45 protein-coding genes and 1 pseudogene (1 of these 46 only partly in view) are annotated in these 57,671 nt (G+C 74.2%); 29 read left to right on the forward strand and 17 right to left on the reverse strand.

Going from position 1 to position 57,671, the window contains the following annotated elements:
• Positions 1-66: 66 nt before the first annotated feature.
• From otsB to ACIQ6R_RS19265, 3 genes are all read right to left on the reverse strand, one after another.
• Positions 67-936, reverse strand: coding sequence for a trehalose-phosphatase (gene otsB / locus ACIQ6R_RS19255; RefSeq protein WP_404222575.1), 870 nt, complete (start codon positions 934-936; stop codon positions 67-69).
• Between the two features lie 101 nt (positions 937-1,037).
• Positions 1,038-1,262 (reverse strand): DUF3263 domain-containing protein, encoded by a 225-nt coding sequence (locus ACIQ6R_RS19260; RefSeq protein ID WP_404176177.1) that lies wholly within the window; start codon positions 1,260-1,262, stop codon positions 1,038-1,040.
• 37 nt (positions 1,263-1,299) lie between these two features.
• Positions 1,300-2,517 carry an extracellular solute-binding protein gene (locus ACIQ6R_RS19265; protein ID WP_404176689.1) on the reverse strand — a complete coding sequence of 406 codons (1,218 nt, stop codon included), beginning with the start codon at positions 2,515-2,517 and terminating at the stop codon, positions 1,300-1,302.
• 185 nt (positions 2,518-2,702) lie between these two features.
• Here ACIQ6R_RS19265 and ACIQ6R_RS19270 point away from each other — a divergent pair, with 185 nt between their 5' ends.
• From ACIQ6R_RS19270 to ACIQ6R_RS19280, 3 genes are all read left to right on the forward strand, one after another.
• Positions 2,703-3,725, forward strand: coding sequence for an ROK family protein (locus ACIQ6R_RS19270; RefSeq protein WP_404222677.1), 1,023 nt, complete (start codon positions 2,703-2,705; stop codon positions 3,723-3,725).
• Positions 3,725-4,870, forward strand: a complete 1,146-nt coding sequence (gene nagA / locus ACIQ6R_RS19275; protein WP_404222576.1) for an N-acetylglucosamine-6-phosphate deacetylase — start codon at positions 3,725-3,727, stop codon at positions 4,868-4,870. The genes ACIQ6R_RS19270 and nagA overlap by 1 nt, the downstream gene beginning before the upstream one ends.
• Positions 4,871-5,033: 163 nt before the next feature.
• Complete coding sequence (locus ACIQ6R_RS19280) at positions 5,034-5,969, forward strand: 1-phosphofructokinase family hexose kinase (RefSeq protein ID WP_404222678.1); 936 nt, start codon at positions 5,034-5,036, stop codon at positions 5,967-5,969.
• A gap of 85 nt (positions 5,970-6,054) precedes the next feature.
• Here the strand turns inward: ACIQ6R_RS19280 and ACIQ6R_RS19285 are convergent, their stop codons facing one another.
• Positions 6,055-7,038: a carbohydrate-binding protein gene (locus tag ACIQ6R_RS19285; RefSeq protein WP_404222577.1), complete on the reverse strand. Its 984-nt coding sequence runs from the start codon at positions 7,036-7,038 to the stop codon at positions 6,055-6,057.
• A gap of 118 nt (positions 7,039-7,156) precedes the next feature.
• Positions 7,157-8,821 carry a diguanylate cyclase CdgB gene (gene cdgB / locus ACIQ6R_RS19290; protein ID WP_404176185.1) on the reverse strand — a complete coding sequence of 555 codons (1,665 nt, stop codon included), beginning with the start codon at positions 8,819-8,821 and terminating at the stop codon, positions 7,157-7,159.
• Positions 8,822-9,179: 358 nt separating this feature from the next.
• Between cdgB and ACIQ6R_RS19295 the strand changes: the two genes are divergently transcribed.
• Complete coding sequence (locus tag ACIQ6R_RS19295; RefSeq protein WP_404176188.1) at positions 9,180-9,779, forward strand: flavin reductase family protein; 600 nt, start codon at positions 9,180-9,182, stop codon at positions 9,777-9,779.
• A gap of 48 nt (positions 9,780-9,827) precedes the next feature.
• Entirely contained in the window at positions 9,828-10,298 is a 471-nt protein-coding gene (locus ACIQ6R_RS19300) for a GNAT family N-acetyltransferase (RefSeq protein ID WP_404222578.1), read from the forward strand.
• Here the strand turns inward: ACIQ6R_RS19300 and arfB are convergent, their stop codons facing one another.
• Positions 10,299-10,736: an alternative ribosome rescue aminoacyl-tRNA hydrolase ArfB gene (gene arfB, locus ACIQ6R_RS19305; RefSeq protein WP_404176193.1), complete on the reverse strand. Its 438-nt coding sequence runs from the start codon at positions 10,734-10,736 to the stop codon at positions 10,299-10,301.
• 157 nt (positions 10,737-10,893) lie between these two features.
• Here arfB and ACIQ6R_RS19310 point away from each other — a divergent pair, with 157 nt between their 5' ends.
• On the forward strand, positions 10,894-11,469 hold the full coding sequence (locus ACIQ6R_RS19310) for a TerD family protein (protein WP_121747691.1): 576 nt from the start codon (positions 10,894-10,896) through the stop codon (positions 11,467-11,469).
• Between the two features lie 166 nt (positions 11,470-11,635).
• Here the strand turns inward: ACIQ6R_RS19310 and ACIQ6R_RS19315 are convergent, their stop codons facing one another.
• Positions 11,636-12,289: a response regulator gene (locus tag ACIQ6R_RS19315; RefSeq protein WP_404222580.1), complete on the reverse strand. Its 654-nt coding sequence runs from the start codon at positions 12,287-12,289 to the stop codon at positions 11,636-11,638.
• 64 nt (positions 12,290-12,353) lie between these two features.
• Positions 12,354-13,580 carry a sensor histidine kinase gene (locus ACIQ6R_RS19320; RefSeq protein ID WP_404222582.1) on the reverse strand — a complete coding sequence of 409 codons (1,227 nt, stop codon included), beginning with the start codon at positions 13,578-13,580 and terminating at the stop codon, positions 12,354-12,356.
• Positions 13,581-13,898: 318 nt separating this feature from the next.
• On the opposite strand from ACIQ6R_RS19320, the gene ACIQ6R_RS19325 reads away from it, so the two are divergent.
• A complete protein-coding gene (locus ACIQ6R_RS19325) occupies positions 13,899-14,468 on the forward strand; it encodes a heme-binding protein (protein ID WP_404222583.1) in 570 nt (189 codons plus the stop codon).
• A gap of 80 nt (positions 14,469-14,548) precedes the next feature.
• Entirely contained in the window at positions 14,549-15,952 is a 1,404-nt protein-coding gene (locus ACIQ6R_RS19330; protein WP_404222584.1) for a M1 family metallopeptidase, read from the forward strand.
• A 26-nt stretch (positions 15,953-15,978) separates the two neighbouring features.
• Here the strand turns inward: ACIQ6R_RS19330 and ACIQ6R_RS19335 are convergent, their stop codons facing one another.
• Complete coding sequence (locus ACIQ6R_RS19335; protein WP_404176206.1) at positions 15,979-16,974, reverse strand: GNAT family N-acetyltransferase; 996 nt, start codon at positions 16,972-16,974, stop codon at positions 15,979-15,981.
• An 89-nt stretch (positions 16,975-17,063) separates the two neighbouring features.
• Here ACIQ6R_RS19335 and ACIQ6R_RS19340 point away from each other — a divergent pair, with 89 nt between their 5' ends.
• Positions 17,064-17,564, forward strand: coding sequence for a hypothetical protein (locus ACIQ6R_RS19340; RefSeq protein WP_404222680.1), 501 nt, complete (start codon positions 17,064-17,066; stop codon positions 17,562-17,564).
• A 39-nt stretch (positions 17,565-17,603) separates the two neighbouring features.
• On the opposite strand, the gene ACIQ6R_RS19345 is transcribed toward ACIQ6R_RS19340, so the two are convergent.
• On the reverse strand, positions 17,604-18,302 hold the full coding sequence (locus tag ACIQ6R_RS19345) for a pentapeptide repeat-containing protein (RefSeq protein ID WP_404222585.1): 699 nt from the start codon (positions 18,300-18,302) through the stop codon (positions 17,604-17,606).
• A gap of 153 nt (positions 18,303-18,455) precedes the next feature.
• Here ACIQ6R_RS19345 and ACIQ6R_RS19350 point away from each other — a divergent pair, with 153 nt between their 5' ends.
• The 3 genes from ACIQ6R_RS19350 to ACIQ6R_RS19360 all read left to right on the forward strand — a co-directional run bounded on the left by ACIQ6R_RS19350 (position 18,456) and on the right by ACIQ6R_RS19360 (position 22,215).
• Positions 18,456-19,616, forward strand: a complete 1,161-nt coding sequence (locus ACIQ6R_RS19350) for an NAD(P)-binding protein (RefSeq protein ID WP_404222586.1) — start codon at positions 18,456-18,458, stop codon at positions 19,614-19,616.
• Positions 19,617-19,663: 47 nt separating this feature from the next.
• Positions 19,664-20,644 (forward strand): zinc-binding dehydrogenase, encoded by a 981-nt coding sequence (locus tag ACIQ6R_RS19355; protein ID WP_404222587.1) that lies wholly within the window; start codon positions 19,664-19,666, stop codon positions 20,642-20,644.
• 68 nt (positions 20,645-20,712) lie between these two features.
• Positions 20,713-22,215, forward strand: a complete 1,503-nt coding sequence (locus tag ACIQ6R_RS19360) for an MFS transporter (protein ID WP_404176217.1) — start codon at positions 20,713-20,715, stop codon at positions 22,213-22,215.
• Between the two features lie 152 nt (positions 22,216-22,367).
• Here ACIQ6R_RS19360 and ACIQ6R_RS19365 read toward each other — a convergent pair.
• A pseudogene (locus ACIQ6R_RS19365) lies at positions 22,368-23,777 on the reverse strand (NAD(P)/FAD-dependent oxidoreductase).
• Between the two features lie 141 nt (positions 23,778-23,918).
• Here ACIQ6R_RS19365 and ACIQ6R_RS19370 point away from each other — a divergent pair.
• Both ACIQ6R_RS19370 and ACIQ6R_RS19375 read left to right on the forward strand, forming a co-directional pair.
• Positions 23,919-24,800 carry an aminoglycoside phosphotransferase family protein gene (locus ACIQ6R_RS19370; protein ID WP_404222588.1) on the forward strand — a complete coding sequence of 294 codons (882 nt, stop codon included), beginning with the start codon at positions 23,919-23,921 and terminating at the stop codon, positions 24,798-24,800.
• Positions 24,801-24,918: 118 nt separating this feature from the next.
• A complete protein-coding gene (locus ACIQ6R_RS19375) occupies positions 24,919-30,084 on the forward strand; it encodes a hypothetical protein (protein WP_404222590.1) in 5,166 nt (1,721 codons plus the stop codon).
• Here the strand turns inward: ACIQ6R_RS19375 and ACIQ6R_RS19380 are convergent.
• Complete coding sequence (locus ACIQ6R_RS19380; protein ID WP_404222591.1) at positions 30,075-33,569, reverse strand: AAA family ATPase; 3,495 nt, start codon at positions 33,567-33,569, stop codon at positions 30,075-30,077. The two genes, ACIQ6R_RS19375 and ACIQ6R_RS19380, sit on opposite strands and share 10 nt — an antisense overlap.
• 357 nt (positions 33,570-33,926) lie before the next feature.
• Between ACIQ6R_RS19380 and ACIQ6R_RS19385 the strand changes: the two genes are divergently transcribed.
• The 3 genes from ACIQ6R_RS19385 (at position 33,927) to ACIQ6R_RS19395 (ending at position 37,629) form a co-directional block, all read left to right on the forward strand.
• Positions 33,927-34,610, forward strand: a complete 684-nt coding sequence (locus ACIQ6R_RS19385) for a LuxR C-terminal-related transcriptional regulator (protein ID WP_404222592.1) — start codon at positions 33,927-33,929, stop codon at positions 34,608-34,610.
• Positions 34,611-34,762: 152 nt separating this feature from the next.
• Entirely contained in the window at positions 34,763-35,458 is a 696-nt protein-coding gene (locus ACIQ6R_RS19390; RefSeq protein WP_404222594.1) for a DUF4255 domain-containing protein, read from the forward strand.
• A 161-nt stretch (positions 35,459-35,619) separates the two neighbouring features.
• Complete coding sequence (locus tag ACIQ6R_RS19395) at positions 35,620-37,629, forward strand: ATP-binding protein (protein ID WP_404222681.1); 2,010 nt, start codon at positions 35,620-35,622, stop codon at positions 37,627-37,629.
• A gap of 37 nt (positions 37,630-37,666) precedes the next feature.
• Here the strand turns inward: ACIQ6R_RS19395 and ACIQ6R_RS19400 are convergent, their stop codons facing one another.
• From ACIQ6R_RS19400 to ACIQ6R_RS19420, 5 genes are all read right to left on the reverse strand, one after another.
• A complete protein-coding gene (locus ACIQ6R_RS19400; RefSeq protein ID WP_404222595.1) occupies positions 37,667-39,118 on the reverse strand; it encodes an RICIN domain-containing protein in 1,452 nt (483 codons plus the stop codon).
• A gap of 74 nt (positions 39,119-39,192) precedes the next feature.
• The gene (locus ACIQ6R_RS19405) at positions 39,193-40,626 is read right to left on the reverse strand and encodes a hydrolase (RefSeq protein ID WP_404222596.1); all 1,434 of its coding nucleotides are present in this window, start codon (positions 40,624-40,626) and stop codon (positions 39,193-39,195) included.
• Positions 40,627-40,732: 106 nt separating this feature from the next.
• Positions 40,733-42,211 carry a DUF4157 domain-containing protein gene (locus ACIQ6R_RS19410; protein ID WP_404222598.1) on the reverse strand — a complete coding sequence of 493 codons (1,479 nt, stop codon included), beginning with the start codon at positions 42,209-42,211 and terminating at the stop codon, positions 40,733-40,735.
• A gap of 230 nt (positions 42,212-42,441) precedes the next feature.
• The gene (locus ACIQ6R_RS19415; RefSeq protein ID WP_404222599.1) at positions 42,442-42,735 is read right to left on the reverse strand and encodes a hypothetical protein; all 294 of its coding nucleotides are present in this window, start codon (positions 42,733-42,735) and stop codon (positions 42,442-42,444) included.
• The gene (locus tag ACIQ6R_RS19420) at positions 42,711-43,745 is read right to left on the reverse strand and encodes a hypothetical protein (RefSeq protein ID WP_404222600.1); all 1,035 of its coding nucleotides are present in this window, start codon (positions 43,743-43,745) and stop codon (positions 42,711-42,713) included. Before ACIQ6R_RS19420 ends, ACIQ6R_RS19415 begins: the two co-directional genes overlap by 25 nt.
• Before the next feature lie 245 nt (positions 43,746-43,990).
• Here ACIQ6R_RS19420 and ACIQ6R_RS19425 point away from each other — a divergent pair, with 245 nt between their 5' ends.
• The 12 genes from ACIQ6R_RS19425 to ACIQ6R_RS19480 form a co-directional block, all read left to right on the forward strand.
• Entirely contained in the window at positions 43,991-45,592 is a 1,602-nt protein-coding gene (locus ACIQ6R_RS19425) for a phage tail sheath subtilisin-like domain-containing protein (RefSeq protein ID WP_404176247.1), read from the forward strand.
• An 81-nt stretch (positions 45,593-45,673) separates the two neighbouring features.
• Positions 45,674-46,120 carry a phage tail protein gene (locus ACIQ6R_RS19430; protein ID WP_053133134.1) on the forward strand — a complete coding sequence of 149 codons (447 nt, stop codon included), beginning with the start codon at positions 45,674-45,676 and terminating at the stop codon, positions 46,118-46,120.
• Entirely contained in the window at positions 46,120-46,626 is a 507-nt protein-coding gene (locus ACIQ6R_RS19435) for a hypothetical protein (RefSeq protein WP_404222601.1), read from the forward strand. The genes ACIQ6R_RS19430 and ACIQ6R_RS19435 overlap by 1 nt, the downstream gene beginning before the upstream one ends.
• The gene (locus ACIQ6R_RS19440; protein WP_167392550.1) at positions 46,623-46,781 is read left to right on the forward strand and encodes a DUF6760 family protein; all 159 of its coding nucleotides are present in this window, start codon (positions 46,623-46,625) and stop codon (positions 46,779-46,781) included. Before ACIQ6R_RS19435 ends, ACIQ6R_RS19440 begins: the two co-directional genes overlap by 4 nt.
• Before the next feature lie 3,282 nt (positions 46,782-50,063).
• Positions 50,064-50,999, forward strand: coding sequence for a hypothetical protein (locus ACIQ6R_RS19445; protein ID WP_404222602.1), 936 nt, complete (start codon positions 50,064-50,066; stop codon positions 50,997-50,999).
• A gap of 93 nt (positions 51,000-51,092) precedes the next feature.
• Positions 51,093-51,515 (forward strand): phage tail protein, encoded by a 423-nt coding sequence (locus ACIQ6R_RS19450; RefSeq protein ID WP_055417559.1) that lies wholly within the window; start codon positions 51,093-51,095, stop codon positions 51,513-51,515.
• 28 nt (positions 51,516-51,543) lie between these two features.
• Positions 51,544-52,266 carry a LysM peptidoglycan-binding domain-containing protein gene (locus ACIQ6R_RS19455; protein WP_404176255.1) on the forward strand — a complete coding sequence of 241 codons (723 nt, stop codon included), beginning with the start codon at positions 51,544-51,546 and terminating at the stop codon, positions 52,264-52,266.
• Positions 52,266-54,179: a VgrG-related protein gene (locus ACIQ6R_RS19460; RefSeq protein WP_404176258.1), complete on the forward strand. Its 1,914-nt coding sequence runs from the start codon at positions 52,266-52,268 to the stop codon at positions 54,177-54,179. The genes ACIQ6R_RS19455 and ACIQ6R_RS19460 overlap by 1 nt, the downstream gene beginning before the upstream one ends.
• An 85-nt stretch (positions 54,180-54,264) precedes the next feature.
• Positions 54,265-54,738 carry a GPW/gp25 family protein gene (locus tag ACIQ6R_RS19465; RefSeq protein WP_404176261.1) on the forward strand — a complete coding sequence of 158 codons (474 nt, stop codon included), beginning with the start codon at positions 54,265-54,267 and terminating at the stop codon, positions 54,736-54,738.
• Positions 54,738-56,696, forward strand: a complete 1,959-nt coding sequence (locus ACIQ6R_RS19470) for a putative baseplate assembly protein (RefSeq protein ID WP_404222603.1) — start codon at positions 54,738-54,740, stop codon at positions 56,694-56,696. Before ACIQ6R_RS19465 ends, ACIQ6R_RS19470 begins: the two co-directional genes overlap by 1 nt.
• A 59-nt stretch (positions 56,697-56,755) precedes the next feature.
• Positions 56,756-57,265 carry a phage tail protein gene (locus tag ACIQ6R_RS19475; protein WP_404176703.1) on the forward strand — a complete coding sequence of 170 codons (510 nt, stop codon included), beginning with the start codon at positions 56,756-56,758 and terminating at the stop codon, positions 57,263-57,265.
• Positions 57,262-57,671, forward strand: the start of a protein-coding gene (locus ACIQ6R_RS19480) for an NADase-type glycan-binding domain-containing protein (protein WP_404222604.1). Its footprint extends 1,258 nt past the window's final position; the window shows 410 of its 1,668 coding nt (coding positions 1-410); the start codon lies at positions 57,262-57,264; its stop codon lies beyond the right edge, outside the window. The genes ACIQ6R_RS19475 and ACIQ6R_RS19480 overlap by 4 nt, the downstream gene beginning before the upstream one ends.

The following is a 57,671-nucleotide window of genomic DNA, read 5'->3' on the forward strand; positions in this document are numbered from 1 at the left end:
CAGTGCCCACCCGTGCCGCCCCGGGCGGCACGCACGCCCAAGGGACGGGGCGGCGGGGGCGGGCGGCTAGGTGAGGCGCGTCGCCAAGGCTCGCAGGAGGTGCACCACGCCCTCCGAGCCGTCGACCACCACGTCCGCTCGTTTTCTGAGGTCCGGGACCTCGTCGCTGCCGCTGCAGACCAGGAGGCCCGGGGTGGCCTGCGTGCGGAGGGCGTCGACGGCCGCGAAGGCGGGGAGATCGCCGAGGTCGTCGCCGGCGTAGAGGACGGCCCTCGCGTCCAGTTCCCGGACGTACTCCCGCAGGGCGGCGCCCTTGTCCATGCCGGGTGGGCGCAGTTCCAGGACCATGCGGCCCGGTTCGACGATCAGGCCGTGGCGGGAGGCGAGGTCGGCGAGGGGGGCGCGCAGGGTGTCGAAGGCTGCCTGGGGGTCGGGGGCCCGGCGGGTGTGGACGGCGACCGCGTGGCCCTTCTCCTCGATCCACGTGCCCTGCCCCGCCCCGGAGCGCTCCAGCAGCCCCGGCAGCCCGGCGCGTACGGCGGCGACGCCGGGGTGCGGTGCGGGGGTGGTGAGGGCGCCGGTGGCGGCGTCCCAGCGCTCGGCGCCGTAGTGGCCGAGGACGACGAGGTGGTCCAGGCCGGGGACGTCGGCGAAGCCGCCGTGGCGGACCGCGACCTCGGCCGGGCGGCCGGTGATCACCGCGACGGCGGCGACCTTCGGGGCGAGGGCCGCGAGCGCCGGTACGGCGTCCGGGTGGGCGCGGGCCTGGTCGGGGTCGGCGACGATCGGGGCGAGTGTGCCGTCGAAGTCGAGGGCGATCACCGCGCGGCCCGGATCGGCGAGGAGAGCGTCGAGCCCTTCGCGTCCGGCCGCCGTCGCGGGGGTCGGCAGGTGGTCCGGGGAGTCGTCACGGATGGAGTCCTGGTGGCTGCCCATACCGCGAACCTATCCCGCCGGGGCGGAAGGCAATCCCACCGCCGACTCACCGCCGACCCACCCCCACCTCACCCCCGCCTCGCCACCGCCAGCCCGCTGCCTCACCGCTCCGAGCGGCGCGACTCCCGTACGCGGCGCAGGCGGTTGACCGTCACCGGGTCGGCCGCCAGGGCGCGGGGGTCGTCCAGGAGGGCGTTGAGGAGCTGGTAGTAGCGGACGGGGGCCAGGCCCAGTTCCTCGCGGATCGCGCGCTCCTTCGCACCGGGGCCGGGAAAGCCGCGGCGCTCCAGCGCGAGGATGTCGTGCTCCCTCTGTCCCAGGTCCATGAACGGCACCGTAACGCCCGCCACCGACAGCGGGCCGCTACTCCGCGCTGCCCGCCCGCATCGCCGTCGTCTGGATCCGGCCGAGCACCTCTTCGGGGCTGCCGCCGGAGGCCACCGCCTGGCCGATGTGCTTCTTGACGTCCGCGCTGACCGAGGCCCAGGAGGTCTTGCCGACCGGGTAGAGCTCGGAGAGCAGCAGTTCGTCCAGGAAGGGCTTGAGGTTCTTGTCCTCCGCGGCCGTGCTCATGACCTGGGACGCGGACGTGGTCACCGGCAGCAGGTCGTACCGGCGGGAGAAGTCGAGGACGTTCTCGTCGCTGTAGACGAAGTCGAGGAAGTCGCCGATCTCCTCCTGGTGGCCGTTCTTCTTGAAGGCCGTCATCCAGTCGGTGACCCCGAGCGTGTTCGCGCTCTCGCCGTCGATGCCGGGGGTGGTCACCATGCCGTACTTCACCCCCTTGTCGGAGGCCATCTTCATCAGCGAGGGGTGCCCGTTGAGCATGCCGACGTCGCCGTTCGCGAAGGCGGCGAAGGCGTCGGCCCGGTCGAGCTTGCCGGGGGCGACCGGGCCGGTGAGGCCCTTGCCGACCAGTTCGTCCCGCAGCCAGGTGAAGGTGGTGACGTTCTGCGGCGAGTCGACGGCGTAGGTGCCGACGTCGTCGGTGTAGCCGCCCCCGCCGCTGAGCATCCACTGCATCGTCTCGGCCTGCGCCTCCTCGGCGCCCAGCGGCAGCGCGTACGGGTACTTCACGCCCTCCGCGTCCAGTGCCTCGGCGGCCTCGGCCAGCTCGTCCCAGCTCTTGGGCGGCGTGATGCCGGCCTCGCTGAAGAGGGTCTTGTTGTAGAAGAGCACGCGGGTGGAGGCCGCGAAGGGCAGGCCGTACTGCACCCCGTTGACCTGGCCCGCGCCGGCGAGCTGGGAGACGAAGTCGGCCTGGACCGGGATGGAGAGCACGTCGTCGGCCCGGTAGAGCAGGTCCTTGTCCGCGTAGTCGGAGTAGGCGCCGATCTGCGCCAGGTCGGGCGCCTCCCCGGCCTCGACCATCTCGCGGACCTCGCGGTCGACGTCGCTCCAGGAGTGGACGGTGACGTCCACGTGCACGTCGGGGTGCTTGGCCTCGAAGGCCTTGGCCAGCTCGTCCCAGTACTTCTGGGAGCTGTTGGCCTCGCTGTCGCCGTAGTCGGCGGCGACCAGCTTCAGCGTCACCTCGCCGGAGTCCCCGGTGAGCCCGCAGCCGCCGAGGACCGCTGTCATGCCCAGCGCGGACACCACCGCGATCGTTCCTGCCCTACGCCGCTGCACCCTGATCCCCAACCCTGCGCTTGTTCGTTTAACGGATTAAGGTCTACACCACGGCAGTGGACTAGACCTCTCCCGGGTCAACGGGCCACACTGTCCCCGTGAGACATGTCATCGCCCTCGATGTGGGCGGCACCGGGATGAAGGCCGCCCTGGCGGGGCCTGGGGGCGAGCTGCTGCACCAGGCCCGCCGGGCCACCGGCCGCGACCGCGGGCCGGACGCCGTCGTCGCGGGCATCCTGGACTTCGCCGCCGAACTGCGCGCCTACGGTGCCGACCGGTTCGGCGAGCCCGCGCGCGCCGCCGGTGTGGCCGTCCCCGGCATCATCGACGAGGAGCACGGCACCGCCGTGTACGCGGCCAACCTCGGCTGGCGCGACGTACCGCTGCGGGCGCTGCTCGGCGACCGGCTCGGCGGTATCCCGGTCGCCCTCGGTCACGACGTGCGCACCGGCGGGCTCGCCGAGGGGCGGATCGGGGCCGGGCAGGGCGCCGACCGGTTCCTGTTCGTGCCGCTGGGCACCGGCATCGCGGGCGCCATCGGCATCGACGGCCGGGTGGAGTCGGGCGCCCACGGCTTCGCGGGCGAGATCGGCCACATCGTCGTACGGCCCGGCGGCACCCCGTGTCCGTGCGGGCAGCGCGGCTGCCTGGAGCGGTTCGCGTCCGCGTCGGCGGTCAGCCAGGCGTGGGCCGAGGCGTGCGGCGACCCGGGCGCGGACGCCGCCGACTGCGCCAAGGCCGTCGAGTCGGGCGACGCCCGCGCGCTCGCCGTGTGGCAGGACGCCGTGGACGCGCTCGCCGACGGGCTGGTCACCGCGCTCACTCTGCTGGACCCGCGCGTCCTGATCATCGGTGGCGGCCTCGCCGAGGCGGGGGAAACCTTGTTCACACCGCTGCGGGACGCCGTCCGGCGGCGCGTCACCTTCCAGAGGCTTCCGGAACTGGTCCCCGCGGCGCTGGGGGACACCGCCGGCTGCCTGGGTGCCGGGCTCCTGGCCTGGGACCTGCTCGGCACCGGCGGTCCCGGCACCGAAACGCCCGGCGCCCGCCAGCCCGGCGCCGACTCCACCGGAGCCGACTCCACCGGCGCCGGCTCCCTCGGCACCGATCCGCTCAGCACCACTCCCACCACCGCGACTCCCCCGGAGGTAACCACCTGATGGCCCCAAGCAAGGTTCTCGCCGGTGCCCGGGTGGTACTGCCCGCCGGCACCGTGGACGACGGCCGCGTGATCGTCGACGGCACGCGGATCGCGGACACGGCGCCCCCGCAGGCCGAAGTCGTCGACGTGTCGGGCCACTGGGTGGTCCCCGGCTTCGTCGACATCCACAACCACGGCGGCGGCGGCGCCTCCTTCGCCGGCGGCACCGCCGAGGACATCCTCAAGGGCGTTCACACCCACCGCCTGCACGGCACCACCACAGTGGTCGCCTCCGCCGTCACCGGTGACCTGGACTTCCTCGCCCGGCACGCCGGGGTGCTCGCCGAGCTGGCCCAGCAGGGCGACATCGCCGGCATCCACTTCGAGGGACCGTTCATCTCCCCGTGCCGCAAGGGCGCGCACGACGAGCAGCTGCTGCGCGACCCCGACCCGGCCGAGGTCCGCAAGCTGGTCGACGCCGCGCACGGGCACGCGAAGATGGTGACGCTGGCCACCGAGCTGCCGGGCGGCCTGGACTCCGTACGGCTGCTCGCGGAACACGGCGTGATCGCGGCGGTCGGGCACACCGACGCGACGTACGAGCAGACGCTCCAGGCCATCGACGCGGGCGCCACGGTCGCCACGCACCTCTTCAACGCGATGCCGCCGCTCGGCCACCGCTCCCCCGGCCCGATCACCGCCCTGCTGGAGGACGAGCGGATCACCGTCGAGCTGATCAACGACGGCACCCACCTGCACCCGGCCGCGCTTCAGCTGGCCTTCCACCACGCGGGCGCCGCCCGGGTCGCCTTCATCACCGACGCGATGGACGCGGCCGGCTTCGGCGACGGCCGCTACCTGCTCGGCCCGATGGAGGTCGAGGTCGCCGACGGCGTGGCCCGGCTGGTGGAGGGCGGCTCGATCGCGGGCTCCACGCTCACCCTGGACCGCGCCTTCAAGCGGGCGGTGACGGTGGACGGGCTGCCCGTCGAGGACGTCGTCGCGGCGATCTCCGCCAACCCGGCGCGGCTGCTCGGCATGGCCGACCGGGTCGGCTCCCTGGAGCCCGGCAAGGACGCCGACCTGGTGGTCCTGGACGACGCGTTCGACCTGGTGGGCGTCATGCGCCGGGGCGAATGGGTGGTCGATCCCCAACTGGGCTGATCCGTCCCCGAGTCGGTCCCGGGACCGGTCGACGGTGGCCGATCCCGGGGGTGGGCCCGCCGCCGTCCATTTGGCATGATCGTGTCCCCGGAAGGCGACTTCCGGGGACACGGCAGCCGCAGACGATCGGGGGAGGTCGACGCAGGTGACACAGGTGGCACCAGTGATTCTCACCGTCACGCTGAACACCGCTCTCGACATCACCTACCGCGTCCCGGCCCTCCGGCCCCACGCCTCCCACCGGATCACCGCGGTGACGGAGCGCCCCGGCGGCAAGGGGCTGAACGTGGCCCGGGTGCTGGCGGCCCTCGGGCACGAGGTGACGGTCACCGGCTTCGCGGGCGGCACCACCGGAGACGTCGTGCGCGAGGGGCTCACCGGCGTGCCCGGGGTGGCCGACGCGCTGGTGCCGGTCGCGGGGGCGACCCGGCGCACCATCGCCGTCGTCGACGAACGCACCGGTGACACCACCCAGCTCAACGAGCCCGGCCCGGCCGTCGCACCCGCCGAGTGGAACGCCTTCCAGGAGACCTACGAGGACCTGCTGGCCGGCGCCGCCGCGGTGGCCCTGTGCGGCAGCCTGCCGCCGGGCGTCCCGGTGAACGCCTACGCCGGGCTGGTGCGCACCGCCCGCGCCGCCGGCGTCCCCGTCCTGCTTGACACCAGCGGGGAGCCGCTGCGCCGGGGGGTCGCCGCCCGCCCGGACCTGATCAAGCCGAACGCCGACGAGCTGGCCGAGCTGACCGGTTCGCACGAGCCGCTGCGGGCCGTCCAGGCCGCCCGGCGCCGCGGTGCCCGTTCGGTGGTCGCCTCGCTGGGCGCCGGGGGGCTGCTCGCGGTGACTCCGGAGGGCCGCTGGCGCGCCGCGCCGCCCGCCCACGTCCGCGGCAACCCGACCGGCGCGGGCGACTCGGCGGTCGCGGGACTGCTCTCCGGCCTGGTCGAGCACCTGCCCTGGCCGGACCGCCTGGCCCGCGCGGTCGCCCTGTCCGCGGCGACGGTGCGGGCACCGGTGGCGGGCGAGTTCGACCGGGGGGCGTACGAGGAGCTGCTCGGCCGCGGGGTCGCGGTGACGGCGGAGGCGGCGGGCGCGGCGTGACGCGCCGGCCCGTGTCGCCCCAGGGTCTGCCAGCCGGGCCCTGGTCCTCGACCGAGTCGTCGACCGAGGGCCTGTCGGCGAGGACTCAGTCCTTGACCTGGCCCTTCTTCAGGGAGAACTGGTCCAGCAGGACGTTGCACTTGTCGCCGTCGGCGCAGGACAGCGAGATCGTGTTGGTGCCCTTGTTCAAGGTGGGCCAGGCGTAGGTCTTGGTCCAGCCCTTGGCGAAGTCGCCGTCCTTGGCGCCGGTGAAGTTGCCCAGGTTCAGCTTGCTGCCGAACTCCTTGCCGTTGACCGTCAGGGTCATCGACTGGTCCTCGCCGGCCGCGCTGTAGCCGGCGAAGAGGGTGTAGAGGCCGTCCTCGGGGATGCCGTCGACGGTCCAGGTGACCGAGGCACCGGGCTGGTTGAGATTCGCCACATAGACACCGCCGTCCGACCGGGCGCCCTCGATGTCCGACGCCGTCGCCACGCCGGGCGACAGCCGCAGCGCCTTCGCGTCCACGGCCGGGAGCTTCACCTCTTTCTCGGCGCCGTCGCTCGCCGACGGGCTCGGGTCGGTGGTGCCGGACTGGGTGGGGGCGGTGCCGCCGCCCGCCTCGTTGCCGCCCTTGTCGTCCTCCGAGCCGCTGCTGGTCATGGCCACGGCGATGCCGACGACCACCGCGGCGACGACCGCGACCGCGCCGATCAGCAGGCCCTTGGTGTTGGGGCCGCGGCGCCCGCCGCCCCCGCCGCGCGCCGACTGCTGCGGGGCGGTGGGGGCACCGCCGCCGGGGAAGGTCTCCGGCGCGGCGTAGTGCGCGTTCGACCGGCCGTAGGCGCCCTGCTGCTGGCCGTAGCCGCCCTGCTGCTGCGGGGCGGCCTGGCCGTAGGCGGCGGTCTGGGCGGCCTGGCCCTGCGGCGCCCCGTACTGCCGGGTGCCGACGGGACGCACCCGGTTGACGGAGTTCGGGTAGCCGTAGCCACCGGACGGCGGCTGGGCCCCGTTGGCCTGCCCGTCGGCGTAGAGGTAGCCGAAGGGGTCGTCGTCCTCGGGCGTGCTCGCGCCGTTGTTGCCGGGCGTCATCCCTAGGTCTCCTAACCAAATGCGGTGCGTGTGCGGTATGGGTGTGAGATGGCGAGCCTACCCGCTCCGGCTGACCCAATCGGGTGACTCAGACCGCATCAGCGCGCTGACCTGGTGATCATCCCGCCCGGCGGTGCTGTTTGGGACGAGATCGTTTCTCGACGTACATCCGTTCGTCAGCTGACTTCAGCACTTCGTCCGCCGTCATGCCGCAGTGGGCCCACCCGATGCCGAAACTGGCGCCCACGCGGACGGCCCTTCCCTCGGCCCGGATGGGCTGGATGATCTCGTTGCGCAGCCGTACGGCGAGGTCCTCGGCGTCGGCCCGGCCGAGCCCGTTGGCGAGGATCACGAACTCGTCGCCGCCGAGCCGGGCCACCGTGTCGCCGTCGCGCACGCCGCCGCTGAGCCGGCGGGCGACCTCGATGAGCACGGTGTCGCCGGCGTTGTGCCCGAACCGGTCGTTGATCGACTTGAAGCCGTCCAGGTCGCAGAAGAGGACGGCGAGCCCCTTCGTGCCGTCGTCGCGGCCGTCCTCGGGGGCGACGGCGTGCACATGGTGGTCGTAGGCGCCGTACGGCTCGGCGACCGCGCCGAAGTCGAAGGTGTGGCCGCCGGAGTCGAAGACGGCGGTGTCCCCGTACGCCGCGTCCATGGCGTCGGCGACGGCCGCGTGCGAGGTCTGCGGGCGCCGGCACAGCCGGGCGGCGAGGCGGGAGCGCAGCTCGGCGGAGTTCGGCAGGCCGGTGAGCGAGTCGTGGGAGGCGCGGTGGGCGAGCTGCAGCTCGCGGCGCTTGCGTTCCTCTATGTCCTCGACGTGGGTGAGCAGGAAACGCGGCCCGTCGGCGGCGTCGGCGACGACGCTGTTGCGCAGCGAGACCCAGACGTAGGTGCCGTCGCGGCGGCCCAGGCGCAGCTCGGCCCGGCCGCCCTCGGCGGAGGTGCGCAGCAGGGTGCCGATGTCCTCGGGGTGGACGAGGTCGGAGAAGGCGTAGCGGCGCATCGCGGAGGCGGGGCGGCCCAGCAGGCGGCAGAGCGCGTCGTTGGTGCGCAGGATCCGGCCGTGCTGGTCGCCGCCCATCTCGGCGATGGCCATGCCGGAGGGGGCGTACTCGAAGGCCTGCCGGAAGCTCTCCTCGCTGGCCCTGAGCGCCTGCTGGTCGCGCTCCAGGCGGACCAGGGCGCGCTGCATGTTGGAGCGGAGCCGTGCGTTGCTGATCGCGATGGCGGCCTGGAACGCGTACATCTGCAAAGCCTCGCGGCCCCAGGCGCCGGGGCGGCGGCCGTTGCGCGGCCGGTCCACGGACAGGACGCCGATCAGCTCGCCGCTGTTGCCACTGCCCTGCGGGCCGGGCGCGTACATCGGGGCGAAGAGGCGGTCCGAGGGGTGCCACTCGTCCTCGAAGCGGGGCGCGGGCCCGTCGGTGTACCACTGCGGGACGTCGTCGTCGTCGAGGATCCAGCCCTCGGTGTGGGGTATGAAGATCAGGTCGCCCCACTGCTCGCCCATGCCCAGGCGCCGGTCCCAGGACTCCCGGGAACCCGCCCGGCCGGTGATGAGCGCCTCGGCGGCCTGGTTGCCGGAGAAGGCGGCGACGACGAGGTCGCCGTCGGGGCGGACCAGGTTGACGCACGCCAGCTCGTACCCGAGGGCCTGGACGACGCCGTCGGCGACGGTCTGCAGGGTGTCGGCCAGGCTGCGGGCCGTGTTCATGTCGGCCATGACCTGGTGCAGTTGACGCAGGGACGCAAGGCGGACGTAGGGCTCCGACTCGGTCTCCATGCTCGCCCTCCCCCCGAGACCTCGCAGCGAATCAAGGGTTCTCTTCGGCGCCCTTACTGATGGTGCCCTTGCAGGTTCCCCGCCACTGAATCACAGCGCGCTCCTCACTCGGTACACAGGGTCAACAATTACCGCCCCTTGTGACTCAAGTCACAGCGAAAGATGAACAATTGAGTGGTGTTTCTGCGTTTTCCCTGTGCGTTTACTGAACGCAAAGTTTGTAGGTATGCGCACGTCTCCTTCCGGGGCTCGTGCGGGTCTCCTTCCGGGGCTCCCCGGGCCTCCTCCCGTGGTCCTAGGTCCCGGTTGGGACCGGGGGCCGATGCCCCGTCGGCGGACCGGCGATTAGCGTGGCGGGGTGCCGAACACTCCTTCCCTCACGTCCTCCGCGTCCCCCACGCTCCCGTCGCCGTCGCCCGCCGCCGGGCATGCTGAGGGGGTGAGCAACGAGGAGTTCCGTGCCGCCATGTCCCGGCTGGCCTCGGGCGTGGTCCTGGTGACCGCGCAGGAGCCGCCGCTCGACCCCGACGACCCGCAGGCGCCGAGCGGCGAGGACGTCGGTATGACGGCCACGGCGTTCATGTCGGTCTCCCTGGACCCGCCGCTGGTCCTGGTCAGCCTGCGCGAGGGCTCCCGCATGGACGACCTGCTCGACGAGCAGCCCCTGTGGGCGGTCTCCGTCCTGTCCGAGAGCCAGCGGCACATCGCGGGCCGCTTCGCGATGAAGGGCCGCGTCAGCGACCGGCTCCTCTTCGCGGACATCCCCTATCTGCGGGGCGAGGCGTCCGGGGCGCCCCTGGTGGGCGGGGCGCTGGCGACCCTGGAGTGCCGCACCGAGCAGCGGGTGCCCGCCGGGGACCACACCCTGGTCATCGGCCGCGTGCTGACCGCCTCGCTGCCGAGCGCGGACGGGGGGCCGCTGGCGTACTTCAAGGGGCGGTACCGGCAGCTGGGCTGACCCGCAATTCGCTCGCCCGTCCCCGCACCGCGTGCCTAGGGTGCGCGCATGACGACCAGCACCGCGCTCCGCCTCGAAGAGGTCACTCCCGCGAACTTCGAGGCCGCCATCGGCATACGGGTGCACCCCGAGCAGGAATTCGCCGTCTCCCCGGTGGTGCGGTCCCTCGCCGAGGCCTACGTCCATTCCGGCGTCGCCTGGCCCCGCCTGATCGTGGACGGCGACCGTCCCGTCGGCTTCCTCATGGCCTTCTTCGACATCGACTGGTACGAGGACGGCAGCGTGCGGCGCTCCGGGCTGTGGCGGCTGAACATCGCGGCCGGGGAGCAGGGCCGGGGGTACGGGCGCTTCGCCGTGGAGTCGGTGGCGGAGGAGGTGCGCCGCCGCGGCGGCAAGGAGTGCTGGGTGACGTGGCATCCGGGCCCGGACGGCCCCGAGGGCTTCTATCTGGGGCTGGGCTTCCGCCCCAACGGGGAGACCAGCGAGGGCGAGACGGTGGGCGTGCTGGAGCTGGGCTAGCTAGTCCCAGTTCTTCGGGGTGCGGCCCCGCTTGGTCTGCGAGCGCTGCTTCTTCTCGCGCAGCCGGCGTTCGTTGATACCGCGCGGGATGCGGGTCGGCCTGCGGGGCTTGGGCGGGGGCGCGGTGGCCTCGGCGAGGAGGGCGGCGAGGCGTACGGCGGCGGTCTCGCGGTTGCGCCACTGGGAGCGGTGCTCGGAGGCGCGGACGGTGACGACCCCGTCGGTCAGCCGCCCGGCCAGCCGCTCCAGCGCCCGGCTCTTCCACACCTCCGGCAGGGCCTCGGACCTCGCCAGGTCGAAGCGGAGCTCCACCGCCGTGTCCGTGGTGTTGACGTGCTGGCCGCCCGGCCCCGAGGAACGCGAGAAACGCCAGACGAGCTCGGCCTCGGGCAGGGAGACGGAGCCGCGGATGACATGGGGACCGGACATGCCGTCCATGTTCCCGTCCCGGGGCCGCCCACGTCACCCCAATATCCTGATCCCGGGCTCGGTAAAGAAAGTAAAGCGAGCAGGAACCTTGCGTACCCCTCTCGTCGTTCATGGGGGTAGCTGTAGCTTTCTTGCCGTACATAAACGAAGGAAGGGACTCCCAACAATGGCTGTAAGCCTGTCCAAGGGTGGCAACGTCTCGCTCACCAAGGAGGCTCCGGGCCTGACCGAAGTCACCGTGGGCCTCGGCTGGGACGTCCGTACCACCACCGGCACCGACTTCGACCTCGACGCCTCCGCGATCGCGGTCAACACGGAGGGCAAGGTCTACTCCGACGCCCACTTCGTGTTCTTCAACAACAAGCAGACGCCGGACAACACGATCGTCCACACCGGTGACAACCGCACCGGCGAGGGCGCCGGCGACGACGAGGCGATCAACGTCAACCTGGCGGGTCTCCCGGCCGACATCGAGAAGATCGTCTTCCCGGTGTCGATCTACGACGCCGAGAACCGTTCGCAGAACTTCGGCCAGGTGCGCAACGCCTACATCCGCATCCTCAACAAGGCCGGCGGCGCCGAGATCGCCCGCTACGACCTGTCCGAGGACGCGGCCACCGAGACCGCCATGGTCTTCGGCGAGCTGTACCGCAACGGCGCCGAGTGGAAGTTCCGCGCCGTCGGCCAGGGCTACGCCTCGGGCCTGGTGGGCATCGCCCAGGACTTCGGCGTGAACGTCTGACGTTCACTCACCCGTTCGTTCCGTACGAAGGTCCCCCGGTCGTGCGCCGGGGGGCCTTCGGCGTTCCGGCGGCGGGGTGTTCACGCGGCAGGGCGTCACGGCAGCGGACCCTCCCGGCGGCAGGGCGTCACGGCGGCAGGCGGCGCTCCGTCACGGCCGCAGGGCGTCACGGCAGCAGGCGCCGCTCCTTCGCCACCGCGACGGCGCCCGCGCGGGTGTCGACGCCGAGCTTGTCGTAGACGCGGCGCAGATGGGTCTTCACCGTGGCCTCGCTGATGAACAGGGCGCGGGCGATCTCCCGGTTGCCGAGTCCGGTGGCGAGCTGGGCCAGGATGTCGCGTTCGCGGTCGGTGAGGGAGGGGCGCGGGCTGCGCATGTTGGCCATGACGCGGCTGGCGACCGGTCCGGACAGGGCGGTGCGGCCCTCGGCGGCGGCGTGGATGGCCGCGAAGAGTTCCTCGGGGCGTTCGGCCTTCAGCAGGTAGCCGGTCGCGCCGGCCTCGATGGCGCGGGTGATGTCGGCGTCGGTGTCGTACGTGGTCAGGACCAGGACGTGCGGGGCGGTGCCCCCGGCTTCGGTGAGGCGGCGGGTGGTCTCCACGCCGTCGATACCCTCACCGAGTTGAAGGTCCATCAGCACCACGTCCGGCGCCAGCCGCGCGGCGAGCGCGAGCGCCTCCTCGCCGGTTCCCGCCTCGCCTGCCACCTCGATGCCGGGGGCGCTGTCGAGCAGGGCGAGCAGCCCGGCGCGTACGACGACGTGGTCGTCGCAGACCAGGATGCGCACGGGGGCGGGGCCGGTGTCTGCCGGGTCGGTCATCGGGGGGCCTCCAGCGGGTCGGCCGGGTCGGTCATCGGGAGCCCCAGCGGGTCGGCCGAAGCGGTCATCGGGGGGCCTCCAGCGGGTCGGCCGGGTCGGTTCGGGGCGCTTCCAGGGGGACGGCGGCGGACAGGACGGTGCCCTCGCCGGGGGCGGACTCGACGGTCAGGGTGCCGCCGAGCTGACGCAGCCGGGCGCGCATGGCGGGCAGCCCGTGTCCGCGCACCCCGGCGGGGGCGTCGGGCAGCGCGGCCGGGTCGAAGCCGTGCCCGTCGTCGGTGACGTCCAGGACGGCCTGGTCGTCGAGGAGGGTGAGGGTGAGCGCGACGGTGGACGCGCCCGCGTGTTCCCGGACGTTGGCCAGGGCTCCCTGGGCGATGCGCAGCAGGGCCGACTGGACGCGGTCGGGCAGCGATGGGGCGCGGGCGCCGTCGTCCACGTGGACGCGCACGGTGAGCTGGTCGCCGGACTCCCGCGCGGCCAGGGCGCGCAGCGCCTCCGCCAGGCCGCCGCCGCGGGCGAGGTCGGCGGGAGCGAGGTCGTGGACGAAGCGGCGGGCCTCGGCGAGGTTGTGCTCGGCGACGGAGGCGGCGCCCCGGACGTGGGTGCGGGCCTTGCCCGCGTCGGACTCCCAGACCCGCTCGGCCGCCTGGAGCAGCATCCGCTGGCTGGACAGGCCCTGGGCGAGACTGTCGTGGATCTCCATCGACAGCCGCTGGCGTTCGGCGAGGGTGCCCTCGCGGCGCTCCGAGGCGGCGAGTTCGCGGCGGGTGCGGATCAGGTCGTCGATCAGGGCGCGCTGCCGGGCCGCCTGCCGTTCGGTGTGCAGGAACACGGCGGCGGCGATCGCGGCGACGGCGGGCGGCGCGAGCAGCAGGTTCGGGTCGAAGCGCCCGGCGAGCCGGAACTGCGCGGCGACGACGAACACCGTCAGGACGGTCACCAGCACGAGCGCCGCCCGGGCCGGCAGGGTGCGCAGGCCGGTGTAGAAGAGGGGCACCGCGCACCAGGAGAAGCTGGGCGCGAGGACCACCAGCACCATCCACACCACGACCACCAGAGCCAGCCAGGCCAGGCGCCGCCGGGTGGACCGCGCCCCGGGGCCGCTCAGGACGGGGCCGAGCAGGTGCAGCACGGCCAGGGCGAGGGACAGGGCGAGGATCCACGGGGTGCGGGGCTCGCCGGGGTGGCGCAGCAGGAAGCGGGCCAGGGCGCCGCCCAGCAGCAGGAAGAACGCCACGTGCATGACGGCGCCGAGCCACCGGGTGTCCGGGTCGTACGGCTTCGGCATCCCACGCGCCTCCTGTGTCACCTTCGGGTCCTGCGGCTTCGTGTCCTGCAACCGGCTTCGTGTCCTACAACGTGCCGTAGGAGACCGCTGAGCTGGGCGGACACTCCCATGATGGTCCTTCGGGACGGTCGGCGGGTCAGCCGATCGGATGACCCCGGCGTCGTCCGTTCCGTCGCCCACGAGCACCCGGAACGGCGACCGCGCGCCCGGGGTGCGGGGCGGAGGGTGGAGAGCAGACGGAACCACCCCTCCCCGCCCCCTTCACCACCGCGATATCCCCCCGATATCCCACCCCAAGGACCCAAGGAGCAGACCACCATGAAGAAGACCCTCTCCCGGCGCACCCGCATCGCCACCGGCGGCGCCGTCCTCGCCGCCGTCGCCGCCGGCACCTTCGGCACGGTGGCGGCGAACGCCTCCGCGCCGCAGGCCGCCGAGGACTCCGCCGTGGCCGCCGCCCCCGCCGCCGCGGCCGGCAAGCGCGACACCACCACCTCCACGCACCTGACGATCGACGCCGCGTCCGAGGCGGCGCGGGCCGCGCTGAAGGCCGCCGAGAAGGAGGGCCAGCGGATCACGGTCGCGGTCGTCGACCGCAACGGCAACACGATCCTCACCATGCGCGGTGACGGCGCCGGCCCGCAGTCGTACGAGTCGGCCGAGAGGAAGGCGTTCACCGCGGTCTCCTGGAACGCGCCGACCAGCGAGCTGGAGGGCCGCCTGGAGAACGCCCCGAACCTGAAGGACATCCCGGGCACCCTGTTCCTGGGCGGCGGCGTCCCGGTCACCGCCGGCAAGGCCCCGATCGCCGGCATCGGTGTCGCGGGGGCCCCGTCCGGTGCCCTGGACGAGAAGTTCGCACAGGCGGGTGCGGCGGCGATCGACTAGCAACGCCCCACGCCACCCCAAAGAGCCCGACAGCCGGTCCCAGCGGGCGTTTCACGTGAAACGCCTCATAGGATCATGACGTGCGCACCGCCCGTCTGCTCGTAGCCGCCGCCACCGCAACCGCCCTCACGGCATGCAGCGGTGGCGGCGCCGTCGATGGCACCCCCGGAGGCCCGGGCGTGCGCGACCCGTACTTCCCGAAGGCGGGAAACGGCGGTTACGACATCGGGCACTACGACCTGACCCTCGCCTACGACCCCGACGCCGAGCACCTCAGCGGCACCGCGACGATCACCGCCCGCGCGACCCGGGACATGTCCGCCTTCAACCTCGACCTCAAGGGCCTGGACATCGAAGAGGTCACCGTCGAGGGCAAGGACGCCCGCTTCAACCGGGCCGGACAGGAGCTGACCGTCCGCCCGGCGGACGACCTGAAGGACGGGGAGACGTTCCGAGTGACCGTCCGCTACTCCGGCGACCCGGTGACGGTGACCGACCCCGACGGCTCCGAGGAGGGCTGGCTGCCCACCGAGGACGGCGCGGTCGGGCTCGGTCAGCCGACGGGCTCGATGGCCTGGTTCCCCGGCAGCCACCACCCCTCCGACAAGGCCACGTACGACCTCGCGGTGACCGTGCCGGAAGGGCTCGGGGCCGTCTCCAACGGTGAGTTGACCGGTGAGCGGACCCACGGCGGCCGTACGACGTTCACCTGGCACACCGCCGAGCCGATGGCGAGCCACGTCGTCACGGTCGCCGTCGGCGACTGGGAGACCGACCGCTCCACCACCGACGACGGCCTGCCGGTGTACACGGCCGTCGACCCGGAGCAGGCCGACGCGAGCCGGAAGGTCCTGGGGCGGATCCCCGAGATCCTGGAGTGGGCCGAGGAGAACTTCGGCCCGTACCCCTTCTCCTCCACCGGCGCGATCGTCGACCGGCCCGAGGACGCCGGCTACGCCCTGGAGACCCAGAACCGGCCCTACTTCCCCGGCGCCCCCGACACCGTCCTGCTCGTCCACGAACTCGCCCACCAGTGGTACGGGAACTCCGTCAGCCCGAAGACCTGGCGGGACATGTGGCTCAACGAGGGCTTCGCCACCTACGCCGAGTGGCTGTGGGAGGAGGACGAGGGCGGCGACACCGCGCAGGAGACCTTCGACGCGCTCTACGACGGGACCTACTACCCCGACGAGGACGCCAACGACTCGATCTGGGCGTTCCCGCCCGCCGACCCGCCCGACGCGGAGGACATCTCCGCGAGCCCCGTCTACCAGCGCGGCGCGATGGTCCTGCACAAGATCCGCCGAACGGTCGGCGACGACGCCTTCTGGGACCTCCTGCGGGGCTGGGCCGGCGCCCACCGCCACGGCAACGCGGACACCGACGACTTCACGGCGTACGTGGAGAAGTCGGCGCCGGACGAGGACTTCACGCAGATCTGGGAGGACTGGCTGTACGGGGACGGCCGACCGGAAAGCCCGTGAGGTGAGGCACCGGAGCTGCCCCGGCCTCAGCCCTCGAACGCGTCGAGCAGCCGGGCCAGGTCCGGCGGCCAGAGGGGTTCGGGGGCCTCGGCGAGTTCCTTCCGGGTCCACCACCGCCAGGTGAGGATGCCGTCCGCGGCGTGGGCGTCGGCGAGATGCGGGCCGGTGGGTTCGCGGCGGGGGCCGCGGGCGACGTAGATGTGCTCGTGCTGGCGGACGGGGCCGACACTGAGGTGGGTGAAGTCGTGTTCCCAGGTGCACAGCAGGGGCCCCGGCTCCAGGTCGGTCCAGCCGGTCTCCTCGCTCACCTCGCGCAGGGCGCCCTCGCGGGGGCCCTCGTCCGCCTCCAGTCCGCCGCCGGGCATCGCCCAGTGCACGCCGACCTCGACGTTGTCGTATCGGAAGAGGAAGACCGCGCCCTCGGGGTCGAGCACGGCGACGCGGGCGGCGCGGCGCGGGGTGCGCGGCGGCTCGCCCGCCCGTCCGCCCAGTGGTTTGCGCAGCACCGTGCAGGGACGGCCCAGGCGGTGGTCCGGGCGGTGGTCCGGGCGGTGGTCCGGGCGGTGGTCGACGGCCGCGTAGCCGAGGGCGGTCCAGAAGGCGAGCCCGTCGGCGTTCCCGTCGAGGACGGCGAGCCGTAGGGCGGTGCGGCCCGCGTCCCGGAAGCGGTCCTCGACGAGGGACGCGAGCCGCCTGCCGTACCCCTGCCGCCGCAGACCGGCGTCCACCATCAGCAGCCCGATCCACGGGTCCGGGTCGGCCGGATCCGGGTGCCGGTCGAGCGTGACCGCGACCCCGACCAGCCTGCCCGCGTCCCTGGCGAGCAGCACCTCGGCCCCGGGCCGCGCCAGCTCGTCGGCCAGCGCGGCCGCCACCTGCTCCGGACGGATGTCGTCCGGGTCCGGGAAGTCACCGCCGAGCGCGTGGAAGGCGCGGTTCGAGGCGTAGAGCGCGGTGAGTTCGGTGAGGAGGGGACCCGGGATGTCGCGGTCGGAGGTGAGCGGGAGGGGGGTGAGGATCACGTCCGTAACCTATCCGGTTCCGGCGTCGGCAGGTCCGCCGTCAGGGTCGGCCCGTGCCGATGACCCGCCGCCGTGACACCATCACCTGCGTGCTCGACATCGGCTACGCCCTCTCCACCCGCTTTCCCGATCCCCCGCAGACGGACTACCGCCGTGCGGACGTCCGGGCGCTGCGGCACGACCTGTTCTGCGGGGACGTGTACCTCGCCGACACCAAGGCGGACCGGGAGTTCTCCACAGCCTGGGGATGGGTGCCGGTGCTCGACTTCGCCTGGGCGCTGTGCGACATCGCGGAGCGCGTCGCCCGGGACCCGGCGGGGTCCCGGGCAGCCCGGCCGCAGCGGGCGGAGCTGGACTTCACCGAGTCCACCGACCGCCTGCTGTTCGAGCGCCGCTTCGGCTGGGTCGACATCGAGGCCGAGTGGCTGCCGGCGACCGAGCCCCCGCTCTCCTTCTCCCACGCCGAACTGCGCCGGGAGGCCCGCGACTTCCTGCACGACCTGATCGCCGACCTCACCGACATGCACGACGATCTGGCGGACAACCCGGCGATCTGGACCCTCCAGGCCCGCTTCCCGCGGGTCTCCTGAGCGCCTCGCCCCCCTCTTCGCGCCGGCGCCCCGCCCGCCCTACTCCCCCGCCAGCACCCGCACCCCCAGCTCCGCCGCCAGCACCGGCGCCAGGTCCAGCAGCTGGGCCGGGCTGATCACCGCCCCTCTCAGCCGGTCCACGCCCCGGGCCAGCTCCAGCGGGGCGGCGCCGCGCAGGTCGACGTCCGTGAGGGTCGCGGCGCTGAAGTCCGCCCCCTTCAGGGCGCAGTCGACGAACTCGACCCGCTCCAGGCGGGCGCCCCCGAAGTCCGGCTCGACCAGGACGCAGCCCTCGAAGACGACGTCCTTGAGCCGGGCCCGGCGCAGGTTCAGGTAGTCGATCTTGCCGCCGCGGATCAGCACCCGTTCCAGGACGGCGCCGTGCAGCTGGGTGCCGCCCAGGCGGGCGTCGAACACCTCGACGTCGCGCAGGGTCGCCTCGGCGAGCCGCGTGCCGACGCCCCGGACTTCGCGGAGGACCGAGTCGAGCAGCCGGGCCCGGGTCAGGGACGCCTCGTCCAGCGCGCACCCCGTGAGCGCGCAGTCCATGAAGCGGGCGCCGACGCCGTCCTGGCCGGCGAGGTCCGTGTCCCGGAACTCCAGCCCGTCGTAGTCCCCGTCCGGCTCCAGATCGCCTCCGTCGTGCGGCTCCAGCGGCGGCAGCCGCAGCGCGGGGCGCCGTGCCGCCCGCACCTTCGTCGCACCCGTACCGCCGCCGCCCGCCACTCTCCTCGCCATGCCCCCCATGCTGCACCCCGGCACTGACAGCCCGCTCCGACCTGCGCGAACGCCCCTTCTCACGGCCGCATGTCACATTCGGCACCCCCGCGCCGTCGTACTCGCAGACAGGCACCACACCAGGCGACCCCGACCCGAGGGAGACCCTCAGCCATGCATCGCATCACCGTCATCGGCGGCGGCTTCGCCGGACTGACCGCGGCCATCACCGCCGCCGAGGCGGGCGCCAAGGTCACCGTCCACGAGGCCCACCACACGCTCGGCGGACGGGCCCGGACGGCCGACGGCCCGTACCGGACCAACGACGGCCCGCACGCCCTCTACAACGGCGGCCCGCACTGGGCGTGGCTCAAGCAGCGCGACCTGATCGGTCCGCTCGCGCCGCTCCCGCCGCTGGAGGGGGCCCGGCTGCGGCTGCGCCACAAGGGCGTACTGCGCCGCACCCCGCCCTTCGTCATGCTCAAGCTGCTGCGCCGGTCCACGGGACAGGCCCCCGTGGACACCGATTTCCTGACCTGGGCGACCGGCGTCGCGGGTGAGGAGGGCGCCCGGGCCGCCGCCCACTACTGCGCCGTCGCCCTCTTCCACCACGACCCGGGGTCGCTGTCCGCCGCCTTCGTGCAGGAGCGGCTGCGGCGGGCCGCCAAGCTGCCGCCCGAGGCGCACTACCCGCGCGGCGGCTGGTCCGGGGTGATCGACCGGATGGCGGCCCTCGCGTGGAACCTCGGAGTCCGGGTGGAGACGCTGTCCCGCGTCGACGCGGTCCCGACCGGCTCCCCGGTCGTCGTCGCCACCTCTCTCGACGCCGCCCGCCGCCTGCTGGGCGACCCCGCGCTGACCTGGCCGAGCGGCCGCACCACCCTGGTCGACCTGGCGGTACGGACCCGGCGCGGCGACGCCTTCGCGGTCTCGGACCTGGACGCGCCGGGCTGGATCGAACGGTTCACCGCGCAGGACCGCACCCTGGCCCCGGCGGGCGAGCAGCTGATCCAGGGGCAGATCCCCATCGCGCCCGACGAGTCGAAGGCCGACGGCATCGCCCGCGCCGAGCAACTGCTCGACCTCGGCTTCCCCGGCTGGCGCGAGCGCCTCACCTGGCGGCGCGAGGCGCTCGCGAACGGCCGTACCGGCGCCGTCGACCTGCCCGGCACGACCTGGCGCGACCGGCCCGCCGTCGACCGGGGCGACGGGGTCTATCTCGCCGGTGACCAGGTCGCCGCTCCGGGTCTGCTGTCGGAGGTGTCGTTCAACAGCGCGCTGACGGCGGTGTCCCTGGCCCTGGGCCAGCGGGAGCTTGACCTCAAGCATGCTTGAGGTCGTTGGGTGGGACCCACACCGCCCGCCTCACCCTGGGGGATCCCATGCGCGCCATCCGCCTGCACGCCTTCGGCCCGGCCGAGAACCTCACCCTCGAAGAGGTCGCGGATCCGCGCCCGGGCCCGGGCCAGGTCCGGATCGCCGTCCGCGCGGCGGGCGTCCACCTCCTGGACACCGCCCTGCGCGAGGGCGTCCGGGGCCCGGCGCCCGAGCTCGCCGCCCTGCCCACGATCCCCGGCCGCAAGGTGGCGGGCGTCGTCGAGTCGCTCGGGGAGGCCGCCCCCGAGAGCCTGCTCGGCACGCGCGTCGTCGCGCACCTCGGATTCGCGCCCGGCGGCTACGCCGAACTCGCCGTCGCCGACCTCGCCCGGCTGCACGAGATCCCCGGGAACCTGGACTTCGCCGAGGCCGTCGCCATGATCGGGACGGGGCGTACGACGATGGGGATCCTGCAGTTCGCCGACCTCGGCCCCGGCTCCGTGGCCGTGGTCCCGGCCGCCGCCGGCGGTATCGGCACCCTGCTGGTGCAGTACGCCAAGAACGCCGGCGCCACGGTGATCGGGCTCGCCGGCGGCCCGGAGAAGGTCGCCCGCGTCGCCGCGAACGGCGCCGACCTCGCCGTCGACTACCGGGCCCCGCGATGGCCGGACAAGGTCCGCGCCCACCTGGGCGGCGGCGGCGCCACCGTCGTCTTCGACGGCGTCGGCGGGGACGTCGCCCGCGAGGCCGTCGCCCTGCTCGGGCCCGGCGGCAGGCACCTCGTCTTCGGCTGGTCGGGCGAGGGGCCGCACGACGGCGCCCCCTACCTCGTCGACGGCGTCTCCCAGCAGGTGCTCGGCCCGGTGATGACGGAGAAGGCCGGCGGTACCGACCCGCTGTGCACCCTGGAACTCCGCGCCCTCGCCGAGGCCGCCGAGGGCCGGCTCACCCCGGCCGTGCACCGCTTCCCGCTCGCCGGGGCCGCCGCCGCGCACCGCGCGCTGGAGACCCGGGCGACGACCGGGAAGGTGGTGCTGGAGCCATGACGGGCGGCAGGTGACGACCACCCACGCAACGGGATGCGATACGCCCCGATTCATGGTCTTCTGGCCAGATGAGTGGCACCCGGACAGGTGAGCCGGCCGCGCCCGCGGAGGCCGACCCCCGCCGCTGGTGGGGGCTGGTGGTGATCGCCCTGGCCCAGCTGATGGTCGTCCTCGACGCGACCATCGTGAACATCGCGCTGCCCTCCGCGCAGCGCGACCTGGGCATGTCCGACGGCAACCGCCAGTGGGTGATCACCGCCTACACCCTCGCCTTCGGCGGTCTGCTGCTGCTCGGCGGCCGGGTCGCGGACCTGGTCGGGCGTAAACGCACTTTCGTCATCGGCCTCATCGGCTTCGCCACCGCCTCCGCGATCGGCGGCGCCGCCACCACGTCGGCGATGCTCTTCGGCGCCCGCGCCCTCCAGGGCGTCTTCGCCGCCGTCCTCGCGCCGTCCGCGCTGTCCCTGCTGACGACGACCTTCACCGACCCGCGGGAACGCGGGAAGGCCTTCGGCATCTACGGCGCGCTGGCCGGCAGCGGCGCCGCCGTCGGTTTCATCGTCGGCGGCGTGCTCACCGAGTACCTGAACTGGCGCTGGTGCCTGTACGTCAACATCCCCATCGCCGTCGCCGCCGTCATCGGCGCCTTCGTCCTGCTGCACGACCGCCCCGGCCACACCGACGCCCGCCTCGACGTGCCCGGCGTGATCCTCGGCTGCGGCGGCCTGGTCGCCCTCGTCTACGGCTTCAGCGAGGCGCAGCCCCGCGGCTGGACCGACCCGCTGGTGCTGGCGCTGTTCGCCGCGGGCGCCGTACTCCTCGCGGTCTTCGTGTGGTGGCAGACACGCGCTCCGAGCCCCCTGCTGCCGCTGCACGTCATCCGCGACCGCAACCGCGCCGGCTGCTTCCTGACGATGATGCTGGCCGTCATCGGCATGTTCGGGTTGTTCCTCTTCATGACCTACTACCTCCAGGAGATCCTCGGCTACTCCCCGGTGAAGACCGGCCTGGCGTTCCTGCCGATGACCGCCGCGATCGTCATCGGCTCCACCCAGATCTCGGCCCGGCTGCTGCGCCGCGTGGGGCCGCGCATGCTGATGGTCCCCGGCATGCTCCTCGCCTCCGGCGGCATGGTGATCCTCACGCAGATGACCGTGGACTCGGCGTACGCCTCCGAGATCCTGCCCGCCCTGATCCTGATGGGCCTGGGTATGGGCCTGACCTTCATGCCGGTCTTCTCCACCGCCACCGCCGGGGTCGCCCCCAGGGACTCCGGCGTGACCTCGGCGACGGTCAACACCTCGCAGCAGGTGGGCGGCTCGATCGGCACGGCGCTGCTCAACACCATCGCCACCAGCACCAGCGCGTCCTACATCACCTCCCACCTCACCGACCCGTCCCAGCGGGAGTCGGTCGTCCGGGAGGGCATCGTCCACGGCTACACGGTCGCCATCTGGCTGGCCGCCGGCATCATGCTGCTGGCGGGCCTGGTCGCGGGCCTGATGGTGACGGCCAAGGCCCCGAAACACGGCACCCCGGCCGACCGGCCGGTGCCGGAACCGGTGGCCTAGGGGGCACGGGGGAAGGGGCCCCGCCGCCCGCGGGGCCCCGCAAGCGTCCCTCCCGCGTCCGCACGGGCGGGCAGGCGGGCCGCGTCAGCTCCGTCCCGCGTCCGCACGGGCGGGCACGTCAGCTGTGTCCCCCGTCCGCGCGGGCGGGCACGTCAGCTCCGGCCCGCCACGCGGTCCGCGATCCGCGCCAGCCGGGACGACCCGGCGCCGTGGCTCGTGCGTTCGCGCCGGTCGGCCTCGCGGTAGACGGCGTACATGCCCTAAACGCCGAGCCAGCGCAGGGGCTCCGGTTCCCAGCGGCGTACCCGGTGGTCCACCCACGGCAGGTCGGTGAGGTCGGTACGGCCGCCCTGTCCCGAGTCCCGCTGGACCAGGTCGCACAGGGTGCGGGCGGCGAGGTTGGCGGTGGCGACGCCGGAGCCGACGTAGCCGCCCGCCCAGCCGAGGCCCGTCGAGCGGTCCAGGGTGACGGTCGCGCACCAGTCGCGGGGCACGCCCAGGACGCCCGACCAGGTGTGCTCGATCCGCAGCCCGGCCAGGGCGGGGAAGAAGCGGACGAGGATCTCGCGCAGCGCCTCGACGGTCGCCGCTCGGGTAGTGCCGTCGTTGTCGGTGCGGGAGCCGAAGCGGTACGGCACCCCGCGCCCGCCCAGCGCGATCCGGCCGTCGGCGGTGCGCTGGGCGTACATGTAGGCGTGCGCCATGTCGCCGAGGGTCTGCCGGTCCGCCCAGCCGACCGCCTCCCACTGGGCGTCGGTCAGCGGCTCGGTGGCGATCATCGAGGAGTTCATGGGCAGCCAGGTCCGCCGCTGGCCCTTGAGGGAGGCGGTGAAGCCCTCGGTGCAGCGCAGGACGTAGGGCGCGCGGACGGTGCCGTACGGGGTGACCGCGTGCCGGGAGCGGATCTCCGTCACCGGCGTCGACTCGTGGATCGTCACGCCGAGGCGCTCGACGGCCGCCGCGAGGCCCTTCACCAGTTTCACCGGGTGCAGCCGGGCCCCGTGCGGCGTCCAGGTCGAGCCGACCGCGTCCGCGACCCTGATCCGCTCGGCCGTCTCCCGGGCGCCGTACAGCTCCCGGTCCTTCTCGCCGAAGGCCAGCTCGGCCTCGTGGAACGCCTTCAGCCGGGCCGCCTGCGCGGGCGTGCACGCCACTTCGAGCACCCCGCCCTTGTGGACGTCGGCGTCGATGCCCTCCGCGGCGGCGGTCCGGATCACCTCGTCGACGGTGTCGTTCATCGCCCGCTGGAGGCGCACCGCGGCCTCGTGGCCGTGGAGCTTCGCGTACCGGTCGCGGCCCGCGACGCCGTTGTAGAGCCAGCCGCCGTTGCGGCCGGAGGCGCCGTAGCCGCAGAACTTCTGCTCCAGGACGGTGATCCGCAGGAAGGGGGCGGCCCGCTTGAGGTAGTAGGCCGTCCACAGGCCCGTGTAGCCGCCTCCGACGATCACCACGTCCGCCGACGCGTCGCCGGTGAGCGGTTCCCGCACCTCCGCCGGGAGACCGTCGTCCGCGTACCAGTAGGAGATGCCACCGTTGACGACGCCGCTGGTCGAGCTGCTCATGGCCAGGACGTTAACCCTGGTGAACGGCGCCTGTCTCCTTCGGATTCCGTCGAATCTCCGGGCCTTCGGGGGCCGGAGGGGTGCCGTCGGCACCGGATAATCCCGTGACCGGGGTGCCGCCCGCCGGTAGCGTCGGCCGACGTGATCGACGTTCCGGACGCGCTCGCCGCCTCGCAGGCGAAGTACAACGGTGCGGCGGGCCGCGCCTTCATCGCCGGGCTGCCCGCGCTGGCGGCCGGTTTCCTGGACCGCTGGGAGCTGCGCCTCGACGGGCCCGCCATGCACGGCTGGGCGGCCCTGGTGCTGCCCGTCGTGCGCGGCGACGGCACACCGGCCGTGCTCAAGCTCCAGATCCTCGACGAGGAGACCGAGGGCGAGCCCGTCGCCCTGCGGCTGTGGGACGGCGACGGGGCGGTGCGGCTCCTCGACCACGACCCGGCCACCGGCACCATGCTCCTGGAGCGGCTCGACGCGTCCCGCATGCTCAGCCACGTCGAGGACTCCCGCGAGGCCGTCCTCGTCATCGCCCGGCTGCTCGCCCACCTCACCGCCACCCCCGCGCCGCCCGGCGTGCGCCGTCTCGGCGACATCGCGCGGCGGATGCTGGAGCGGACGCCGTGGGCCCTGGAGCGCATCGCGGACCCGGCGGACCGACGGCTGGTCGCGGACTGCGCCGCCGCCGTGCGCGAGGTCGCCGACGAGCCCGGCGACCGGCTGCTGCACTGGGACCTGCACTACGACAACGTCCTCGCCGCGGACCGCGCCCCCTGGCTCGCCATCGACCCCAAGCCGCTGGCCGGCGACCCCGGGTTCGACCTGCTGCCGGCCCTCGACAACCGTTACGACCCGAGCGAGACCCGGTGGCGTTTCGACGCCATGACCGACGTCCTCGGACTGGACCGGCAGCGGGCCCGCGCCTGGTCCCTCGGCCGCGTCCTGCAGAACAGCCTGTGGAACGTGCAGGACGGCGACCCGCTGGAGGCCGAGCAGCTGGAGATCGGGCGGCTCCTGCGGGCGGCGTGAACTGTCAAGGCCCGCTGGATGCACCGTGGTTGAACAGCGAAAGAGATCTCGTCGACGGTCTTCCCGAACCCGGTCACGTGCCCCGTACGGCCGCTTCCGCGTCCATACGCTGACGCGGGTGCGAGGACAGCGGCAGGGACAGCGGCAGACGGACGAGCGCCAGGACGGCGCCCGTGGGCGGAAGCCCTCGGTGCCCCGGCCGGAACGCGCGCCCGGCCTCGGTCAGGCCGGCGGCCACGGCCCGCGCTCCATGCTCGCGCTCCAGCAGAGCGCCGGCAATCTGCGGGCCACGCGGGCGATGCGGCCGAATACGGCGAACAGCGCGGCCGCGCCGGGCGGACCCGGCCTCAGCGCCGTGCCGGAGGCCGCCGAGCGCGGTCTGACCCTCCCCCCGTACCTGCTGGGCCTCCAGGCCCCGGGACTGTCCTCGACGTACGGGCTCACCGGGCACGACTTCGTCCGCACCGTCGAGGCCGGCGCCGTCGCGCGCGGCGACGGCACGGTCGCCGAGATCGCGGCGGAACTGGCCGCGAGGCCCGAGACGTTCTACGGGCAGGGCCGCGCGTTCGCCGTCGAGGGCGGCGAGGGGCGGGGCTGGTTCGACGTGACCGTCACCCTTTCCCCCGCCACCGACGAACGGCCCCCGGAGATCGAGCCGGCCGCCCTCGCGCAGGCCCGCCAGGACGCCACCAAGGTCGACGTGCACCACAACTCGGCCGCCACGGTGGGGGTCGGCTCGGGCGGCTCGACGAGCTACGGCGCGGGCGGGACCTTCTTCGGGCTCGCGCCCGTCGCGCCGGGCCTCTACCTGGGCGGCGTGGGCATGGCGCAGGCCCAGCCCTGGCAGTCCTCCCAGGAGAGCCGCGGCCAGAAGGGCGTGGCCGAACCGCGGGTGCTGCGCGGCGAGTCGGGGTCGGTCGAGGTGCCGCGCAGGGTGCGTTACGGCGTACGGATCCGGCAGCAGGACGCGGCGCCCGCGCCGCCCGTGTACGGCGCCGGCACGCTGACCATGCGGGTGCCGACCGAGAGCCTGGTGCCGTACGACACCGTCTCGCCCCCGGCGGCGGCGGGCCTCGCCGACCCGGCCCTGGCCAAGCGCGTCCGGCACGCCGGGTCCCTCGCCCCGGTCGCCGTCACCGACGGGGCCGGGCCGCACGCGGGCGGCGGCGGACTGTTCGACGCGGTGGCCTCCGTGCTGCACCCCTCGCTCACCCAGCCCGGCTCCCCCGGGCGGGCCCGCCTGTACGCCGCGACCTCCACCGCGACCGTGCTGGAGGACATGCCCCGGCTGCTCGGCAACGGCGTCGTCAGCGACGACCTGACCGGGCCGGACCCCCGTACGGCCGGCGCGTACCGGATGAGCGCCCGGATCGCCGGCCTCGCCCCCGGCTGGGCCGCCGGCGAGACCCAGCTGCGCACCCACGCCCACGCCCAGCACACGGCCGCCGACGCCGCGGGCAAGGGGCGCTCCGGCGCGATCGGCGCGGGACCGGCCGTCGGTGTCGGCGTGGCCATGAACGCCGCCGTCGCCCGGGCCGGGGCGATGCCCACCGCCGCCGCCCGCAAGGCCCGCTTCACCCAGTACGAGCAGACGACGGCCCGCCGGGTGGGCGCCGAGGTCCGCGGTGACAAGGTGCTCTACCTGGCCACCGTCGACCTCACCGTGGAGGGCACCGGGACCGGTTCCGCGGACATGCTGCTGGGCCGGGCCTCCCGGGTGGCGCACCACTCCCTCCGGATGTGGATGACGCTGCGGGCCGACGAGGCACAGGACCTGGGGCTGCCGCTGCCGCCCGGGGTGACCGCCGGCCCGCTCGTCACCGGACCGAAGCGGCGACGGGAGGGAGCCGGGGGCGGCCAGGAGACGGAGGAGGACGTCGAGCGTCACCTGCCGTTCGGGGCGATGGGGGCGAGCGTCGCGCTCGACAGGCTGGACACCACCGGAATGATCGCGTCCATCGAGAAGATGTTCGCCGCCGACCCCCGGCTGGAGGGCTTCCTGCCCCCGTTCGGCGACAAGCGGAGAGTGGGCACCCCCGCGGCGGAGGCCCAGGCCCAGCGGCACAACTACCAGGAACTGGTCACCCGGCTCTCGGAGACCAACCTGAAGGCGAACAAGGACCAGTTGCTGTCCACGGGCGTCCCGGTGCGGCTGCGCCGCAAGAGCCGTATGCACGCCCACGACGTGCAGATACGGGTCACCGGCACGCTCGGCGACGCCGAGTACGCCGGTGACATCGAGAAGTGGCTGGTGCGCAGCCACTCCGGCGTCGGCAGCAACCTCCAGAGCGGGCGGAGCAGTTCCCGGTCGGCCGGCTGGTCGGCGATCGGCCAGGTGCGGATCGTCCCCGGCGTCCTGACGGGCTCGGCCCGCCGCGACCGCACCCGCACCAGCGCCCGCCGCAACCAGGCCGGCCCCACCACCCGCAGCGACGTCCTCACCAACGGCTCCGAGGACGCGAGCGTCTTCTCGGCCCCGCTGAACCTCCAGGTGCAGGTGACCATGACGCACCGGCAGCGCAAGGCCCGGCGCTCGGTCCTGCCCGGCTCGCCGGGGCGCGACGTGCCCGAGCCCGAGCGCATCGCCCGGATGGACGTGGAGCAGCAGGACGTACGGCTGGTCACGCCCACGGAGTTCACCCTGGACGGCGACGAGAAACGGCACCTCGACGAGGAGCGGGCGGCGCGCGGGGCACGGCGGCGGGGGCCCGAGTGGCGGGTGGACGCCGCGGGCATCGGCGACCTGGCCGCGCTGACGCCCCGCCCGGCGAGCGGCCGCGCCCTGCGGAACTGGACCCTGGTGGAGACCGTCGGCTCCGGCGCACCGGTCCGGGCCATGGCCTTCGACCTGCTGGCCGGGGCGGCGGCCAGGGACAAGGGCGTCCGCGAGGACCGGGCACTGCAGACCGAGGGACTCGCACCCCGGCAGGCGATAGAGGAACGGCTCAGTCCGGGCGCGCTCACCGGGGCACTGCGACAGGCGGTGTCCGCGGGGTGGGTGGTGAAGAACCTGAAGTACCCGCGCCGGCTCGCCGCGCTGGACGGGGCGGTGGGCATGCGGCTGGCGCTGACCAACCCGCGCGTGATGCACGAGGGTGCGGGGCCCGGTACGGAGACCTTCCTGCTCGGCGGCCACCAGTCCGGCGGCCAGCAGGGGCGCGGCACCACCACGACGTACCAGGGCGGGTTGATGGGCGTGCAGAACGGTGCCGAGTGGCGCACCGGACAGGGCGCGGCGGTGACCCGGAGCAAGGGGGAGAGCAGCGCCGGGGGCGTCACCGTGTCCGGCACGGTGGAGCGCAACGCCCACACCCCGCGCAAGGCCCCGCTCTACCTGGTCCAGTGCGACCTCCTGGTCACCATGGTCGCCGAGGTCAAGGTCACCGGCGGCGGCCCGTACGTGACCAAGGAGGCGCGGACGCTGCCGGGCGAGGTGGGGGTGTGGCTGACGGCGGAACAGATGTCCTCGCAGGGGCTGCGGCTGCCGAAGCCGGCGGCGGGGGCGGGGGCGCCGGGGGCGGAGAACGCGCTCACACCCCGGCAGGACCGGACGAGGACGGAGACGGAGACGGGGACACGGACGGGGACGGGGACGGGGACGGGGACGGGAACGGAGGCTGCGGGGTCCCGGCGGGCCGGCGGACGGGCGGTGGACCGGCAGGATGGCGCGCCGATGGTCCCGCCCGCCGACCCCGCCCGCACTCCCGCGGAGCCCGTGCCCGATCTCGACGCCCGCCTGCCGCTCGGTATGGGCATGGTCGAGAACCTGCCGAACTTCGCGCCGCTGCTCACGGAGCTGCGCGCCGCCCTCGCCCGCCGCGACAAGTCCCTGGCGGCGGACCTGCTGCCGCATCGGCAGCTGGACGATCCCCACGACAACGTGCAGCGGCTGCTGCGCGTCCTGGACCGGGACGGCTCCGAGGGGCTCCTGTCGAGCGCCATGGACGGCGGCGTCACCGTGGAGCTGTTCGACGGCCGCAGGACGCCGTACTGGGCGGTGTTCCGGGTCCGCCGGTCGGGCCCCGGCAGGTTCGCCGAGATGGCGACCGACAAGCGCGACATGGAGTACATCACCTCGGCCACCACCCAGCGGACGGACTCCCAGGAGCAGGGCGGCTCGCTCGGCGCGGAGGGCGTCCTCGCGGGCTCCGCCAAACCGGACGGCGGCGCCGGGGTGCTCAAGAGCACCGGCGGTGTCGCGGGCCTGGGCGCCGCCACGGCCGACTCGCGGCGCAGGGGCTCGGCCTCCCGCTCCCAGGTGGGCATGAAGCTGGTCGCGGACTCCTCCTCGGGCCCGGCGAAGATGCGCGTACCGGTCGACGCCTCGCTGGAGCTGCACTCGGCGAAGGGCCGGGTGGCTCTCGCCCAGTTGGGGCGCAAGGAGTTGATCCACCGCGTGCCGAAGGACGACCTGACGGCCCTGGCCCGGCTGGAGCCCGTCACCGCCCCGCCGGCCGACGAACGGCCGCCCGCCGCCGCGGACGCCGACCCGGCCCGGCTCGGCGCCTGGCGCGCCGGAGGAGTCACGCTCCCACCGGAAGCGCAGGTCAACGGCTTTCAGGGAGCGCCGCAGGTGCGGCAGTTGGTGGACGCGGCGGTGAAGGAGGCCGGCGGCGGCCACCGTTACCGCGACAAGGGGCAGTCCGCCGCGTACACCCTCCAGGAGGCCGTCTCCACCGAGTGGCTGATCTCGGCGCTGCCGCTGCTGACCAACGCGGGGGCGGAGCTGCCGCCGGTGCACGCGAGCGGGCTCCAGGGCCAGGATCTGCGGGCTTCGGTGCACGCGCGGCTGCGCGCCGGCAAGGTGCTCGGCGCGGGTGCCAGGATGTCGTTCGAGGCGATCGCGCCCAGTGGCCCGGAGGGCCCCCGGCCCACTCAGGAGGACGGCCAGTACTCGGCGGACCGCGGGCGGGCGGGGCGCGGACTGTTCGGTGCGGGTCTGCTCAACGCCACCGAGTTCCGGCTCAACCAGGCCCTGGCCAACGCGGACAGCGCGGGCGGGGCGGCCGGCCTGACGGCGAACGGCTCGGGCTCGATGCCGGTGCACAAGCCCAAGCAGCGGTCCGTCCTCGTCCAGTTCACGGTGGACGTCAGAGTGGTGGCGCGGGTCGTGGCACGCGGCACGCACCGGACCGGGACGGCGGTACGGGAACTGACCCTGCCTACGCCGGTGGTGGTGCGGATGCCCGAGCCGGTCGCCCGGCGGCTGCTCGCCGAGACGGCGGACGACGGCAGGCTCCGGGCCGACGAAGGGCGCCTCGCACCGGCCGACCCTCAGTCCTGAGGGGTGTTGCGTGCGGGGCCCTGAGCGGTGTTCCGTGCCGTGTCGTGGGTGGCGCTCCGTGCCGTGTCGTGGGTGGCGCTCCGTGCGGTGGGGCGCGCGTCCCCGGGCCGGCCTCCCCCTCCCCCGCCCCCGCCCAGCGCGCCGGGCAGCTCGGTCCTGCGGCGTATGCGCAGCTTCCGGTACGTGCTGGTCAGGTGGGTCTCCACGGTGCGCCTGGCCAGGTGCAGCAGGTCGGCGATCTCGGTGTTCGTCCGTCCGTCGGCGGCCAGTTCGGCGATGCGGCGCTCGCTGCCGGTCAGCGCCCCGGAGCCGGTCCGGGCCGTCACCGGGCCCCGGGCACCGCTCTCCCGCAGGGCCTGCCCGGCCATGGCGAGCAGCCGCAGGGCGCCCTTGCGTTCGGCCAGCTCCGCCGCCTCGCGCAGGCAGTCGCGCGCGCGGCCGCGGTCGCCGGTGGCGGCGAGCTGACGGCCCTGGGCGATGAGCGCCGGGATCAGCTCCATGTGGGTGTCGACGGGCGCGTCCCGCAGGGTCCGTACGGCCTCCTCGGCCAGCTCCAGGCCGCGCCGCCCGCCGGTCGCGCTGCCCAGCACGCGCAGGGCGCGGCCCACCGTGCGCGGGGTGTTCCACACCCGGGCCAGCCGCAGTTCCTCCGTCGCCAGGGCCAGTGCCTCCTGGCCACCGCCCAGCGCCAGCCGGCACTCCGCGATCGCCGTCCGCCACGGGGTGACGACCGGGCTGACCACCTCGCGGGCGGTCTGACGCCGACCGCACTCCAGGAAGTCGTGGAGCGCGCCCGCCGGGTCGCCGGTGGCGGCGCGCAGCACGCCCCGGGCGTAAAGGAAGCGGTTCAGCTCCCAGTTCTCCGGCACCTCGCGCAGGTCGAACCGGTCGGCGAGGCGCCGCGCCTCGTCGGTGCGGCCGGTGTGGACCAGCGCCATCACGGCGTGGGCGTCCCGGTTGGAGGGCCCGGTGCGGGACGGTGCCTGGCCCCCCGCCGCGTCGCCGGTGGCGAGCAGCCGGGCGTGGTGGCCGCGGGCCCCGGCGATGTCCGCGCGGGTGTTGAGGAGCGCGTGCTGCATCGGGTGCAGGAGGGCGGGGTGCTGTCCGGCGAGGCCGCGCTCCACGAGCCGGTCCGCCTCGTCGAGTTCGTCGGCCCACTGGGCGACCGCGGCGGCCGTGCCCAGCAGGAAGGGCTCGGCGAGCGGGTCGGTGGGCTGCGCGAGCAGGGCCCGTACGCGAGTCATCGCCTCCTCGGCCGAGATCAGCGCGGCCGTCGCCGCGTACCGCACGAGCAGGGCCTGTCCGGCGGTGCCCACCAGTTCCGGGGAGTTCTCGCCGGTCTCGCACAGCCACCGGTACACCTCCTGCCGGGTCGCCAGGTCCTCGTCGGACAGCAGCAGGCCGGCGGTCTGCACGGTGCGGGTCAGACCCGGGTGGCCGGACAGCCCGCCCTCGGTGCGGCGCAGCACCTCCATGGCCGTGCGGATCTCGCCGCGGCCGGCCAGCGCGGTGCCGAGGGCGACGGCCGTACGCACCCGGTTGCGGGGATCGGCCGGCAGGTGCTGCGCCTCGGCGAGGCGCGCGATGGCCGCCGGGGTGTCGGCCGACGCGTACTCCAGGGAGCCGAGTTCGGTCAGCAGCCGCTGACGGAGGTCGTCCGGCAGCGGCTCGTCGAGCACCCGGCGCAGGTAGCCGACGGCGTCGTCGGGCCGGGCGTCGTGCACGGCGACCGTGACCGCGTCGCGCAGGACGCGCAGCACCCAGGGCAGGCCGACGACCGACGTCCGCAGCAGATGCCGGGCGACCGCCTCGACCCGGTCGCCGCGGCGCAGCATCGCCTCCGCCGCCGCCCGGTGCGCCGCCTCCCGGCGGGGCCTGGGCCAGCCGGTGAGCACGGCGTCGCGCAGCAGCGGGTGAGCGTAGCGGGGGCGGCCGTCGGCGTCCGGGCGCAGCAGTCCCAGCCGGGTCATCGCGGCGAGCCACCCGGCGACCCGCGCGGGATCGGCACCTGCCGCGTCGGCGAGCAGGTCGACCGGATCCCCGGCCTCCGCCTCGGCCGCACGCCCCCGGGGAGAGTGGGAGGCCTGCCCCGGCACCGTCCGGTGCGGTGCGTCGGGGGGCGGCGCGGAGACGCGGCCGTTCTGGGGGTACGGGGCGTACGACTCGTTCGCGGCGTACGAGGCGTAAGACGTGGGCTCTGTGCGCTGGGCGTGGAGGGCGTGCGGGTCGGGCCGCGTGTTGGGGGTGTGCTGCGCGGGCTGGGCGTACGGGTCGTGCGGCGCGGGCTGTGCGAAGTGGGCGCCCTGGCCGGACTGCGCACCCTGCGCGGACTGCCCGCCCTGGTCGCGCTGTGCGGACCGGGTGTGCCGCGCCGCATCCGTGGGCCGGTCATGCCGGCTGAACTGGGCACCCTGCCCGGGCCGCACATCCTGGTCGCGCCCCGCGTACTCCCCGTAGCCCGCGTGCTCCCCGTAGCCCGCGTACTCCCCGTACCCCCCGTACTCCGCCGACTGACCGCACCGGTCACGCCGCGCGGACGTGGCGGGCGGCGTGGCGACCCGCGCATGCTCGTCGTGCCGGTCGTGTCCCGCGTGGTGCGCGTAGTCGGGTACGGCGGCAGCGTGGCTCGGCTCCGTGCCGGGTGGCCACGCCTGTTCCAGTGCCGCGAGGCAGCGGGCGACGTCGGCCGTGGCGGGGCCGGCGCTGTTCAGCCACCAGGAGACGGCCGCCGGGTAGGTCCCGGGGTACAGCGCGGCGCAGGTGTCGGGCAGCGGCGGCGCGCCGTCGGGTGCGGAGCCGTCCTGCCGCGGGATGCCGCCGAGGTCGTCGAGCAGGGCGTGCAGGAGCAGCGGGCTGCCGGCGCCGGCCCGTACGCACTCCTGTGTCCAGCCCGGTCCGGCCCCGGGAAAGGCGGCGCGGACCAGCCCGGCCGCCGCCGCGTCGCTGAGCGGCGCGAGGGTGTGCGTGCGCACGAGGGAGGGTGACAGGGCCTGCGTGAGTCCGGCGGGCCGCGGCTCGATGTCGTACTGGCTGCGCTCGGTGGCCACCAGCAGTACCGGTAATCGATCGACGCGCCGGGCCGCCTCGATCAGCCAGCGCCGCGAGGCGTCGTCGGCCAGGTGGACGTCGTCGACGGCCACCAGCAGCGGGCCCTCGTCCGCGTACGAGCGCAGCAGCCGCCACAGCCGGGCCGCGCTGCCGCGGTCGTCGCCGCCCGGCGCCAGGTCCGTGAACTCCGGTACCGGACCGAGGAGGTGGAGGACCGTGGCGAAGGGGACGCCGGTGTCCTCGGGTGAGCAGCGTGCCCGCAGCACCCGCAGTCCGAGGTCCCCGGCGTGCCTGGCGGCGGCCTCCAGTACGGCGGTGCGGCCGGTGCCGGTGGCCCCGCGCAGCAGCACGAGGCCGCCGGTGCCGCCCCGGGCGCGTTCGGTCTCGGCCGTGAGCAGCGCCAGGGCGTCGTCGCGTTCGCGGAGCGGTCCGGTCATCGGTGCCTCCTGTGGTGGATGGTGCTGCCCCGGCATGTGAGACGTAGGAATGCGGACGCGGGTGGTGTGAGGTGGCCCACGAACAGCGACGGCATCCCGTGGCCCGGGCGGTGGCTGTGGCGAGGCTCACGGTGGTGCGCACCCCGCCCCACGGACCCGCGCCCCTCTGCGCAAGGCCCTTCTGACCTGCTGGAACGTCCGCCCGGCGGCCCGCTCGGGAAGGTTTCCGCACTGGTCTCGTGGTGTGCCTCGTGGTGCTCCACGATTGCGCAGCCCCAGCCGTCACAGAAGTGTGGAACACGCTCATCCGCAACCGGCCTGCGCCGAACGGCGGGCTCGTGAACAGGGGGGAAACGGTTGCTCAACTCACCCCGCACCACCACCACATCGACCCTCGGCGCCGGCCGAGCCGTCGGCGTCACCGACCCGCGCGTCCCGGTGGCGGTGTCCGCTCCGGACCCGATCAGCCGCGAGGGCGCGGTCAGCCAGTTGCGCCGGCACCCGGAGATCGACCTGCGCGAGGAGTCCGGCCCCGGCACGGTGGCCCTGCTCATCGAGGACGCGCTCGACGAGTCGGCGCTCACCCGGCTGCGCCGCATCGTGCGCAGCGAGGGCGCGCGCGCCGTGCTCGTGGTCGGCGCGATCCGGGAGAGCGAGCTGCTGGACGTCGTCGAGTGCGGCGTCGGCGCCATCGTCTGGCGGCACGAGGCCACCGCCCACCGGCTGGTGCAGGCGGTACTGGCCGCTTCCCGCGGCGACGGCGACCTGCCCGCCGACCTGCTCGGCCGGCTCATCAGCCAGGTGGGCACCCTGCACCGGGGCGCGGCGGGCCGCCCCGGCGCCCCCTCGCTGGGTCTCGCACCCCGCGAGGTGGACGTCCTGCGACTGGTCGCCGAGGGCCTCGACACCGGAGAGATCGCCGGCAAGCTGTCCTACTCCGAACGGACCGTCAAGAACGTCATGCACGGACTCACCACGCGACTCCATCTGCGCAACCGCGCGCACGCCGTGGCCTATGCCCTGCGGGAAGGCTACATCTGACCGAACGGGCAATCGAGGGCGGCCCCTCGGGGCCGCACGGGCAGGGCGGCCTGCCCGGCCGCCGTCCCCGGCGCGCCTGCGGGCGGGACGGCACCCGGGGCACGATCGGGGGCGGACGGCGGCGGGCGAGACGGCAGGGCGGGAGCGCGAGAGTGATCCACGAGGTGGACGAGGTGCTCAAGAGCCTCCTCGGCGGCGGGGCGCTGACGGGCTCGGGCATCGACGTGTCCTTCGAGGCACCCACCCGTGACTGGGCGGCCCGGCGCAACGCCCCTGTGGTCAACGCGTACTTGTACGACATCCGGGAGGACGTGGCCCGGCGCCAGAGCGGACGGGTGTCGGTGCGCGACGAGCGGGACATCGAGGTGCGGCGCCGCCGGCCGCCGCGCTGGTTCCGGCTGTCGTACCTGGTGACGGCCTGGACGAAGACCCCGCAGGACGAACACCGGCTGCTGTCCGCCGTACTGGCGACCCTGCTGCCGCGTGAGGTCCTGGCCCCCTCCGAACTCCCGCCCGCCCTGCGGGCACTGGAGCTGTCGATGCCACTCACGGTGGCTGGCACCCAGACGGAGTCCCGTTCCCTCGCCGAGATCTGGTCCGCCCTCGGCGGCGAGCTGAAACCGTCCCTCGACCTGGTGGTGTCCGTACCCTTCCCCGCCTTCCCGGAGTACGACGCCGGGCCTCCGGTCACCGAGGGCGCGGTGGTCCGGGTACGCGAACTGCCCGGCGAAGCGGCGCAGTCCGGCGAGCGCTCCCACCGGCCCCACCAGGTGGCCGCCGCCCGCGCCGCCCGCACGAACGCGGCCCGGCGCGAGGACGCGGCGAACCGCCGTACGGACCAGCGGTGAACGCCCCCACCGAGGACGCGACGACATCCGCCGCCTCCGGCACCCCGACGAACGACCCGTCCGGCCCGTACGGCCCGTACGACTCGCAGGACTCGCACGGTTCGTACGACTCGCAGGACTCGTACGGTTCGTACGACTCGCACGGCGATCCCGCGCACGCCCTGCTCGCCCATCTCGCCGTCCTGCGGGAGCGGGTGACCGCGCTGGTCGAGCACCGCGCCGCCACCGATCCCACGGCCGACGACCCGTTGCGCGGCCTGTACCTGTCCGATGACGCCGTACGCCACCTGCTGCGCACCTGGCCGTCCGCCGACGCCGGTGCAGGCCCCGACGGCAGCCAAGCTCCCGAAGGCCCCGACGCCGCCCCGCCGCACGCGCCCGCCGTCGACCCGACCGGTCCCGGAGACCGGCTGGCGTCGCTGGCCGGGGGGACCGGGCTGACCGAGCTGGACACCGCCGTCCTGCTCATCGCCCTCGCCCCCGACGTCGACCGCACCTTCGAGCCGCTCTACGGCTACCTCAACGACGACGTGAGCCGCCGCCGCGCCACCGTGGGCCTCGCCCTCGACCTGTGCGGGGCGCCCGCCCACCTGGCGGCGGTCCGGGCCCGCTTCCACGCCTCGGCACCGCTGCGCGCCCTCGGCCTGCTGGAGGTCGAGGAGCCCGAGCGGCCCTTCCTCACCCGCTCGTTGCGGGTCCCGGACCGGCTGGCCGGCCATCTGCTCGGCGACGACACCCCGGACGCCGCACTCCTCGGCCGGCTGCACCCGATGCCGGACCCGCTGCCCGCGGGCGCCGACGCCGAGGAATTCACGCGCCGCCTGGCCGCACGCCTGCACGACGGCCCGCTCACCGTCTACCTGCGCGAACAGCGCGAGGGTGACGGGCCGGCCGCCCTCGCCTCCGTCCTGCGCGCCGCGGGCCTCGACGCGCTGTGCTGCTCAGGAGCCGAGGACGACCTCTCGACCGTTCCCGAGCTGCTGCGCGAGGCACGTCTCAGCGGCCGGGCCGTCGTGGTGTCCGGCCTGCCCGGCCAACCGGGCGCGCTGGTGCGGGCGCTGACCGCGGCGACGGACGTGACCGTACTGCTGACGGACCCCCGCCCGTACGATCCGCAGTGGGCACCCCACGACCCGCTGGTCCTGGACGCGCCGGGCCGCCGGGCCGGCGGAGCGGCCGCCTGGCAGGCCGCGCTGGGCCCGGACGCCGACGGGTTCGACCTGGCCACCGCGGTCGCCCCCTACCGCCTGGGCGGCGACCGGATCCAGCGGGCCGCGCACGCCGCCCGCGCCCTCGCCGCCTTCGACGGCGGCCCGGTAACCGCCGACCACGTCCGGCTGGCGGCCCGCCGGCAGTCGGCCTCCGGCCTGGAGAGCCATGCCCGGCGGATCCGCCCCGCCGTGGACTGGCGGGACCTGGTCCTGCCCGAGGCGCCCCTCGTCCAGCTGCGCGAACTCGCCCTGCGCGCCCGCCACCGCGACCGCGTCCTCGGCGACTGGCGGCTCAGCGCGGGCGGTGGACGCGGCCGGGGCGTCCTCGGCCTGTTCGCGGGCGAGTCCGGCACCGGCAAGACCCTGTCGGCGGAGGTGGTGGCCGCCGACCTGGGCCTCGACCTCTACGTGGTCCAGCTGTCGTCGATCGTGGACAAGTACGTCGGGGAGACCGAGAAGAACCTCGAACGGATCTTCACGGAGGCCGACCGCACCGACGCCGTGCTCCTCTTCGACGAGGCCGACGCCGTCTTCGGCAAGCGCTCCGAGGTCAAGGACTCGCACGACCGGTACGCCAACATGGAGAGCGCCTACCTGCTCCAGCGCCTGGAGTCCTTCGACGGCATCGCCCTGCTCACCACCAACCTGCGCGCCAACATCGACGAGGCGTTCACCCGGCGCCTGGACCTGGTGGTCGACTTCCCGTTCCCGGACGCCGGTCAGCGGCTCGCGCTGTGGCGGCACGGGCTGTCGCACGTGCCGTCCGCCGACGGCATCGACCCGGCCCCGCTGGCCCGGGACTTCGAGCTGGCGGGCGGGTCGATCCGCAGCGCGGTGGTCACCGCCGCCTACCTCGCCGCCGGACGCGGGGACCACGTGACGGCGGGCGACCTCCTGGAGGGCGCCCGCCGCGAGTACCGCAAGGCCGGGCGTCTGGTGCCCGGCGAAGGCGGCTGGTGACCGTCAGCCCATCCGGGCTCCGGCCCTCTTCTGCACGTCAGTCCTTCTTCACCGGGGCGATCTTCCATTCCTGGTCGCCGCTGCTCGTGCAGGTGGAGATCCGCAGCCGGGCGAAGAGGGGGCCGTTGGCCTCGTCCACGGCCAAGCACGTGTTGTTGCTGGCGAAGTTCCGGATCCAGTAGTCACCGCTCGGCTGCTTGTCGATCCACCAGAGCTGGTTGTCGGCGGTCGTGCCGTCGCAGTGGAACTCGGCCACGGGCGTTCCGACGGGCCTCGATCCGTACTCGCCCAGGTCCATACAGAGCTGGTCCTTGACGTTCCGGATCTGGAAGAGAGCCACGCCGGCGGGGCCCTTCTCGGCCTTCACCTCGAGGTCCCAGACCTGGTTGTCCCCGTCGGTGCCGTCGCAGACGGCCTGCTGGACGGGGCCGTTGATCTGCCCCTCCTCACGCCCGGGAAGCTCGGCGCACATGTCGCTGGCGGTGTTGCGCAGCAGGACGTTCTCGGCGGGCACCACGGGCTTCTTCTTCGCGGGCTTCTCGGGCTCCCCGCCACCGCCGCCACCGCCGCCCTTGTCTCCGCCGCCGTCGTCGTCGTTCTCGGGTTCCTCGGAGGCCGGCTGCTCGGGCGCCTTCGGCAGCTCGGGGGCCGACTCGGCCGCACTGGGCAGCGTCTCCGGACCGGCACTGGCACTGGGACTGGGCGCGAGCGCACTGCCCGCCTGCTCGATCTGATCCGTGGCACTGGTACGAACCTGCGGCTTGTAAGCGATCCAGATCATCACGAACGCGATCGTCAACGCCAGCGCGATACCGAAGAACGCCGCCAGCCAACCCGGCAGAAACCCACGCTGGACATACGTCCCCTCGACCTCCGTCGGCTCGACCCCCGACCGGCGCACCGCCAGCGTGTACGGCCGCTCCTCCTTCGACCCGAACCAGATGATCTGCCTCGGCTTCAGCGTCGTCTCCACGAACGCCGCCCGACCCGGCTCGATCTGCACATTCCCCGGCCGGATCTCGTACGACAGATGATCCCCGGTATCACTGCCCGCGACCGACGCCGTCACCTTCGTATTACCCAGGTTGTCCACCGCCAGCCTCGGCCGACCCCGGAACCGCCCCTTCACCGTCGGCGGCACCAACTCCGCCCGCACCTCCGTGAACGGCGTGATCGTCAGATTCCCCTCCGGAACCGTCACCGCGTCCGGATGCTCCGTCGGCGTGATCCGCACCGCATACGGATTCGGCCCCGCAGCCGCATCAGGCGTACGCGGCGGCGCGAAGGTCAGTTCGACGGTGCCGGTCGTCCCGGGGTACAGCCGTAGCGTCGGCGGCTCCACCGTCGTCCAGGGCGCGATGTCCCCGACGGGCTCGAACCGGTACTCGTCGACGACATCACCGGTATTGCGCACCCTCAGCCGCACACGCGTGCTGCTGCCGGGATCGACGGTGGCGGACGCGGGCTCCAGGGAAGTCCAAAGGCTCACACACCGACGCTACGCGTGTACCGATACGCCGTCAGGAGCCGGGAGGGCAGACCCGGTTGCCCCCGCGGGCGCGGTCACACGGTGAGACGGACGGCCTCCAGCCGAAGCTTCTTGCCCATCTCACTGCCGAAGTACCGCCAGTTCGCGGGCTCGGTGCAGCCCTGGTTCAGCCAGCCCCTGTTCTGCACGTGGGTGTTCGCGCAGACGGCGCCTTCGGTGGTCTTGATGGTGAAGCCTTCGAGGGCCGAGAGCGCCTCCTTGGTACTCCCGAGATACATGTCCTTGCCGTCGGCGGCACTCGCCCACTTGTCGCCGGTCGGCCAGCCCTCGACGACGTGGGCTCCGTTGCCGCTGGTGCCCCCGGTCCCGGACACGGCGATGTTGAGGGCCTTGATGGGCAGGTCCTTGCCGACCGTGCCGGCCTCGGCGCCGTCGCACACCGGCTCCTGCCAGCCCTGGTCCGCCACATAGGCGCGGTAGCAGATGTGCCGGCCCTCACTGCGCGCGGCGATCTCCCGCACGGCGGTGGCAGCGGTCCTGGGCTTCGGCGGCTCGGCCTTCTTCGACTCACCACCGCCCTTCTCCTCGCCGCCCTTGTCTCCACCGCCGTCGTCGTTCTCGGGTTCCTCGGAGGCCGGCTGTTCGGGCGCCTTCGGCACCTCGGGGGCCGACTCGGCCGCACTGGGCAGCGTCTGCGGACCGGCACTGGCACTGGGACTGGGCGCGAGCGCACTGCCCGCCTGCTCGATCTGATCCGTGGCACTGGTACGAACCTGCGGCTTGTAAGCGATCCAGATCATCACGAACGCGATCGTCAACGCCAGCGCGATACCGAAGAACGCCGCCAGCCAGCCCGGCAGAAACCCACGCTGGACATACGTCCCCTCGACCTCCGTCGGCTCGACCCCCGACCGGCGCACCGCCAGCGTGTACGGCCGCTCCTCCTTCGACCCGAACCAGATGATCTGCCTCGGCTTCAGCGTCGTCTCCACGAACGCCGCCCGACCCGGCTCGATCTGCACATTCCCCGGCCGGATCTCGTACGACAGATGATCCCCGGTATCACTGCCCGCGACCGACGCCGTCACCTTCGTATTACCGAGGTTGTCCACCGCCAGCCTCGGCCGACCCCGGAACCGCCCCTTCACCGTCGGCGGCACCAACTCCGCCCGCACCTCCGTGAACGGCGTGATCGTCAGATTCCCCTCCGGAACCGTCACCGCGTCCGGATGCTCCGTCGGCGTGATCCGCACCGCATACGGATTCGGCCCCGCAGCCGCATCAGGCGTACGCGGCGGCGCGAACGTCAACTCCACCGTGCCCGTCGTCCCCGGATACAGGCGCAGGGTCTGCGGTTCCACCGTCGTCCAGGGCGCCACATCCCCGACGGGCTCGAACCGGTACTCGTCGACGACATCACCGGTATTGCGCACCCTCAGCCGCACACGCGTGCTGCTGCCGGGATCGACGGTGGCGGACGCGGGCTCCAGGGAAGTCCAAAGGCTCACACACCGACGCTACGGGCGCAGGCGACGTCACGTCCCGGTCCGGAGGGCAGGCCGGGCGGCCGCGAGGGCCGGGCCGTCTGCCCTCACGTACCCGCGCGGACCGTTCTCACCTGTGGTGCCACTTGCTGACCGGCAGACCGTTCGGCACCTTGAGTTCGAAGGCTCCGCCGATCGCGGCGTCCAGTGCCGCGGCCGGTTCGTTTCCCGCTCCGAAGGCCGAGGCCGCCAACAGCTCCTTCAGTTTCGTGCCGGACCCCCGGAACGCATGGGCGCCCTTGAGCGCCTCACGCGCCCCGTCCGCGTCCATGTCCTTGTTCATTCGCTCCAGCAGATCCGCGGAGACCCAGCAGTCCGGGATGCTGTCCAGGTCCCACTCCGCGTACCAGTGCTTGTTGTTGAGCCAGTTGCGGTCGGGCACCTTGCCGTCGACGGCCACCAGGTAGAACGAGAACTTGATGTTGCCCAGCGATCGCCAGTCCGCGACGTTGGTGTTCGCGCTCACCCCTCCGGCCTTCGCGTTGTCGTATGTCGACATGATGTCCTGGAAGGTCGGCGGGGACTTCGGGTCATCGCCCGTGTAGTGGCGGATCGTCCACCGCTTGGCCAGCAGGCCCTGGGACGCGGTCTTACGGACGGCGGGAATCCTGTGCTTCTCGACGTCCTTGATGTGGGAAAGCATGTCGAAGTCCGCCTGTCCCTCACCGGCGGGGAACTGCTGCTTTCCCATGTACTGCATCAGCTCCCAGGCGTCGTCCTTGGAATGGCCCGACGCCTCCAGGGCGGCGATCATCTCCGCCGGGTTCCGGGCAGCGCGCAGCGCGTCGTCCCCGGCCCGCTGCACAGTGCCGCCGACCTCGGCCCCCGTGCTCCGCTGGACGGCCGTCTCCGTGCCGTCCGCCTGCTCCGAGACCCTGCGCTGGGCGACGACGGACGGGGCGGTGCCGGCCCCGGACATGAAGGCGTCGCTGTCGGTGTCCGCCGCCCGCTCGGAGCCCTGCCCGGGGTCCGTGACGGTGAGGCCGGCGCCGTGGTTGTTGCCCGTCTCGGGGATGCCCCGGATGTTCTTGTCGAGATGGCTGGCCTCGTGGACGAGGGTCTTCGTGTTACCGACGGCCTTCGGGCCGAGGAAGATGTGCTTGCCGACCGTCATGGCCTCGGCGCCCAGGGCCGCGGTGGCGCGCTGGGCTATCGGGTTGTCGTGCACCCGCCCCTCGGAGAGCCGGTCGTTCTGGAAGAACGGCTTCGCCTTGGCGAGGAAGGCCGCGGGCAGCGAACTGCTCGGCGTGTTCCTGGCGGCGTCGAGGAGGCTGCGCTGAGCCGTCGGGCCGGTGTCCTCCGCGGCTCCGTGCCCGCAGCCGGGCCCGTGCTCGTGCGGTGCCTCCCGGCGCTGCACGGTCGGTGCCGCGTGCCCGCACCCCGGGCCGTGCTGATGCCGCTCCGCCTCGACGGACCGGGCCACCGCCGCGTTCCCGGCCAGGCGCTGGAGGGTCAGCATCCGCTGGACGGGCGCGCTCGGCGCGGCCACCTGGCGGGCCGTCGCGTCCCGCTCGTCGGACGATCGGCTCCGCGTTCCGTGCGCGCGCACGACGCTCCCTTCGACACCGGACGGTTGACCACCCAGCCTTACCGGAGCACCCCCGCCTCCGGCAGGTCCGTGAGGGCAGCCTCGGGGGCAGACCGGTCGGGCACGGGAATCGCCGGCCGGCCCTACGGACAGGTCCTACCCGTCCCCTCCCCGGCACACCGCCGCGCCCCGGACCGGTCAGCCCCACCGGCAGGCCAACCCAACCGGCAGGCCAACCCCACCGACACGTCCTACCCGTCCCCGGCACACCGCCGCGCCTCGGACGCCGGCATCCGGATCACCACCGGGACGGGCAGCACGCCGTCCCGGACACCGGCGGCCACCGCGCCCCGCACCCCCTGCGTGTGCCGGCGCCGCACCCGCGCCACCGCCCGGAACTCCAGGGTGAACTGCACGAGCGCCGAGGTCTCCTTGGGCTTCTGGAGCGGGACGGTGCCGGCCGCGTTGCCCACCGTTCCGGCCGCGCCGCCCTCGCTGCCGACCCCGCCGGGCGCGTTGGTCAGGCCGGACTGCTCGACCCGCACCGGTCCGCCGCCGCCCGAGAAGCCCGCCGAACGGCCGTGCCGTGCCGCGCCGCCTGCCGGTGCTCCACGCCCGCGGGACGGGGGCCCTCCGGGCCGCTCTGAGCCACCGTCTCGAAGGTCATCGCCTCGCTCTCGCCCAGCGGCCGGGCGTCGAGCAGCCGCGCGTGCAGCTCGCAGTCGACGTCGCGGCCCTCGGCGCCGGAGATGTGCACCGGCGGCAGCTCGGCACCGGCGGACACCAGGAGCGGCAGGGCGGCCAGCAGCCACTCGGTGGAGACCGCCTCGCCGTGCGCGTAATGCGCGGCGCTTCCCGTACCGAGGCCGGTGCCTGCGTCGGCGCTCGCCATCGCCCGGCCGATCAGCGCCCGCACCTGCGGCGCGCCCCGGAAGCCGTCGGCCTGCGCCTCCATCGGCAGCCTCGCCCCCGCCGCCCGCCACGTGCCCAGCGCGGCCGGGTGGGCGCCGCTCCCGCCCGGCGCGACCACCGGCCGTCGCCCCGGAAGGCGCTCCTCGGGTACCGGAGTCACGTTGGCCAGGGCCGCCAGGTCCTTCTCCAGGGCCCGGTGCACCAGGACGCCGCCGATATCGACGCGGGCCACCTGCCCGTCGGCGGACCGCAGTTCCAGCTCGGCCTTGATCGGGACGCGCACCTTCACCGAGGGCGCCTCGCCCACGATGGCCCGCAGCCCGGTCTGTCCGCGCTCGGCGACGGCCCGGCTGGTGGCCTCGGAACGGCCGGCCGCCGGTCCGAGAACCCCGGCGCTGCGATCGGCGGCCGCCTCCCCGGACGACTCGGAGCCGGTGAGCACGAGGCCCAGACCGTCGGAGCGGCTCTCCTGGTGAGTTCTCGTACGCTGCGCGGCCGCCACCGTCGCGTATTCCATCTCGCGGTCGCCGCCCGACGGCCCGACGATCTCACCGGCACCGGTCCGCCGGATGTGGAACACGGCCCGGTACGGCTTGGCGCGGCGGCCGGGCCTGCTGCTGTTGCGGAGCAGTTCCACGGGCACGCCGCCGTCCTGGCCCCGGCGAGCAGGCCGGTGGCGCCGGCCGGGTCCAGGACGCGCAGCAGCCGCTGCACGTTGTCGAAGCGATCGGGGCTCTCACCAGCGGTCGGGCGCCCCGGCCTGCCCCAACGGGCACAGCCGGGGGCAAGGTCGGTGCCCCCACTCCGGCCCCCCAGGGCGTTTCGGGGGGAGCAACGCGCGCGCGAGGGTGAGGGGCGTCCTGTCTCGTACCCCGAGGAGAGCAGAGCATGCCGTCCTACCTGTCGCCCGGCGTCTACGTCGAGGAGGTGGCCAGCGGCTCGCGCCCGATCGAGGGAGTGGGCACCTCGGTGGCGGCCTTCGTCGGTCTCGCGCCGACCGGCCCGCTGAACGAGCCCACGCTGGTGACCAACTGGACGCAGTACGTCGCGGCCTTCGGTGACTTCACCGACGGGTACTACCTCGCGCACTCCGTCTACGGGTTCTTCAACAACGGCGGCAGCGCCGCGTACGTCGTCCGCGTCGGCGGTTCCGCCGAGGACGCCGCCGCCGGTTCGGACGGGACGTCCACTCCGGCCTCCGTGACGGGTACCGCCGCCCCGGCCGCGCTGCCGGCCGCCGAGCCCAGGCAGCTCGGCACGTTCGCGGTGACGGCCACCGCCGCCGGCCGGCACGGCCCGCTCTCCGTCGAGGTCGCCGACCCCGAGGGCGAGGGCCCCGCCGAGCGCTTCAAGCTGATCGTCAAGGACGGCGACAAGCCGGTCGAGACGTTCGACGTGAGCGCCAAGAAGGGCAACCGCTCCTACGTCGTCACCCAGGTGAAGGAGCGCTCGAAGCTCATCACCGTGACGGAGGCCGCGCCGACGGCGCAGCTCGCCCGCCCGGAGAACCAGAGCCTGACCCTGCCGGCCCCGCCGGCCGCCGCCCCCGCCGCCCCGGTCGAGAAGAGCGACAGCTCGCACCCCGGGCCGGCCCACTACCTCGGCGACTCCGCGGACCGCACCGGCTTCGGCGGCCTGGAGGCCATCGACGAGATCTCCATGGTCGCGGTGCCCGACCTGATGGCCGCCTACCAGCGCGGCGCGATCGACCTGGAGGCCGTCAAGGCCGTCCAGCTCGGCCTCATCGCGCACTGCGAGCTGATGGGCGACCGCGTCGCCATCATCGACCCGCCGCCCGGCCAGAACGCCCGTCAGATACGCGTCTGGCGCCAGGAGACGGCCGGCTACGACTCCAAGTACGCGGCCCTGTACTACCCCTGGATCAAGTCCTTCGACCCGGCCTCCGGCCAGTCCCGGCTGATCCCGCCGAGCGGGCACGTCGCCGGCATCTGGGCCCGCAACGACACCGAGCGCGGCGTGCACAAGGCCCCCGCCAACGAGGTCGTCCGCGGCGCCGTCGACCTGGAGCTGCAGATCACCCGCGGCGAGCAGGACCTGCTCAACCCGATCGGCGTCAACTGCATCCGCTCCTTCCCCGGCCGCGGCATCCGCGTCTGGGGTGCCCGCACCCTCTCCTCCGACCCTGCCTGGCGCTACCTGAACATCCGCCGGTACTTCAACTACCTGGAGGAGTCGATCCTGATCGGCACCCAGTGGGTGGTGTTCGAGCCGAACGACCACAACCTCTGGGCCCGCATCCGCCGCAACGTCTCGGCGTTCCTGGTCAACGAGTGGCGCAGCGGCGCCCTCTTCGGCCAGAGCCCGGCGGAGGCCTACTACGTCAAGTGCGACGAGGAGACCAACCCGCCGGAGTCGGTCGACCTCGGCCGGGTCATCTGCGAGATCGGCATCGCGCCGGTCAAGCCCGCCGAGTTCGTGATCTTCCGGCTGGCCCAGTTCTCCAGCGGCAGCGGGGAGCTGGAGGAGTAGGACACGCGCCCACCGCCGTTCCGGCCCCCTCTCCCCCCCGCCTCTCCCAGATCACCAGATCACTAGAAGGACAGCGAACACATGGCTCTCATGCCGGGTGACTCCCTCACAGCGAACAACTTCGGGCTCCAGATCGACGGTGTGATGGTCGAGTACCTCGCCGAGGTCAACGGCCTCACCCTCGAACAGGACGTCATCAAGTACCCGCAGAACAACAGCACCACCGGCAAGCACGAGACGGCCGTGCTCCCCGGTAACAAGAAGGACGGGCAGTGCACCGTCGTACGGGGCATGACCCAGTCGTCGTCGTTCACCCAGTGGATCAACGATTCCATGAACGGCCGGATGTCCACGGCGCGGAAGAACGCCTCCATCATCCTGATGGACTCCGAGGACACCCCGGTCAAGCGCTACAACCTGCGCAACGCCTGGTGCAGCAAGATCGACGCCAGCGCGGTGAAGGCCGGCGACACCTCCGCACTGACCGAGACGGTCACCATCGTGTTCGAAGAACTGGTCATCGAATAATGCGGCGTGCGGCTGTCGGGGCGCCCGCCGCGGCCCCCGAGGACCCCCAGACCGCGGCGGCGGGAGCGGACTTCCCCCGTTCGGCTCCCGCCGCCGCACCCACGGAGACACCTGCCGAGGCGGTACCGCGGCAGCAGCTGCGCACCGAGTTCCCCTTCGAGCTGCCGCGCGGCTACGTCGACGACTCGGGCACGGTCCACCGGGACGGTGTGATGCGCCTGTCGACGGCGCGGGACGAACTGATCCCGCTGCGCGACGTGCGGGTGCAGGAGAACCCGGCGTACCTGTCGGTGGTGCTGCTCGGCCGGGTCATCACCCGGCTGGGCACGCTGACGATGGTGCACGACGGGATCGTGGAGAACATGTTCGCCTCCGATCTGGCGTTCCTCCAGGACTTCTACCGTCAGATCAACGCGGAGGGCCACACCCGCGCGGCCGTTCAGTGCCCGCACTGCACGGAGCCCTTCGAGGTGGAACTCGGCGGGAGCCGCCTGGGGGAATCGTGACGTACGCGACCGACCGGCTGCACGAGGAGATCGCGTACGTCGCCTACCACTTCCACTGGAGCCTGGAGGCGATCCTGGATCTGGAGCACCAGGACCGCCGCCGGTACACGGACCAGATCGCGTCGCTCGTGACGCGTGGCGCGGCGGAGGGCTGATCGGTGGGATTCCTGGACCGGCTGCGAGGCCGTCGTGACGGGCTGCGGGACGGCGTCGGCGGAAGCGTCGCCGGGGGCGGCGGCGTCGACGGGGGCGGAGACACACCCCCGGCCGGGGCCGCCGGCCCGGGCCCGGGCCCGGGCGGGAGTACGGCGAGTGCGTCGCGTACGGCGAGTACGCCGAGTACGGCGCACACGGCGAGTACGTCGCGCACGGTCGCCGACCCCGCGCCCGTGGCCGTCGCCGCCTGGACGGGCCTGCCGCCGATCCAGCGGGCGACGGGGGACGTGCGTACGGGAGTCGCGGACGCCGGGTTCGGCGGTCGGCTGCCGACGTGGCAGAACCCGTCGTTCACGGGGGCGCCGTCCCCCGCGGTACTGAATCCGGCGGCCGGCGGCAGCATGCTGTCCGGCGCGTTCGGCGAGTCGGCGCAACCGGTCGCGGGACCCGCACGTCCCGCGCAGTCGCCGCAGTCGGCGTCGCCGGCCGGCGCGGCTCCGGTGCGGCGGATGCCGGTCGCGCCGCTGCGGGCGATACCGGCGGCGACGGCGCCGACCGCGCCCACGGCACCCGGGCCGACCGCTCCGCCCGCGACGGTTCGCGGTGCCGCGTCCGCTACACCGGCCGCGCCGGTCCAGCGGGCGCGCCCCGCCGGACCGGCGCCGTCCGCGGCACCGGCGAGCACACCGGCCCAGGGCTCCCGCGGGGTCCGCGTGTCACCGGTGCCGTCCGCCGCGCCCCGCCCCCGGCAGTCTCTGACCAGGGCCCCGTCCGGGTCTGCGGCCGTGCAGCGCCGGGCCCTGCCCGCGAGCCGCCGGACCACCCACACCCTGCCGGACTCCTCGGGAGCGGCACCGTCGTCGCCGGAGGGTGACCGAGCAGAACCCGGCGCGGCCACGGGCCCGGCCGCCTCCCCGGCCCGCCCCTCCGGCCCCGGAGCGGCCACACCCACGGCGCCGACGGGTCCCACGGCGCGAACCGGTGCCGCACGCACGGCGTCGACGGGTCCCACGGCCACGGCACGGTCCGGCGCCACACCCACGGCGCCGACCGGTGCCACGGCCACCGGTGCTCCGGTGCAACGGGCGGCCCGACCGCACCAGCAGCCGCCGACCGGCACCGACACCCCGACGACGACCGCGTCCGGGGGCGACGCCACGTCCGGCCTCCCGGTACAGCGCGCCGTGGTCCGCCCCGGCCCCGCACCGGCCGCCGGTGCGCGGCACGCCGCCCCGACGTCCACACCCGCCACTCCCGGCGCCGGCCCGGCACCCACACCAGCCGCTCCCGGTGACGGAACGGCAACCGGCACCCCGGTACAGCGGGCGGTGCCACGCCCCGGCCCCGCACCGGCCCCCGGTGCGCGGCACGCCGCCCCGACGTCCACACCCGCCACTCCCGGCGCCGGCCCGGCGACCGGCACCCCGGTGCAGCGGCCCGGCACCGCCCCGACCACCGGCGTCCGGCACACCACCCCGGCCTCCGCCTCCACGGCTTCCGGCGACGGCACGACAGCCGGTACCCCGGTGCAACGGGCCGTACCGCGGCCCATCTCCGCACCGAGCAGCGCGCCCGGCCAGGCACCGGCCCCCCGCACCGGCCCCACCCGCGGGGCCAAGCCCGGCAGTGGCCGCCGGAGCCCCTCGCCGGAGGCCCCGGGCGCGCCGGTACAGCGCGCCGTACCGCAGCCCGGCCCCACCGCGGCCACCCGCGCCACCCCCCGGCCCGACCCCGCCCCGCCCGGCAACCGGGCAACGCCCGCACCCGGCGACGGCACGGCGACCGGAACGCCGGTGCAACGGGCCGTACCGCGGCCCGGCTCCGCACCGAGCGGCGCGCCCGGCGAGCCTCCGGTACAGCGGACGGTGCCCCAGTCCTCCACCGGCACGCCCCCCAGCAACCCCGCGCCCAACGCGGCCTCGCCCAAGGGCCGTTCGGGCACCACAGCCGAGGGCACCACCAGCGACCTCCCGGTACAGCGAGCAGCGGCCCAGCCCACCGCCGGCGCGCCCGCGCCCACCACCGGCACCTCGCGCTCCGGCCGGACACCGGCGGCGGCGTCACCGCCTGCGACGCCGTCATCGACGACGACAGAAGCCACCCCGCCCGCCGGCCGTCCGGCGCCCCCAGTCGCAGGCAGTGCGACGGCCGGCGCCCCGGTCCAACGGGTCATGCCTCCGCTCAACCGCCCCGCCGCAACCGCCAACCGGGCACCGGCCGCACCCGACCGCGCCGCAGCCTCCGGCACCCCGATCCAGCGAGCGGTCCCTTCACCCGGCCGCGCCCCCGCGAGCCCCGGAAAGCACGACGCCGGTCCCGGCGACGCGGCACCCCGCAGCGCTTCCAGGGCCGACGCGGCACCCCGCAGCAGCGCCCCCCGAGCAACCGCGGCCCCCGGCACCCCGGCCCACCCGGCGTCCACGCCCCCGCCGGTCCAACGAGCGGCGGCCCGGACCACCCCCGTACCTGCCCCGGGCAACGACGCGGGCACGCCCACCCCGCCCCGACCGCCCGGCACCGGCCTGCCGTCGAGCAGCCCCACGGTCAAGGGAAGCGGCTCGAACGCCCCCGGAGCCCCCGCCTCCCGCGGCACCGGCACCGGCACCGGCACCGGCACCGGCAACGCGACCGAGGCACAGCGGCCCCTGTCACCTCCCGCCGCCCCCGGCCGCCCCACCACCCCGACCGGCGTGCAGCCCCCCGTCCAACGGCAGGCGGCCACCCCCGCCCAACCGAAGACACCGCCCCCCACGCGGTCTTCGCAAGCCCCGCGGCCCTCACCGGTCCGCCGCGCCCACCACACCCCCGCCCCGGCCGCCCCCGGCACCGCACCGCACCCGCCCACCGACCCATCCTCCGCGGCCTCGCACACGGCGCCGCCGCCGGTGCAGCGCGCCACCGACCGGTCGGCCGAAACACCGAACACAGCCGCCGCCGGCCCGACTTCCGCCGCCGGCCCGACTTCCGCCACCGGCCCGACTTCCGCCACCGGCCCGGCGTCCGCCGCCCACCGCGCCGCCCCTGTCGACGCCGCGCCGCCCACCGTCCAGCGGTCGCTCCCGGGGAACCCCCGACCGTCCGCCGCCGTGCCCCTCTCCCGGCCAGGGAACGAGAAGCCCGGCGCCGCCAGCCCCGCGCACCCGGTGCAGCGCGGCGTCACGCCCCGGCCAGGTCTGGGCGCCCCCACCTCGTCCAGGCAGGCCACCGCCGTACGCCCGTCCACGGAACCCGCTGCCGCCCCGCACGCACACCCGGCCCCCGGCCCGGCACCGTCCGCCCCCGTGCCGGTCCAGCGAGCGGCGGCCCCGCGCCGCTCCCCACTCGGCGCACCCCTCCACGCCCCGCCGGCCGACACCACGCCACTCGCCGAGCGGTCACCGGCGCCGACACCGGCCCACAACACCCCCCGCACCCACGGCCCCACACCGCCGCCGGTCCAGCGGACCACCGCCCCGAGCACCACCACCCCCACCTCAACAACCCCGCCCTTCGTCAGAGCCGCCCCGGCGTCACCCCCGCCGTCCCCGCACCGCGCCACAGCCATCGGTCCGGCCGCCCCCGTACCGGCGGCCCCAGGCACCCCCTCCCACGCGCCCGCGCCCGCCCCCCTCCACAACACTCCGCCCGTCCAGCGCTCCACCCGGCCCACGCCCACGCCCACCAAGGCCGTACCCCTGCGCCGGCCCACGCCCCCGGGTGCCGCCGCGACCCCGCTCCCCGTGGCCTCCCTCACGCCGCCCACCGCGTCACCGCCCGGCCCGCCGCACCCCGTCAGCGCACCGGCGACGGACGCCGACGCCGCCGACGCCGCCTCCGCGCCCACCGTCCAACGCCTCCTCGGGCGCCGTACCGCCACCGGTGCCCTCGCCGCCCACGCGGCGGCCACCGTGTCCTCGGCCCTGAACCGCCTGCTGCCCCCGACGCCCCGGCAAGCCCCGGCCGACCCGCCGCCGCCATACAGTCCGCCGGAGTCCCAGAGCGCGTCGCCGCCCGGCAACCCGCCCCCGTACTCGCCGAGTCAGGCCTCCTCGGCGCAGGAGGACCCGCCCCCCGCGTACACGGCGGTCCCGGCCGGCGGGTTCGACCCGCGCGAGCTCACCGAGTTCCAGCTGGACGAACTGGTGCACCGGATCATCGGCCGCGTCACCCGCCACGTCCGCACCGAACTGCGCATGGACCGCGAACGGATCGGCAGACTCCGCGACCCCCGCCACTGACCGGCCCGCCCGCTCCCTCCGCGCACCTGACACACGTGACACACCTGACGCACCTGACGCACCTGAGACACCCGACAGAAAGGCCCACCCCCGATGCCCCGCCAGGACCCGGGCTCCACGATCTGGTTCACCCTCACCATCGACGGCGAGAGCCTCGGCTACTGGAACGGGTGCGAAGGCCTGTCGTCCCAGGTGGAGATCGAGCAGCGCCAGGAGGGCGGCAACAACGGGTTCGTGTGGCAACTGCCCACCCGCGTCTCCTTCTCCAACATCCGGCTGACCCGCCCCCTCACCCCGGACACGGCCAAGGTCGCCAAGTGGATCTCCTCCGTCCAGACCGGGATCAAGCGGCCGACCGCGCAGATCTCCGCCCTGCGCGCGGACGGGTCACTGGTCGCCCGCTGGGGGCTGATCGACGTACTGCCCGTCAGCTGGCAGGGCCCCAGCCTCGACCCCGGCAACCCGGCCGTGGCGAACGAGGTCCTGGAAATCACCCACCACGGCTTCACCGACTGACGGCGCCGCGGAGCAGAGAGGAAGACCCATGGCAAAGAGCGGCAAGGGCGCCGGCAAGAGCCTCGTACGCGCCAACCTGGCCATCCACGAGCCCCCCACCGGCACGACCACCACACCGGGCGCGCTGATGCGTACCTTCGCCTTCGAGTTCAACCCGGCCCAGCTGTCCCTCACCCAGCGGACCCAGTGGAACGCGACCCCGACGGCGGCCGTGCGCAAGGCCGCGAAGCCGCAGTTCATGGGTGCCGAGCCGCGGGAGATGACCCTGGAGATCTTCCTGGACTCCTCCACCAAGCCGGGCGGCAACACGGTGCTGAAGAAGGTCGAGTCGCTACTGCGCTGCTGCGAGGTGACCGCCAAGAGCCTCGCCTCCGACCAGCCGTCGCCGCCCTGGGTGGTCTTCGAGTGGGGGTCGTTCTCCACGGCCCGGTTCACCGCGTACGTCGCGTCCATCGAGGCGTCGTACACCCTCTTCGGCACCACCGGCATCCCGATCCGGGCCACCTGCCAGGTGCACCTGGTCGAGATCCCCGGCCCGACCCGGGGACAGAACCCGACCTCCGGCGCGCTCACCGCACAGCGCGTGCACCGGGTCGTCGCGGGCGACTCGCTGCAGTCGCTGGCCTGGCGGGAGTACGGCAGTGCCAACGCGTGGCGGGCGATCGCCGAGGCCAACGGCATCGACGACCCGTCCCGCCTGCCGACCGGCACCGAACTCATGCTGCCCGCCGCCGAGGAGGTGCCGCACTGATGGTGCGCCCCGCGTTCTCCAGCATCGTCCAGGTCCGGATCGGCGCCGCGAAGCTGCCCGACGACATCGCCCTGATGCTCGTCGACGGCTGGGTCGACCAGGGCATCGGCGTGCCCGCCGCCTTCCGCCTCACCTTCCGCGACCCCGACCACCTGGTCCTCGGCAAGCTGAGCGTGCAGTTCGGCACCAGGGTGGTCATCACCCCGGTGGCCGACGGCCAGGGCGTCGGCAAACCCCTGCTGACCGGCGAGGTCACCGCCATGGAGGCCGACTACGACGGCACCGGCAGCTACACCGTGATCCGCGGCTACGACTTCGGGCACCGCATGATGCGCCAGCGCCGCGTGGCCGCGTACCGCAACCAGAAGGCCTCCGACATCGCCCGCAAACTCGCCGCCATGGACGGCCTGTCCATCGGCCGGATCCAGCCGACGAAGGGCGCGTACGGGTTCATCAGCCAGTCCAACGTCACCGACTGGGACTTCCTGGCCCGGCTCGCCGACGAGAACAACATGGTGATGTCCGTGGACGCCAAGGGGAAGTTCCGGTTCGTCAAGCCGAACCCGTCGGCCGGCGCACCCTCCCCGAAGACGGACGGCGACAAGAGCGCCTTCGTCCTCCAGGCCCGCCACGACATCCTGCGGCTGCGGGCCGCGGTGACCGCCGCCGACCAGGTCGGCAAGGTCGAGTCGCGCGGCTGGAACGTCACCACCAAGAAGAAGATCACCGAGATCGCCCCCGCGATGACCGACCCGGGCGTCACCATCGGCTCCACGCCGGGCGAGGCGGCCGGCAAGTTCAAGGCCGCCAAGCTCGTCGAGACCGCCAACCCCTACGACAAGCAGGACGAGGTCCGGCACGCCGCGCAGGCCCTCGCCGCCGACGTCACGTCCTCCTTCGCCGAGCTGGAGGTCGCGGTGAAGGGCAGCCCCGACCTGCGGCCCGGCGTGCCCGTGGCGCTCAGTGACGTCGGCAAGCCCTTCGAGGGCAAGTACACCGTCACGTCGGTGCGCCACCACTTCGGCGACAGCGAGGGCTACCAGTCCTGGATCACGGTCAGCGGACGCCAGTGGCGCTCCCTGTACGGGCTGGCCTCGGGCGGCGGCGGTGGCGCCGACCCGACGAGCGCGTCCCGGCTGCCCAGCGTCGCCAACGCCCTCGTCACCGACGTACAGGACCCCCTCAAGCAGGGCAGGGTCAAGCTCCAGTTCCCGTGGCTGGACGACACCTACGTCAGCGACTGGGCGCGCAGCGTGCAGATGGGCGGCGTGGGCGGTGGCGGCGTCTTCCCCATGGACGTCGGCGACGAGGTGCTCGTCGCCTTCGACCGGGGGGCGCTGGACCACCCGTTCGTGATCGGCGGGCTCTACAACGGCCGGGACCTGCCGACCAAGGTCGACGTCCCGCTGCACGACGGTCTGAAGAAGAAGGCCGTCCGGCACACCCTGTCCGACCGCCAGGGCAACCGCGTCGACCTGCTCAGCCAGCGGACCGGCGGACGCAAGCAGGGCGTCCGGATCGCCAGCGGGAACGACAGGCTGACCATCAACCTCGACCGCACCAAGACCGAGATCACCATCGACAGCGCGGGCTCGGTCAGCATCACCGGCAGCCGCTCGGTGTCGGTGGAGGCGGGCATGAACCTCACGCTGGAAGGCCGCCGCTCGGTGACGATCAGAAGCGGCGGGCCGCTCACCATGGAGGGCAAGGGCATCGTCAACCTCAAGTCGCTGGGCGGCGTGGTGGCGGTGAACGCGCTGGGCGGCGCCCTGAACCTGACGTCGGCCGGCGCCGCGACCCTCACCGCCACGGGCCTGGCGACGATCACGGCGGCCAACACGAAGATCACCGGCGCCAAGCTCGACCTGTACGGCGGCTTCTTCGTCAACGAGATCAAGTACCCCTTCGGATGACCGGACGACCGCGCCGGCGCCCGGGGCCCCCAGGGTTCTCCGGGCTCGCCGGCACAAGGAAACGGGAGAGGCAGGTGGCCCTCTGATGGCCGAACAGTTCGTCGGCTCCGGCTGGTCGTTCCCGCTGCGCATCGGGCCCACCGGCGGCATCGCCCTGGTCAGCGGCGAGCGGGAGATCGAGGAGGCCATGCAGCTTGTGCTGGCCACCGCCCCGGGCGAGCGGCCGATGCGGCCCGAGTTCGGCTGCGCCATCCACGACCTCGTCTTCGCCCCGGTCAACGAGCAGACCGCCGGCCGCATCCAGCACGAGGTGTACACCAGCCTGGACCGCTGGGAGCCGCGCGTCGAGGTCCACGAGGTCGAGGTCAGCGCCGGCACCGACCAGAGCGTCCTCTACATCGACGTGCGCTACTCCATCCGCGGCACCAACAACCCGCGCAGCCTGGTCTTCCCGTTCTACGTCATCCCCTCCCACGACGAGCCGGACCTGCCCGACGGTCCGGCCGGTCCCGCGGGCCCGACGGGCTCTCTGACGGGCTCTCCCGAAAGCGATCGCTGATGTCCCTGCCCTCCCCCAACCTCGACGACCGCCGCTTCCAGCAGTTCGTCGACGACGCCAAGCGCTACATCCAGCAGCGCGCCCCGGAGTGGACCGACCACAACGTCTCCGACCCCGGCGTCACCCTCGTCGAGACGGTCGCCCACATGGCCGACCAGATCGTCTACCGCCTCAACCGGGTGCCGGAGAAGAACCACCTCGCCTTCCTCGACCTGGTCGGCATCACGCTCTTCCCGCCGTCCGCCGCCCGCACGGACGTCACCTTCTGGCTGTCCGCGCCGCAGGAGGACGCGATCCTGGTCCCGGTCGGCACCGAGGTCGCCACCCTGCGCACCGAGCGGGACGAGGCGGTCGTGTTCTCCACCGTGGGCGACCTGACCGTCGTACCGTGCTCGCTCGGCCACCTGATGGTGCAGCACCGCGGCGAGGCCGTCACCGACCGGACCACGGACCTCGCCGAGGGCAAGGACCTGATGTGCTTCTCCGAGGCGCCGGCCCCCGGCGACTCCATGCTGATCGGCCTGACCGCCGCCACCCCGCACTGCGCGCTCGCCCTGGAACTCGACAGCCGCGTCGACGGCGTCGGCGTCGACCCCCGCCAGCCGCCCCTGGCCTGGGAGGCCTGGACCGAGGACGGCTGGCAGCCCTGCGAGGTCGACCGGGACGGCACCGGCGGCCTCAACCGCCCCGGCGACATCGTGCTCCACATACCCGGCGGGCACGTCCTGTCCCGCAACGGCGGCCACGAGGCCGGCTGGATCCGCTGCCGGGTCACCGACCCGCTGCCCGGCCAGCCGTTCTACACGACCTCGCCGACCATCCACTCCGCCGAGGCCTACACCATCGGCGGCACCACCGGCGCCATCCACGCCGAGACCGTGTACGACGAGGCCCTCGGCGAGTCCACCGGCCTGCCCGGCCAGCGGCTGCGGCTCGAACACGCCCCCGTGGTCGCCGACGACCCGCCGGTCCTCCTGCAGACCTCCGACGACGAGGGCTGGCAGGACTGGCAGGTCGTCCCGCACTTCGCGGGCTCCGGCCCGCACGACCACCACATCACCCTCGACGCCGCCACCGGCCAGATCGCCTTCGGCCCCGCCGTCCGCGAACCCGACGGCACCCTGCGCCAGTACGGCACCGTCGCCCCCAAGGGCGCCGCCATCCGCGCCCGCCGCTACCGCACCGGCGGCGGCAGGGCCGGCAACGTGGCGCGCGGCGCCGTACAGGTGCTGCGCACCTCCATCCCGTACGTCTCCGAGGTCGTCAACCGCGAGGCCGCCCGCGGCGGCGTCGACGGCGAGACCGTCGAGGAGGCGAAACTCCGGGCGCCGATCACCCTCCGCGCCCAGGAACGCGCCGTCACCCTGCGCGACTACGAGGAACTCGCCCGCCGCGCCGCCCCCGAGACCGCCCGCATCACCTGCCTGGAGGGCGAGGAGGGCGAGCACGGTGCCTACGCCGTCCGCGTCCTGGTCGTCCCCCAGGCCGTCCCCGACCCCGGCGGCCGGCTCCGCTTCGAGCAACTCGTCCCCGGCGACGCCCTCCTGGGCCGCATCACCCGCCACCTCGACGAACGCCGCCTCATCGGCACCCGCCTCGCCGTCGGCCCGCCCTACTACCAGGGCGTCACCGTCGTGGCCACGGTCCACGCCTTCCGCGGCGTCGACACCGACCGCGTACGCCGCCAGGCCCACGACGCGCTCTACCGCCACCTCGACCCGCTCACCGGCGGCGCGGACGGCAAGGGCTGGCCCTTCGGCCGCCCCGTGCAGACCGGCGAGGTCTTCGCCGTGCTGCAACGCGTCCCCGGCGTGGAACTCGTCGACGAGGTCGTCCTGCACCCCGCCGACCCCCTCACCGGCAAGCGCGGCGACCCCACCGACCGCATCGACCTCGGACCGCCGTCCCTGGTCTTCTCCTTCGACCACCGGGTCCGAGTGATCGGGGACGGCGCGTGACGGCCGCGTCCCACCGGGGTTCCGTCGACGGTCTCGGTTCCTCGCTGCCCATCGGCTCGATGCTGCCGGCCGTCTTCGCCGACGACGACCTCGCCCAGCGCTTCGTCGGCGGCCTCGACGACGTCCTCGCCCCGATCCTGAACGTCCTGGACTGCCTGGACACCTACTTCGACCCGGCCCTCACCCCGGCCGACTTCGCCCAGTGGCTCGGCTCCTGGGTCGGCGCCGAGACCGACGGCACCGAACCCGAGGACCGGCTGCGCGCCGCCGTCGCCGCCGCCGCCCGCCTGCACCGCGTACGCGGCACCCGGCGCGGTCTGTCCGAGGCGGTACGACTGGCGTTCGGCGTCGAGCCCGACATCACCGAGAGCGGCGGCGCCGACTGGAACGCCCGCCCGATCGGCCCGTTCCCCGGCACCCCGCGCCCCCGCCTCCACGTCGCCCTCCGGCTGCCCGACCCGTCCCCGGCCGACACCCATCGCCTGGACACCCTGGTCGCCGCCGCCCGCCCCGCCCACATGCCCTACACGGTCGAAGTGACCGCCTCCGAAAGGACCCCGGAGAGATGACCACGCAGAACTGCGCCGAGTGCGGAACCCGCGCGGAACCGGGCCAGTCCTTCTGCGACGCGTGCGGTGCCGTACTCCGCTGGGACCAGGCCGGCACCCGCACCACGCAGCCCGCGGCCTCCTCGTCCGACCGGGGCCCCGGCTGGGACGCGTTCTCCCGCCCGGGCCCCGGCGGTACGGGCGTGCCCCCCGCCCGCACCGGCCGCGCGACGCCCGCCCACGGCGGCCCGGACGACGACGACACCGAGGAGACCCCGGCGGTACCCCGCCCACGCCACCCGGCGGACGCGACCGGACCCGACGCCCCGGAGGCGAACGGCGCCGGACGTCGCGACACCCACAGGGCGCCGGGCGCGCCGGGAACGTCCGGCGCCGGAAACACGGCGGGCGCGGCGGGCGCCGCAGG

This window comes from Streptomyces sp. NPDC096048 (genome assembly GCF_044763415.1).
Taxonomy (GTDB): Bacteria; Actinomycetota; Actinomycetes; order Streptomycetales; family Streptomycetaceae; genus Streptomyces.

Coding starts and splice junctions, on each gene's coding strand:
- ACIQ6R_RS19325 (WP_404222583.1), top strand. CDS start 13,899: ATGAAGAAGACCCTCTCCCGGCGCACCCGCATCGCCACCGGCGGCGCC.
- ACIQ6R_RS19285 (WP_404222577.1), bottom strand. CDS start 7,038: ATGACGCCCGGCAACAACGGCGCGAGCACGCCCGAGGACGACGACCCC.
- ACIQ6R_RS19455 (WP_404176255.1), top strand. CDS start 51,544: ATGGCAAAGAGCGGCAAGGGCGCCGGCAAGAGCCTCGTACGCGCCAAC.
- ACIQ6R_RS19350 (WP_404222586.1), top strand. CDS start 18,456: ATGCATCGCATCACCGTCATCGGCGGCGGCTTCGCCGGACTGACCGCG.
- cdgB (WP_404176185.1), bottom strand. CDS start 8,821: ATGGAGACCGAGTCGGAGCCCTACGTCCGCCTTGCGTCCCTGCGTCAA.
- arfB (WP_404176193.1), bottom strand. CDS start 10,736: ATGGACGGCATGTCCGGTCCCCATGTCATCCGCGGCTCCGTCTCCCTG.
- ACIQ6R_RS19310 (WP_121747691.1), top strand. CDS start 10,894: ATGGCTGTAAGCCTGTCCAAGGGTGGCAACGTCTCGCTCACCAAGGAG.
- ACIQ6R_RS19465 (WP_404176261.1), top strand. CDS start 54,265: ATGGCCGAACAGTTCGTCGGCTCCGGCTGGTCGTTCCCGCTGCGCATC.
- ACIQ6R_RS19300 (WP_404222578.1), top strand. CDS start 9,828: ATGACGACCAGCACCGCGCTCCGCCTCGAAGAGGTCACTCCCGCGAAC.
- ACIQ6R_RS19320 (WP_404222582.1), bottom strand. CDS start 13,580: ATGCCGAAGCCGTACGACCCGGACACCCGGTGGCTCGGCGCCGTCATG.
- ACIQ6R_RS19430 (WP_053133134.1), top strand. CDS start 45,674: ATGGCTCTCATGCCGGGTGACTCCCTCACAGCGAACAACTTCGGGCTC.
- ACIQ6R_RS19355 (WP_404222587.1), top strand. CDS start 19,664: ATGCGCGCCATCCGCCTGCACGCCTTCGGCCCGGCCGAGAACCTCACC.
- ACIQ6R_RS19475 (WP_404176703.1), top strand. CDS start 56,756: ATGCTGCCGGCCGTCTTCGCCGACGACGACCTCGCCCAGCGCTTCGTC.
- ACIQ6R_RS19360 (WP_404176217.1), top strand. CDS start 20,713: ATGAGTGGCACCCGGACAGGTGAGCCGGCCGCGCCCGCGGAGGCCGAC.
- ACIQ6R_RS19345 (WP_404222585.1), bottom strand. CDS start 18,302: ATGGCGAGGAGAGTGGCGGGCGGCGGCGGTACGGGTGCGACGAAGGTG.
- ACIQ6R_RS19470 (WP_404222603.1), top strand. CDS start 54,738: ATGTCCCTGCCCTCCCCCAACCTCGACGACCGCCGCTTCCAGCAGTTC.
- otsB (WP_404222575.1), bottom strand. CDS start 936: ATGGGCAGCCACCAGGACTCCATCCGTGACGACTCCCCGGACCACCTG.
- ACIQ6R_RS19270 (WP_404222677.1), top strand. CDS start 2,703: ATGAAGGCCGCCCTGGCGGGGCCTGGGGGCGAGCTGCTGCACCAGGCC.
- ACIQ6R_RS19260 (WP_404176177.1), bottom strand. CDS start 1,262: ATGGACCTGGGACAGAGGGAGCACGACATCCTCGCGCTGGAGCGCCGC.
- ACIQ6R_RS19460 (WP_404176258.1), top strand. CDS start 52,266: ATGGTGCGCCCCGCGTTCTCCAGCATCGTCCAGGTCCGGATCGGCGCC.
- ACIQ6R_RS19380 (WP_404222591.1), bottom strand. CDS start 33,569: ATGACCGGACCGCTCCGCGAACGCGACGACGCCCTGGCGCTGCTCACG.
- nagA (WP_404222576.1), top strand. CDS start 3,725: ATGGCCCCAAGCAAGGTTCTCGCCGGTGCCCGGGTGGTACTGCCCGCC.
- ACIQ6R_RS19450 (WP_055417559.1), top strand. CDS start 51,093: ATGCCCCGCCAGGACCCGGGCTCCACGATCTGGTTCACCCTCACCATC.
- ACIQ6R_RS19435 (WP_404222601.1), top strand. CDS start 46,120: ATGCGGCGTGCGGCTGTCGGGGCGCCCGCCGCGGCCCCCGAGGACCCC.
- ACIQ6R_RS19315 (WP_404222580.1), bottom strand. CDS start 12,289: ATGACCGACCCGGCAGACACCGGCCCCGCCCCCGTGCGCATCCTGGTC.
- ACIQ6R_RS19265 (WP_404176689.1), bottom strand. CDS start 2,517: ATGACAGCGGTCCTCGGCGGCTGCGGGCTCACCGGGGACTCCGGCGAG.
- ACIQ6R_RS19425 (WP_404176247.1), top strand. CDS start 43,991: ATGCCGTCCTACCTGTCGCCCGGCGTCTACGTCGAGGAGGTGGCCAGC.